At 63.3% G+C, this 56,925-nt stretch carries 50 protein-coding genes and 1 tRNA gene (1 of these 51 only partly in view); 24 read left to right on the forward strand and 27 right to left on the reverse strand.

Features of this window, described 5'->3' with window-relative positions; translation table 11 throughout:
- Window positions 1–11: 11 nt before the first annotated feature.
- Both FJW08_RS26360 and FJW08_RS26365 read right to left on the reverse strand, forming a co-directional pair.
- A complete protein-coding gene (locus FJW08_RS26360; RefSeq protein ID WP_140812903.1) occupies window positions 12–920 on the reverse strand; it encodes a DUF2167 domain-containing protein in 909 nt (302 codons plus the stop codon).
- Between the two features lie 151 nt (window positions 921–1,071).
- A complete protein-coding gene (locus tag FJW08_RS26365; protein WP_140812904.1) occupies window positions 1,072–2,520 on the reverse strand; it encodes an XRE family transcriptional regulator in 1,449 nt (482 codons plus the stop codon).
- 237 nt (window positions 2,521–2,757) lie between these two features.
- On the opposite strand from FJW08_RS26365, the gene aceA reads away from it, so the two are divergent.
- The 3 genes from aceA (at window position 2,758) to FJW08_RS26380 (ending at window position 5,037) form a co-directional block, all read left to right on the forward strand.
- Complete coding sequence (aceA, locus tag FJW08_RS26370) at window positions 2,758–4,047, forward strand: isocitrate lyase (protein ID WP_140812905.1); 1,290 nt, start codon at window positions 2,758–2,760, stop codon at window positions 4,045–4,047.
- A gap of 64 nt (window positions 4,048–4,111) precedes the next feature.
- Window positions 4,112–4,354 (forward strand): hypothetical protein, encoded by a 243-nt coding sequence (locus FJW08_RS26375; protein WP_006202762.1) that lies wholly within the window; start codon window positions 4,112–4,114, stop codon window positions 4,352–4,354.
- Between the two features lie 278 nt (window positions 4,355–4,632).
- Window positions 4,633–5,037: a response regulator gene (locus tag FJW08_RS26380; RefSeq protein WP_140812906.1), complete on the forward strand. Its 405-nt coding sequence runs from the start codon at window positions 4,633–4,635 to the stop codon at window positions 5,035–5,037.
- Between the two features lie 72 nt (window positions 5,038–5,109).
- On the opposite strand, the gene FJW08_RS26385 is transcribed toward FJW08_RS26380, so the two are convergent.
- Window positions 5,110–5,826 (reverse strand): HAD family hydrolase, encoded by a 717-nt coding sequence (locus FJW08_RS26385; protein ID WP_140812907.1) that lies wholly within the window; start codon window positions 5,824–5,826, stop codon window positions 5,110–5,112.
- Between the two features lie 149 nt (window positions 5,827–5,975).
- On the opposite strand from FJW08_RS26385, the gene FJW08_RS26390 reads away from it, so the two are divergent.
- The 3 genes from FJW08_RS26390 (at window position 5,976) to FJW08_RS26400 (ending at window position 9,976) form a co-directional block, all read left to right on the forward strand.
- Window positions 5,976–7,412 (forward strand): glutamine synthetase family protein, encoded by a 1,437-nt coding sequence (locus FJW08_RS26390; protein WP_181183054.1) that lies wholly within the window; start codon window positions 5,976–5,978, stop codon window positions 7,410–7,412.
- A 6-nt stretch (window positions 7,413–7,418) separates the two neighbouring features.
- Window positions 7,419–8,705, forward strand: coding sequence for an FAD-binding oxidoreductase (locus FJW08_RS26395; RefSeq protein ID WP_140812909.1), 1,287 nt, complete (start codon window positions 7,419–7,421; stop codon window positions 8,703–8,705).
- A gap of 386 nt (window positions 8,706–9,091) precedes the next feature.
- On the forward strand, window positions 9,092–9,976 hold the full coding sequence (locus tag FJW08_RS26400) for an SH3 domain-containing protein (RefSeq protein WP_140812910.1): 885 nt from the start codon (window positions 9,092–9,094) through the stop codon (window positions 9,974–9,976).
- 19 nt (window positions 9,977–9,995) lie between these two features.
- Here FJW08_RS26400 and FJW08_RS26405 read toward each other — a convergent pair whose 3' ends face one another.
- A complete protein-coding gene (locus tag FJW08_RS26405; RefSeq protein WP_140812911.1) occupies window positions 9,996–10,742 on the reverse strand; it encodes an SDR family oxidoreductase in 747 nt (248 codons plus the stop codon).
- A 301-nt stretch (window positions 10,743–11,043) separates the two neighbouring features.
- Between FJW08_RS26405 and zwf the strand changes: the two genes are divergently transcribed.
- The 3 genes from zwf to edd all read left to right on the forward strand — a co-directional run bounded on the left by zwf (window position 11,044) and on the right by edd (window position 15,111).
- Window positions 11,044–12,516: a glucose-6-phosphate dehydrogenase gene (zwf, locus tag FJW08_RS26410; protein ID WP_140758936.1), complete on the forward strand. Its 1,473-nt coding sequence runs from the start codon at window positions 11,044–11,046 to the stop codon at window positions 12,514–12,516.
- Window positions 12,498–13,214 (forward strand): 6-phosphogluconolactonase, encoded by a 717-nt coding sequence (gene pgl, locus FJW08_RS26415; protein ID WP_140812912.1) that lies wholly within the window; start codon window positions 12,498–12,500, stop codon window positions 13,212–13,214. The genes zwf and pgl overlap by 19 nt, the downstream gene beginning before the upstream one ends.
- A 73-nt stretch (window positions 13,215–13,287) precedes the next feature.
- Window positions 13,288–15,111: a phosphogluconate dehydratase gene (gene edd, locus FJW08_RS26420; RefSeq protein WP_140812913.1), complete on the forward strand. Its 1,824-nt coding sequence runs from the start codon at window positions 13,288–13,290 to the stop codon at window positions 15,109–15,111.
- Between the two features lie 67 nt (window positions 15,112–15,178).
- On the opposite strand, the gene FJW08_RS26425 is transcribed toward edd, so the two are convergent.
- The 4 genes from FJW08_RS26425 to FJW08_RS26440 form a co-directional block, all read right to left on the reverse strand.
- A complete protein-coding gene (locus FJW08_RS26425; RefSeq protein ID WP_140812914.1) occupies window positions 15,179–16,831 on the reverse strand; it encodes a VWA domain-containing protein in 1,653 nt (550 codons plus the stop codon).
- Window positions 16,832–16,941: 110 nt separating this feature from the next.
- Entirely contained in the window at window positions 16,942–17,940 is a 999-nt protein-coding gene (locus tag FJW08_RS26430) for a GlxA family transcriptional regulator (RefSeq protein ID WP_140758972.1), read from the reverse strand.
- Between the two features lie 28 nt (window positions 17,941–17,968).
- Window positions 17,969–18,868 carry a bifunctional methylenetetrahydrofolate dehydrogenase/methenyltetrahydrofolate cyclohydrolase FolD gene (gene folD / locus FJW08_RS26435; RefSeq protein WP_140812915.1) on the reverse strand — a complete coding sequence of 300 codons (900 nt, stop codon included), beginning with the start codon at window positions 18,866–18,868 and terminating at the stop codon, window positions 17,969–17,971.
- Window positions 18,869–19,049: 181 nt separating this feature from the next.
- Window positions 19,050–21,653, reverse strand: a complete 2,604-nt coding sequence (locus tag FJW08_RS26440; RefSeq protein ID WP_140812916.1) for a GNVR domain-containing protein — start codon at window positions 21,651–21,653, stop codon at window positions 19,050–19,052.
- A gap of 200 nt (window positions 21,654–21,853) precedes the next feature.
- Here FJW08_RS26440 and FJW08_RS26445 point away from each other — a divergent pair, with 200 nt between their 5' ends.
- Complete coding sequence (locus FJW08_RS26445; protein ID WP_140812917.1) at window positions 21,854–23,149, forward strand: lipopolysaccharide biosynthesis protein; 1,296 nt, start codon at window positions 21,854–21,856, stop codon at window positions 23,147–23,149.
- Between the two features lie 6 nt (window positions 23,150–23,155).
- On the opposite strand, the gene FJW08_RS26450 is transcribed toward FJW08_RS26445, so the two are convergent.
- From FJW08_RS26450 to FJW08_RS26460, 3 genes are read right to left on the reverse strand one after another with little or no spacing between them, the layout of a single operon-like run.
- Window positions 23,156–24,082: a DUF6492 family protein gene (locus FJW08_RS26450; RefSeq protein ID WP_181183055.1), complete on the reverse strand. Its 927-nt coding sequence runs from the start codon at window positions 24,080–24,082 to the stop codon at window positions 23,156–23,158.
- Window positions 24,079–24,882: a WecB/TagA/CpsF family glycosyltransferase gene (locus FJW08_RS26455; protein WP_140758929.1), complete on the reverse strand. Its 804-nt coding sequence runs from the start codon at window positions 24,880–24,882 to the stop codon at window positions 24,079–24,081. Before FJW08_RS26455 ends, FJW08_RS26450 begins: the two co-directional genes overlap by 4 nt.
- Window positions 24,879–26,051 carry a glycosyltransferase family 4 protein gene (locus FJW08_RS26460; RefSeq protein WP_140812918.1) on the reverse strand — a complete coding sequence of 391 codons (1,173 nt, stop codon included), beginning with the start codon at window positions 26,049–26,051 and terminating at the stop codon, window positions 24,879–24,881. Before FJW08_RS26460 ends, FJW08_RS26455 begins: the two co-directional genes overlap by 4 nt.
- Before the next feature lie 170 nt (window positions 26,052–26,221).
- On the opposite strand from FJW08_RS26460, the gene FJW08_RS26465 reads away from it, so the two are divergent.
- The 3 genes from FJW08_RS26465 to proC all read left to right on the forward strand — a co-directional run bounded on the left by FJW08_RS26465 (window position 26,222) and on the right by proC (window position 29,395).
- Window positions 26,222–27,220 carry a glycosyltransferase gene (locus tag FJW08_RS26465; protein WP_140812919.1) on the forward strand — a complete coding sequence of 333 codons (999 nt, stop codon included), beginning with the start codon at window positions 26,222–26,224 and terminating at the stop codon, window positions 27,218–27,220.
- On the forward strand, window positions 27,189–28,517 hold the full coding sequence (locus FJW08_RS26470) for an O-antigen ligase (RefSeq protein ID WP_140812920.1): 1,329 nt from the start codon (window positions 27,189–27,191) through the stop codon (window positions 28,515–28,517). Before FJW08_RS26465 ends, FJW08_RS26470 begins: the two co-directional genes overlap by 32 nt.
- Window positions 28,518–28,579: 62 nt before the next feature.
- Window positions 28,580–29,395 carry a pyrroline-5-carboxylate reductase gene (gene proC, locus FJW08_RS26475; protein WP_140812921.1) on the forward strand — a complete coding sequence of 272 codons (816 nt, stop codon included), beginning with the start codon at window positions 28,580–28,582 and terminating at the stop codon, window positions 29,393–29,395.
- 13 nt (window positions 29,396–29,408) lie between these two features.
- Here the strand turns inward: proC and FJW08_RS26480 are convergent, their stop codons facing one another.
- The 5 genes from FJW08_RS26480 to FJW08_RS26500 all read right to left on the reverse strand — a co-directional run bounded on the left by FJW08_RS26480 (window position 29,409) and on the right by FJW08_RS26500 (window position 34,672).
- Window positions 29,409–29,801: a type II toxin-antitoxin system VapC family toxin gene (locus FJW08_RS26480; RefSeq protein WP_140758924.1), complete on the reverse strand. Its 393-nt coding sequence runs from the start codon at window positions 29,799–29,801 to the stop codon at window positions 29,409–29,411.
- Window positions 29,801–30,043 carry a type II toxin-antitoxin system VapB family antitoxin gene (locus FJW08_RS26485; RefSeq protein WP_140812922.1) on the reverse strand — a complete coding sequence of 81 codons (243 nt, stop codon included), beginning with the start codon at window positions 30,041–30,043 and terminating at the stop codon, window positions 29,801–29,803. The genes FJW08_RS26480 and FJW08_RS26485 overlap by 1 nt, the downstream gene beginning before the upstream one ends.
- Window positions 30,044–30,108: 65 nt before the next feature.
- Window positions 30,109–31,422, reverse strand: a complete 1,314-nt coding sequence (locus tag FJW08_RS26490; RefSeq protein WP_140812923.1) for an NAD(P)H-dependent oxidoreductase — start codon at window positions 31,420–31,422, stop codon at window positions 30,109–30,111.
- A 169-nt stretch (window positions 31,423–31,591) separates the two neighbouring features.
- Window positions 31,592–32,980, reverse strand: a complete 1,389-nt coding sequence (locus tag FJW08_RS26495) for a multicopper oxidase family protein (protein WP_140812924.1) — start codon at window positions 32,978–32,980, stop codon at window positions 31,592–31,594.
- 132 nt (window positions 32,981–33,112) lie between these two features.
- Window positions 33,113–34,672, reverse strand: a complete 1,560-nt coding sequence (locus tag FJW08_RS26500) for a DUF882 domain-containing protein (protein ID WP_181183056.1) — start codon at window positions 34,670–34,672, stop codon at window positions 33,113–33,115.
- A 368-nt stretch (window positions 34,673–35,040) separates the two neighbouring features.
- On the opposite strand from FJW08_RS26500, the gene FJW08_RS32535 reads away from it, so the two are divergent.
- Window positions 35,041–35,181 (forward strand): hypothetical protein, encoded by a 141-nt coding sequence (locus FJW08_RS32535; RefSeq protein WP_181178609.1) that lies wholly within the window; start codon window positions 35,041–35,043, stop codon window positions 35,179–35,181.
- 1,032 nt (window positions 35,182–36,213) lie between these two features.
- On the opposite strand, the gene FJW08_RS26505 is transcribed toward FJW08_RS32535, so the two are convergent.
- Window positions 36,214–36,288, reverse strand: a tRNA-Thr gene (locus FJW08_RS26505).
- A gap of 161 nt (window positions 36,289–36,449) precedes the next feature.
- Here FJW08_RS26505 and FJW08_RS26510 point away from each other — a divergent pair.
- The 9 genes from FJW08_RS26510 to yacG all read left to right on the forward strand — a co-directional run bounded on the left by FJW08_RS26510 (window position 36,450) and on the right by yacG (window position 42,289).
- Window positions 36,450–36,626, forward strand: coding sequence for a hypothetical protein (locus FJW08_RS26510; RefSeq protein ID WP_140758919.1), 177 nt, complete (start codon window positions 36,450–36,452; stop codon window positions 36,624–36,626).
- A 129-nt stretch (window positions 36,627–36,755) separates the two neighbouring features.
- Window positions 36,756–38,048 (forward strand): UDP-N-acetylglucosamine 1-carboxyvinyltransferase, encoded by a 1,293-nt coding sequence (murA, locus tag FJW08_RS26515; RefSeq protein WP_015316269.1) that lies wholly within the window; start codon window positions 36,756–36,758, stop codon window positions 38,046–38,048.
- A gap of 304 nt (window positions 38,049–38,352) precedes the next feature.
- Window positions 38,353–38,784, forward strand: a complete 432-nt coding sequence (locus FJW08_RS26520; RefSeq protein ID WP_140758918.1) for a DUF2948 family protein — start codon at window positions 38,353–38,355, stop codon at window positions 38,782–38,784.
- A gap of 7 nt (window positions 38,785–38,791) precedes the next feature.
- On the forward strand, window positions 38,792–40,084 hold the full coding sequence (hisD, locus tag FJW08_RS26525) for a histidinol dehydrogenase (RefSeq protein ID WP_140812925.1): 1,293 nt from the start codon (window positions 38,792–38,794) through the stop codon (window positions 40,082–40,084).
- 6 nt (window positions 40,085–40,090) lie between these two features.
- A complete protein-coding gene (locus FJW08_RS26530; RefSeq protein WP_140812926.1) occupies window positions 40,091–40,576 on the forward strand; it encodes a UPF0262 family protein in 486 nt (161 codons plus the stop codon).
- Window positions 40,564–41,034 carry a low molecular weight phosphatase family protein gene (locus FJW08_RS26535; RefSeq protein WP_140758915.1) on the forward strand — a complete coding sequence of 157 codons (471 nt, stop codon included), beginning with the start codon at window positions 40,564–40,566 and terminating at the stop codon, window positions 41,032–41,034. The genes FJW08_RS26530 and FJW08_RS26535 overlap by 13 nt, the downstream gene beginning before the upstream one ends.
- A gap of 197 nt (window positions 41,035–41,231) precedes the next feature.
- On the forward strand, window positions 41,232–41,450 hold the full coding sequence (gene infA / locus FJW08_RS26540) for a translation initiation factor IF-1 (RefSeq protein ID WP_006329283.1): 219 nt from the start codon (window positions 41,232–41,234) through the stop codon (window positions 41,448–41,450).
- Window positions 41,451–41,468: 18 nt separating this feature from the next.
- Window positions 41,469–42,095, forward strand: coding sequence for a Maf-like protein (locus tag FJW08_RS26545; RefSeq protein WP_140758914.1), 627 nt, complete (start codon window positions 41,469–41,471; stop codon window positions 42,093–42,095).
- Window positions 42,092–42,289, forward strand: a complete 198-nt coding sequence (gene yacG / locus FJW08_RS26550) for a DNA gyrase inhibitor YacG (RefSeq protein ID WP_140812927.1) — start codon at window positions 42,092–42,094, stop codon at window positions 42,287–42,289. The genes FJW08_RS26545 and yacG overlap by 4 nt, the downstream gene beginning before the upstream one ends.
- Before the next feature lie 15 nt (window positions 42,290–42,304).
- Here yacG and FJW08_RS26555 read toward each other — a convergent pair whose 3' ends face one another.
- The 6 genes from FJW08_RS26555 to FJW08_RS26580 all read right to left on the reverse strand — a co-directional run bounded on the left by FJW08_RS26555 (window position 42,305) and on the right by FJW08_RS26580 (window position 51,364).
- Complete coding sequence (locus FJW08_RS26555) at window positions 42,305–43,675, reverse strand: alpha-glucosidase/alpha-galactosidase (RefSeq protein ID WP_140812928.1); 1,371 nt, start codon at window positions 43,673–43,675, stop codon at window positions 42,305–42,307.
- A 19-nt stretch (window positions 43,676–43,694) separates the two neighbouring features.
- Complete coding sequence (locus tag FJW08_RS26560; protein WP_140812929.1) at window positions 43,695–45,362, reverse strand: ABC transporter ATP-binding protein; 1,668 nt, start codon at window positions 45,360–45,362, stop codon at window positions 43,695–43,697.
- Window positions 45,363–45,372: 10 nt separating this feature from the next.
- Window positions 45,373–46,509 (reverse strand): ABC transporter permease, encoded by a 1,137-nt coding sequence (locus FJW08_RS26565; protein ID WP_140812930.1) that lies wholly within the window; start codon window positions 46,507–46,509, stop codon window positions 45,373–45,375.
- Window positions 46,510–47,517 carry an ABC transporter permease gene (locus FJW08_RS26570; protein ID WP_140812931.1) on the reverse strand — a complete coding sequence of 336 codons (1,008 nt, stop codon included), beginning with the start codon at window positions 47,515–47,517 and terminating at the stop codon, window positions 46,510–46,512.
- A 137-nt stretch (window positions 47,518–47,654) separates the two neighbouring features.
- On the reverse strand, window positions 47,655–49,736 hold the full coding sequence (locus FJW08_RS26575) for an ABC transporter substrate-binding protein (protein ID WP_140812932.1): 2,082 nt from the start codon (window positions 49,734–49,736) through the stop codon (window positions 47,655–47,657).
- A 161-nt stretch (window positions 49,737–49,897) separates the two neighbouring features.
- Window positions 49,898–51,364 carry an alpha-glucosidase/alpha-galactosidase gene (locus FJW08_RS26580; protein WP_140812933.1) on the reverse strand — a complete coding sequence of 489 codons (1,467 nt, stop codon included), beginning with the start codon at window positions 51,362–51,364 and terminating at the stop codon, window positions 49,898–49,900.
- Between the two features lie 66 nt (window positions 51,365–51,430).
- Between FJW08_RS26580 and FJW08_RS26585 the strand changes: the two genes are divergently transcribed.
- The gene (locus FJW08_RS26585; RefSeq protein WP_348642696.1) at window positions 51,431–52,486 is read left to right on the forward strand and encodes an AraC family transcriptional regulator; all 1,056 of its coding nucleotides are present in this window, start codon (window positions 51,431–51,433) and stop codon (window positions 52,484–52,486) included.
- A 22-nt stretch (window positions 52,487–52,508) separates the two neighbouring features.
- On the opposite strand, the gene FJW08_RS26590 is transcribed toward FJW08_RS26585, so the two are convergent.
- The 4 genes in view from FJW08_RS26590 to FJW08_RS26605 are tightly spaced (at most 36 nt apart) and all read right to left on the reverse strand, a layout consistent with a single transcriptional unit that may run on beyond the window.
- Window positions 52,509–54,536, reverse strand: a complete 2,028-nt coding sequence (locus FJW08_RS26590) for an aldo/keto reductase (RefSeq protein ID WP_140812934.1) — start codon at window positions 54,534–54,536, stop codon at window positions 52,509–52,511.
- A 36-nt stretch (window positions 54,537–54,572) separates the two neighbouring features.
- Entirely contained in the window at window positions 54,573–55,652 is a 1,080-nt protein-coding gene (gene ugpC, locus FJW08_RS26595) for a sn-glycerol-3-phosphate ABC transporter ATP-binding protein UgpC (protein ID WP_140812935.1), read from the reverse strand.
- An 8-nt stretch (window positions 55,653–55,660) separates the two neighbouring features.
- A complete protein-coding gene (locus tag FJW08_RS26600) occupies window positions 55,661–56,497 on the reverse strand; it encodes a carbohydrate ABC transporter permease (protein WP_027146569.1) in 837 nt (278 codons plus the stop codon).
- Window positions 56,494–56,925, reverse strand: partial view of a sugar ABC transporter permease gene (locus FJW08_RS26605; protein WP_140812936.1) — the 3' portion only. 429 nt of this gene lie beyond the right edge of the window; 432 of the gene's 861 nt are visible here — the last part of the coding sequence; the start codon falls outside the window, past its right edge; the stop codon is at window positions 56,494–56,496. Before FJW08_RS26605 ends, FJW08_RS26600 begins: the two co-directional genes overlap by 4 nt.

Here is a 56,925-nt window from a genome sequence, read left to right on the forward strand (position 1 = left end):
ACCTCCAAAAATCAGCGTTGAATCTGATTTGCCCTTCCTTGGGAATCCCAACCCGTTAAATCGTCACTACGTCCTAGCAGGATCAGGCCAAATTTTTTCAGCGCAATGAGCGCCACAGCGATAAGACCTGCCTTTGCCGCCAATTTTCCGGCTATCAGGCCGCCAATGCCGACTGCCGCAACCGTATCGGCGCCCGGTGTGAAATCCGTGTACTTTTTTCCGTCATTGAAGACAGCAAGACCAAGGACTTCGTCCAGGCTCTGCCTTATCTCCGGCAACTGCTCCACCGTGGCGATATAGCTCATTACGAAAACGCCTTCCCTGCCGAGAAAACGGACGTCGTAGTTGAGCGTGTGAACGCTATCGTTTCCGAATTGCAATTCCTTGGCCCAGTGCAAACGCTTGTTTGCCGCATCATAGACCGGCGGTGAGGCCCAACCAATGAGCGTAATGGGCGGAAAGCCGTCCTTCAGCCTTTGGTCATTGCCCGACAAGGTGTCCGCCTGCATGCTGTGCAGCAGATCGCCATAATCGATTGATGCGGCATCGCCATCATCGACATGGCCTATCTTTTCCCATCGCAGTTCTATCCCCCAATTGCCGTCCGAGAGGGGATCGTATTTGGCTGGAAAGATCATGCCGACGGCATCGGAAGCCGAAGTGGGTGGATTGCCCCAAGCCTCGGTCAGGACCGAGACGGTATCTTTCTTGCTCAGAAAGTAGAACTTATCTCCGAGATTGAGATGCACACCTTCGGCAAGGTCCACCGCGCCGATCTTCGGATCAATCTTATCCAAGAACGCCTTGCCGGCATCATTGTAAGCTTCATAGGACTTGAAGAATCCCGAGGATTTCTCCGCAAATGCGGGCGAGATCGCCAGGGCAAGGCCCAGACCAACCCAAAGAACCGTCCTGCCCATCAACACCCCCGCCGATCCGCAGCTAGAGGTTTGATATCTTACTACCAATGCTCAATCAATATTGTTGCTCGCAATGTTGGGCGCGTGACGGCTTGTTGTTTGCACAACCAAAGAAGAACCTGACCCACCATGCCCTCCCCGGGCGGCGACCTTACTGGAAATCGAACGCGCTCAGGCCGGTCACCATCTCATCGAGGCCGAGGGGTCGCGTCACCGGCGGCTCGGCGCGCGCCAGGCAGCCGACACGCTCGCAAAGCCGGCAGGCCGGTCCGATGGGCGTCGCCGCGATGGTGACCGCCCCTACCTTCGGGCCGACTGCCGTGCCGGGCAGGGCCGCGCCATAGACGATGTCGTCGCGAAAACCGATGTCGCAGCCAAGCAGCAGTGCCGTGCGGCGCGGGCGTTCCGAGAATGCGCCTTGCGGCCCTTCCAGCGTGCGGGCGATGCACAGGAACTCGGCGCCGTCGGGCATTTCCACCGCCTCGACGAAGATCTGGCCGGGTTGGGTGAAGGCGACATGCACGGGAAGCTTGGGACAGCCGCCGCCAAATCGGCTTTGCGGAAAGCCCTGGCTGCCGGCCTTGCGAAAGCGATTTCCGGCATTGTCGACCTCGAGCATGAAGAAGGGCACGCCAGAAGCACCTGGCCGCTGCAGCATGGTCAGGCGGTTTGCCGCCTGCTCGAAGGAGACGCCAAAGCGCGAGCGCAGGACGTCGATGTCATAGCGTGAGCGAACGGCCGCCGCGTGAAAGGGCTGGTAAGGCATCATCAGCGCATGGGCGGCATAGCGGCCGAGTTCGAAGCGGGCAAGGCGGCGCGCCTCGTCCGTGGCCAGCCTCAGCGCCTGGATCTCGCCGGCGACCGCGACCGTCATGCGGATCAGGCAGGCCTCCATCGCGACTTCACGCAACTGGTCGAATGGCGACAGGCGCTCGGACAGGAACAGGCGCTGCGAGTGACGGTCGTAGCGGCGGCGCCAGTTCGGCATGGTGGCGACCGGCAGAACCTTGACCACGATGCCGTATTCGCGCCTCAGCCATGCCTTCAAGGCGCCAAACAGGTCGTCGCCGGGATCGAGCACCGACGTGAACGCCTCGGCCTCTTCCTCGAGCGAGGAAAAATGGTTCGGCCGCCGCTCGAAAATCTCGTGCACCTCGTCGATCGGCAGCCGGGCGCCGGAGAGCGCGGTCGCACGGCCCTCGCGCGCCAGAAGCTCGTTGATGTCGGACAGCCGCTCGGCCTGCTCGCGATAGGCGCGGAACAGTTTTATCACCGCCGCGGAGGCATTGGGCGCCGCCTCGGCAAGCTCGATCAGTTCCTGGTCCCCCGGCAGCTCGCCGACCAGCAGCGGATCGGTGAACACCTCCTTCAGGCCAGCGACCGACCCCCTCGCCTCGCCCTGAAGCTCATGCGGATCGACCTTGTAGACGGAGGCCAACCTCAGGATCAGCTGCACCGTCAGCGGCCGCTGGTTGCGCTCGATCAGGTTGAGGTAGGAGGGCGAGATGCCGAGCCCCTCGGCCATCGCCGTCTGGGTCAGGCCCTTGGCGTTGCGGATGCGGCGAATGCGCGGCCCGGCGAAAATCTTCTGGTCAGCCATCGACTATCCTTGACAGGAAATTACATGAAATCAGTCGCGATCCCGGCTTGCTTGCCTTTACAGGATTGACAAATTTACAATGCCTCCCTGTCAAACACAATACAGATTTTCCCTTATATCCGGTGGGATTTCCTGATTTTCCTGGCTCATTTTGCGGCGCAATGTAAATTCAGTCACATAGAAGTACCCCCGACAACTGGCGCACGGACATCGCGCAGAAATCCTTCGGAGCGACCAATGACTGATTTTTACAACCTTGTCCCCTCGGCGCCTGAAGGCCGCTTCGACGGCATTGAACGCCCCTATTCGCCGGAGGACGTGAAGCGGCTGCGCGGTTCCGTGCAGATCAGACAGAGCCTTGCCGAAATGGGTGCCAACCGGCTGTGGAAGCTCATCCACGAAGAGGACTTCGTCAATGCATTGGGCGCCATGTCCGGCAACCAGGCGATGCAGCAGGTGCGTGCGGGGCTGAAGGCGATCTATCTGTCGGGCTGGCAGGTTGCCGCCGACGCGAACACCGCCTCGGCGATGTATCCGGACCAGTCGCTCTATCCGGCCAATGCGGCGCCCGAACTGGTCAAGCGTATCAACCGCACGCTGCAGCGCGCCGACCAGATCGAGACCTCCGAAGGCAAGGGGCTTTCCGTCGAGACCTGGTTCGCGCCGATCGTTGCCGATGCGGAAGCCGGCTTCGGCGGCCCGCTCAACGCCTTCGAGATCATGAAGGCGTTCATCGAGGCGGGTGCCGCCGGCGTCCACTATGAGGACCAGCTGGCGTCGGAGAAGAAGTGCGGCCATCTCGGCGGCAAGGTGCTGATCCCGACCGCGGCGCACATCCGCAACCTCAACGCGGCGCGGCTCGCGGCCGACGTGATGGGCACGCCCACCCTGGTCGTGGCACGGACCGACGCGGAAGCGGCAAAGCTGCTCACTTCCGATATCGATGAGCGCGACCAGCCCTTCGTCGACTATGATGCCGGCCGTACGGTGGAAGGCTTCTATCAGGTCAGGAACGGCATCGAGCCTTGCATCGCGCGGGCCATTGCCTATGCGCCCCACGCCGACCTGATCTGGTGCGAGACCTCGAAGCCCGACCTGGCCCAGGCCAAGAAATTCGCCGAGGGGGTGCGCAGGCACCATCCGGACAAGCTGCTCGCCTATAATTGCTCGCCGTCATTCAACTGGAAGAAGAATCTCGACGACGCGACGATCGCCAAGTTCCAGCGGGAACTGGGCGCCATGGGCTACAAGTTCCAGTTCATTACGCTGGCCGGCTTCCACCAGCTCAACTACGGCATGTTCGAACTCGCCCGCGGCTATAAGGCGCGGCAGATGGCGGCCTATTCCGAGTTGCAGGAAGCGGAATTCGCGGCGGAAGCCAATGGCTATACGGCGACCAAGCACCAGCGTGAAGTCGGCACCGGCTATTTCGATGCCGTCTCGATGGCGATCACCGGGGGCCGGTCGTCGACCACCGCCATGCATGAATCGACCGAGCACGCGCAGTTCAAGCCGGCAGCGGAGTGAGCTCGCCAAAAAAGACGACCAACAGAGGAAACGCCCGAGAGGGCAAGGACATAGGAGAAGACCAATGGCATCGATAAGCCGTGTCAAGGAAAGGGCAGAAGAGCAATCGACCACGATGAGCGTCGACCAGCAGGCGACGATCCGCATGCTGGCCAACGATCTGCACAGGCTCAACCAGTCGGTGATGAAGGCGGTCGAGGCGGGCGTCTCGGTGGAGCTCGTGCGCTCGGCAAGGCATCATGGCGGCGACGGCAATTGGGGCGATCTGCTGATCCCGGTGATCGTCACTCAGCAGAGCCATGGCTGATCGGAAATCGTCCAAGCGGCCCTTCACCTGCGCAATGTATGCGCAGGTGAATTTTATTTTTACGCAACCGAACGATGGACAGAGCAGTACAGTACTGTTGCTTGAATCCACTGTTGTGGAGGGCGACAGCAGGTTCTTTTATTTCAACTTGACATAGGGTCCGATCTCACGCCAATTGTCGCCCAGATTCAACTCTGCATTGAAATAGGGGCGAACTTCTTGGCCGACTTGGGTGCCCAGTGAATCGCGATGGCGAGACCGCAAAACATGTAAATCTGATGACTCGGGATTCAAGCACGGAGACGATCCGCGATCTCTCGCGGGTGCTTGTTGTCGGGAAATCGCCGATCAACCGGGTCGTCGTATCGAAGATCGTCGAGCGGTCCGGGCTCAGACCAATCTCGGAACCGCCTGATATCGCGGCGAAAACCTTGCGAACGCTGGTGCCGGGAGCAATTGTCCTCGACGGCGGTCCCGACAACAAGGACTGCGACAATCTGATGCCCGGCATCGAAACGTTGCGCCGGGCTTCGGGCAAATCGCTTCCTCCCGTGATCCTGCTTTCAACCAAGAATGGCACGCCGGAGAGCCTTGGCCTGGCCAATGTCGTCGACGTGGTGGTGGCCAAGCCGATAACGCCCGAACGGTTGCAACCGGTGATCGATCGTCTGATCAGCCGCTGAGGCAATTCCGGGAAAGTCGTGCAGCGGTTTTCCGTCCGGAATTATGCAAAAGGCAAATAATCAAAGCCGCGATCAGCCCGACTTCGCGATGCCTTCTATCAGTTCCGGCAATTGACCGAGATCGGATATCTGGCGGAAACGCGGCTCTGCGACCGGCGCCTCGACATGTTCGAGCACCCAGGTCAGTTCGTGCGGCACATGGACGCCCCAGCCGCCTGCCTCGATGGCGGGCACCACGTCCGACTTCAGCGAATTGCCAACCATCATGCTCCTTGCCGGGCCGTCGCCATGGCGGTTGAAGAGGCGGGCATAGGTCGCGGCAGTCTTGTCGCTGACGATCTCGACAGCGTCGAACAGGTCGCCCAGCCCGGAGCCGGCGAGCTTGCGCTCCTGATCGAACAGATCGCCCTTGGTGATCAGCACGAGGCGGAAGGTGCCGGCGAGTTTCTCGACCGTCTCGCGCGCATGCGGCAAGGGCTCGATCGGATGGCCCAGCATCTGGCGACCGGCGTCGAGCACCTCCGATATGACCGAGGCAGGCACGCGCCCGTCGGTGACCTCGATCGCCGTTTCGATCATCGAGAGCGTAAATCCCTTGATGCCGAAGCCATAGATCGCAAGGTTGCGCCGCTCGGCCTCCAACAGCCGCGCCGAGATCTGCTGCTCCTCACCATGATCGGCCAGCATGGCGGCAAAGCGCTTTTCCGTCATGCGGAAGAATTGTTCGTTCTGCCAAAGCGTGTCGTCGGCATCGAAGCCGATCGTGGTCAGTTCGCTGCTGGTTCGCATCGCCGGCTTCTCAAAGTGCGGGAAGACACCAAACCTAAGCCGACCGGCAGGCGATTTTCAACCTGCAACGGCAAATGCCGGCGGTGGCTCCCCTTCCCTTCCATCGCGCGGCACAGCTATACTTCGAAATCCGCAACCCAATCTGGTGAATGATGCCGCCTGCAAAAAAGGAAGTCCGTCCGTCGAGCCGCGGAGGACGGGCGCGCACGCCTGCCTTTGTGAAAAACCTGCGGGGTGTGAAGAACTGGAAGGAAGTCAGCGATTGGCTGGAATGGCGCGGCATCGAGGATATCGAATGCATCACGCCCGATCAGGCCGGCGTGGCGCGCGGCAAGATGATGCCGTCGAAGAAATTCACCTCCAACACCTCACTGGCGCTGCCCTCGGCCGTCTTCATGACGACGATTTCCGGCGGCTATCCGGAGGACGGCAACGGCTTTCATTACCCGGAGGACGACGGCGACCTCAAGTTGATGCCGGACCTGTCGACATTGACCGTGGTGCCCTGGGAAGAAGACCCGACGGCCGCCGTCATCTGCGACCTCGTCCACCAGGACGGCCGCTCGGTCGAGTTCACGCCGCGCAATGTGCTGAAGCGAGTGCTGGCGGCCTATGACAAGCTTGGGCTGAAGCCGGTCGTGGCGCCCGAGATCGAGTTCTATCTCGTGCGCAAGAATCCGGACCCGGACTATCCATTGACCCCGCCCGTCGGCCGCTCGGGGCGCGCGATCGGCGGCGGCGCCGGCTATTCGATCGCTGGCGTCAACGAGTTCGACGAACTGATCGACGACATCTACCATTTCTCCGAAAGCCAGGGGCTGGAGATCGACACGCTCATCCACGAAGAGGGTGCCGGCCAGCTCGAGATCAATCTGCGCCATGGCGACCCGATCGAACTTGCCGACCAGGTATTCATGTTCAAGCGCACCATCCGCGAGGCGGCACTCAAGCACGAGATCTACGCGACCTTCATGGCCAAGCCGATCCAGGGCCAACCGGGCTCGGCCATGCATATCCACCAGTCGATCGTCGACAAAAAGACGGGCAGGAACATCTTTTCGGCCGAGGATGGTTCCGAAACCGAGGCTTTCTTCCATTTCATCGGCGGCATGCAGAAGCACGTGCCGAACGCGTTGGTGATGTTCGCGCCCTACGTCAACTCCTACCGGCGGCTGACGCAGGCGGCATCGGCTCCCGTCAACAACAAATGGGGCTACGACAACCGCACCACGGCGTTCCGGGTGCCGCGTTCCGACCCTGCGGCGCGGCGCGTCGAGAACCGCATTCCGTCCTCCGACGCCAATCCCTACCTGGCGCTGGCGGCCTCCCTCGCCTGCGGGCTGATCGGCATCACCAGGAAGATCAAGGCCGAACCGCCAGTGCTGACGACCGCCAACGCGGACGAGATCGACCTGCCCCGCAGCCTGCTCGAAGCCGTCGACCTGTTCGAAGGCGACGAGGAACTCGGCGCACTGCTGGGCAAGTCCTTCGCCGCCACCTATGCCGCGATCAAGCGTGCGGAATTCGAGACGTTCATGGAAGTGATCAGTCCGTGGGAGCGGGAATATCTGCTGCTCAACGTCTGACCAGTCATGAACTATCAATCCCCGATCTCGCCCGGCCGCTCCTGGTATGAGGACACGGCTGGACCACGGCCTGAATATCCGGCGCTCGACGGCGGCCGGACCTGCGATGTCGTCATCATCGGCGGTGGGTTTACCGGCCTGTCGGCGGCGGTTTATCTGGCCAAGGCTGGAGCGGACGTGGTGCTGATCGAGGCGCATCGCTTCGGCGATGGCGCTTCCGGGCGCAATGGCGGCCAGCTCGGCACCGGGCAGCGCGCCTGGGCCGAGGATCTGGAGGCCGAATATGGCCTTTCCCGCGCCAAGGCACTGTTCGATCTCGCGGAGGAGGCCAAAGCCCACCTGCTTGACTTCGCGGCCGTCAATCAGATCGATATCGACTACATGCCAGGCCAGCTTTCGGTCGCGCACAAGCCGCGCTATGTCGATGATTACAAGGCGCATGCCGAGATCATGGCCAATCGCTTTTCCTACCCGCACATCTCATTCATGGATGCGAAGGAGACGGCGGAGCGGCTGGGCTCGAGCGCCTATTTCGGCGGCACGCGCGACACCGACACCGGCCACATCCATCCGATGAAACTGGTGATCGGCACTGCGCGGGTGGCGGCACAGGCCGGCGCGCACCTGTTCGAAGGGACGCCATCGACCGGCATCATTTCCGTCGGGGGCAAGGTCAGGGTTTCCACACCGAGAGGGACGATCTCGGCGCAGAAATGCCTGATCGCGGTCAATGCCTATGGCGGTACGCTCGAGCCGGTCAGTGCCGCGCACATAATGCCGATCGGATCCTTCATCGGCGCGACCGTGCCGCTGGGGTCTGATTCGAAAGTGCTGCCGGGGGGCGAATCGGTCGACGATTCCCGTTTCGTCGTGCGCTATTTCCGCAAATCCAGGGATGGCCGGCTGCTGTTCGGTGGACGCGAGGTCTATGGCGTCAACGATCCGAAGGATATCCACATCCACATTCGCCGCCAGATCGCGGAACTCTATCCGGCACTGAGCGATGTCGAGATCACCCATGGCTGGGGCGGTTATGTCGGCATCACTGTGCCGAGAAAGCCGTTCGTGCGCGAAGTGATGCCGAATGTGATCTCGGCCGGCGGCTATTCGGGTCACGGCGTCATGCTGTCCAACTTCTTCGGCAAACTCTATGCCGAAACCGTCGCCGGCAACCGCGACCGGCTGAAGCTGATCGAGGGGCTGAAAATTCCGCCATTTCCTGGCGGCCGCCGGTTCCGCGCGCCGCTGCTTTTCCTCGCGCTCAACTGGTTCGCGCTGCGGGACAGGATCTAATGCGTCGTGCAAAAGTGACCTGCTCGGGGAAGAACGACCTGCATCAAAACAAGATCTAAAAGTGCGTTGTATAAGTCCGTTTCGAGGCGACGTGCTTTAGGCAGAGATTGGATGGCCGTTATCCCATGCGATCACGATCTAATGTAATATTGTAATATCCATGTAACATTTGTTGCCCGGGCGACACATTGCGGAATTGCCGGCAAAGGCGCAGAATCCTTGGTAATGGCGTACTGATGCCACAATCGCGGGCGAAAGGTCCGCATCTGGGCGATTGTTCGGGGATTGTTGCGGGCCTGTCCGCGTTTTTGGACCGATGCTGATCGAACGCATGATTTGCGATATCTGATCGAAAGAACACCGGCCCGCTTATGGAGGTGGCAAGAGTGAGAGAGCCCTTCAGTTTCGGTGCTCCGGAACGTCGGCGCTTTGCCATGCAGTTCGGCTATGACATGCGCCCGTCATTCTGGCAGGGAGTCCGTTCGAACTCGCACCTGGTCATTGCCGCGGTCGGCACCGCCGCACTGCTCGGCGTTGCCGCCGTGGCACTCTGGCTGGCATTGCCGACCAGCGAGAGGCAAGCGGCCGCCAGCCCCGCGCAGAGCATTCCAGCCATTCCGGTGAAGACGACGAAAGTTCCCCCCTCCGGGACGACGGTGACTGCGGCGGCCGTGACGCCGCGGGCGGAGCGCAAGTCCAGCCAGGTCTCACCGGCCATGGCAGCGGCGGCGGTTAATATACAAGCGCTTGCGGCCAATGATCCCCGCTGGACCGGGGCACAGCCGAAGGCTGCTGCCGCGGCAACTGATCCCGATCAAGCAGCCGCCCCCGGCCAGGTAACCAAGCAGCCTGAGCCGGCGCCTGGCAAAACAGCGGCAGCATTCGCCCAATCGTCTGCCGATACCGATGCCACCGACGAGCTTGCCAAGGTTGCCGCGTCGAACCCGCCTGCGAATAGCAGCAACCCCGATGGCGCGCAGACCGCAGCCATTCCGGAGACGCAGCCGCAAGCACCGGAACAAAAGCCCGCGAATGCACAAGGCGGGGATAACGCAGCCAAAGCGAAGCCGCACAAGGTGGCGGCGGCGGGCAGCGGCCATATTCTCAGGACTGTGACCATGCGCAGTGCTCCGAAGAAGGGCGCTACCCCCATCGGCACGGTGCCTGCCCGGACTTCAGTGCAACTGATAGGCTGCAAGAAGTGGTGCGAGATCGTCTACAACGGCAAGCACGGCTGGGTGTACAAGAGCTACGTCAAGCCCGGCGCGTAATATCCGAAGATCGCCGCATTCAGATGCAGCGCCCGCCATCGACTTCCAGCGCCACGCCGGTGATGAAGGCGGCCTCATCCGAGGCCAGCCATAGCGCCGCATTGGCGATATCGAGCGGAGTCGACAGCCGCCCGAGCGGGATCGAGGCGCGGAATGTCTCGCGGATCTCGGGCGTATCAGCGCCCATGAATTTCTCCAGCATGCCGGTCTCGCCGGCCACCGGGCAGAGGCAGTTGACGCGGATGTTCTTCGGCGCGAGCTCCACCGCCATCGACTTGGTGGCGGTGATCGCCCAGCCCTTCGAGGCATTGTACCATGTGAGGCCGGGCCGAGGCCGCAGGCCAGCGGTGGACGCCGTGGTCAGGATGACGCCACCGCCCTGCCGGTCCATGATCGGCACGACGGCAAGCGCGGCGTGATAGATCGCCTTCATGTTGACTGATGTAATCAGGTCGAAGGTTTCCTCATCGACCTTGAGCATGTCGCCATTACGATGGGTGAACCCGGCATTGTTGACCATGATGTCGATGCGGCCGAAGGCGCTTTTGGCCGCATAGACCATCTCGTCGAACTCGGAGCGCAACGAGACATCGGTCTGCGTCCAGATTGCCGCCGCGCCGATCTCGCCTGCGACGCGTTCCGCCCCCTTGGCGTTGAGATCGGCAACGACGACCCTGGCGCCCTCTTGCGCGAAGCGCTTGGCCATGCCTTCGCCGAAGCCTGATGCCGCACCGGTTATAATGGCGACCTTGTTTTCCAAACGCATGCGTTTACCGCTCCCTGGGTTCATCGCGCAGCTTGCACGGAAGGGTGACAACCCGGCCGGTGCCGCGACGGGGTACGATTTCTCCCTTAGCTTTCGTCACATTCAGGTTCTATGCTGCAACTGCGAAAGCTTCCGGAGTCTTCGTTCACCGACAAGCCTCCAGGTGGCGCCAGTGTCAAGCGCACATGTGGACCCAATCAATATCCAGCGATTGGCCCTGTGACAGCATGGCACTGGAAAGTTTAAATCGATTAGAATATATCAGCCGCGTACTCGCGACCGGCGTCAAAGCGGACAGACCATGACCAGCCAGATCATCCCCGTCGACCCCTTCGACTTCATCATCTTCGGCGGCACCGGCGACCTGTCGGAGCGCAAGCTGCTGCCGTCGCTCTACTACCGCCAGCGCGACCATCAATTCTCCGAGCCGACGCGCATCATCGGCACGTCGCGCTCGAAAATGAGCGACGAGGAATTCCAGGCCTTCGCCAGGCAGGCGATTTCGGACCATGTCAAGCCGGCCGACATCGATGCCAAGGAGTTGAAGACCTTCCTGGCGCGGCTTTCCTACGTCCCGGCCGATGCGACGAGCGGCGCCGGCTTCGACAAGCTGAAGAAGGCGATCGGCGAAAGCGACCACATCCGCGCCTTCTACCTGGCCGTGGCGCCGGCACTGTTCGGCGATATCTCGCACAAGCTCAAAGAGCACAATCTGATCACGCCGAATTCGCGCATCGTGCTGGAGAAGCCGATCGGTCGCGACCTCGCCTCGGCGCAGGCGCTCAACGACCTGGTCGGCGACGACTTCCACGAAAGCCAGATTTTCCGCATCGACCATTATCTCGGCAAAGAGACGGTGCAGAACCTGATGGCGCTGCGCTTTGCCAATGCGCTCTACGAGCCGCTGTGGAACTCCGCCCATATCGACCACGTGCAGATCACCGTCGCCGAGACCGTTGGCCTGGAAGACCGCGTCACCTATTACGACAAGGCTGGCGCGCTTCGCGACATGGTGCAGAACCACATGCTTCAGCTGCTTTGCCTCGTCGCCATGGAAGCACCGTCGTCGATGGACGCCGACGCGGTGCGCGACGAGAAGCTGAAGGTGCTGCGGGCGCTGAAGCGCATCAACGGCAACGAAGCGCCCAAGCACACCGTGCGTGGCCAGTATCGCGCCGGCGCGTCGGCTGGCGGACCGGTGAAAGGTTATGTCGAGGAGCTCGGCAAGGACAGCAACACCGAGACCTTCGTCGCCATCAAGGCCGAGATCGGTACCTGGCGCTGGGCAGGTGTTCCGTTTTATCTCAGGACCGGGAAGCGGCTGACGACCCGGGTTTCGGAAATCGTCATCGAGTTCAAGCCGATCCCGCATTCGATCTTCGGCGACAGCGGCGCGGGGCCGATCTTCGCCAACCAGCTGGTCATCCGGCTGCAGCCGGACGAAGGCGTCAAGCAGTACATCATGATCAAGGATCCGGGCCCCGGCGGCATGCGGCTGCGTCAGATCTCGCTCGACATGAGTTTCGCGCAGTCTTTCGACGGCCGCGCGCCCGACGCCTATGAACGGCTGATCATGGATGTCATCCGTGGCAACCAGACCCTGTTCATGCGTCGCGACGAGGTGGAAGCCGCCTGGAAGTGGATCGACCCGATCCAGAATGCCTGGGAAGGCGCCAAGCAGGAAGCACAGGGCTATACGGCAGGCACATGGGGGCCGTCAGCATCGATAGCGCTGATCGAACGTGACGGGCGGACATGGCACGAGAGCAATTGAACAGCGTCAGCTACAACTGGAATGCCTTTGCCGACCGTCCGCAGCTGGCCTCGGCGCTGGCTGGCCGCGTCGCCGACCGCCTGACGAAAGCGATCGACCGGCGCGGGGTGGCGTTGCTGGCTGTCTCCGGCGGCACGACGCCGGCAAAGTTCTTTGCCGCTCTCTCAGCGGCGCCGATCGCTTGGGACAAGGTGATCGTGACGCTGGTCGACGAACGCTTCGTGCCGGCCTCCTCGCCGCGATCCAATGCCGGGCTGCTGGCAGCAAACCTGCTGCAGAACGCGGCCAAGGCGGCCCGTTTCGTGCCGCTCTATCATGATGCCATCGGCGTCGAGGATGCCGCGGCATCCGACGATGCGGCACTGCGATCCCTGCCCTGGCCGCTCGATGTCGTGGTGCTCGGCATGGGGCCAGACGGCCACACCGCCTCGTTCTTTCCCGACGCCGACGATCTGCCGAAGCTGCTCGACCCGGCCTCCGGCCGGATCATCCTGCCCGTTCATGCCAAAAGCGCCGGCGAGCCGCGGCTGACCCTGACGCTCGCCCGCATCATCGACGCGGGTTTCCTCGCCTTGCACATAGAGGGCGAGGACAAGCGCGTCGCCTTCGACAACGCTGTCGCGCCCGGACCGCGTAAGCCGATCCGCGCCGTGCTCGACGCATCGCCCGAGCCCGTGGAGGTTTTCTGGGCGCCCTGATTTCAAGTTTACAAATGGTCCCGGCAACGGCGGGAGGATGTTTCCGGGACCTCGGCTGAAAGGACCTGATGCCATGACCGCAAGACGCGATATCGAAGCCATCACCGAGCGGATACGCCAGCGCTCCAAACCGAGCCGAGAGCGTTACCTCAGCCGTATCGCCGAAGCGTCGAACCAGACCGCCAACCGGTCGGTGCTGTCCTGCGGCAATCTTGCCCACGGGTTCGCGGTGTGCAGCCCCTCGGAAAAGCTGGCGCTCGGCGCCGACAAGGTGCCCAATCTCGGCATCATCACCTCCTACAACGACATGCTGTCGGCGCATCAGCCCTTCGAGACCTTCCCGGCCCTGATCAAGCAGGCCGCGCACGAGGCCGGCGGCATCGCCCAGGTCGCCGGCGGCGTGCCGGCGATGTGCGATGGCGTGACACAAGGCCAGCCCGGCATGGAGCTGTCGCTGTTCTCGCGCGACGTGATCGCCATGGCAGCCGCGATCGGCCTGTCGCACAACATGTTCGACGCCGCCGTCTATCTCGGCGTCTGTGACAAGATCGTGCCGGGACTGGTGATCGCCGCACTGACCTTCGGCCATCTGCCGGCGGTGTTCATTCCGGCCGGCCCGATGACGACAGGCCTTCCCAACGATGAGAAGGCCAAGGTCCGCCAGCTCTATGCCGAGGGCAAGGCAGGTCGCGCCGAACTCTTGGAAGCCGAGTCCAAGTCATACCATGGGCCAGGCACCTGCACCTTCTACGGCACGGCCAATTCCAACCAGATGCTGATGGAGATGATGGGCCTGCACACGCCGGGCGCGTCCTTCGTCAATCCAGGCACGCCGTTGCGCGATGCCTTGACCCGCGAAGCGACGAAGCGGGCGCTGGCGATCACCGCGCTGGGCAATGCCTATACGCCGGTCGGGCGGATGATTGACGAACGCTCGTTCGTCAACGGCGTCGTCGGCCTGCATGCAACCGGCGGCTCGACCAACCACACCATCCACCTGATCGCCATGGCGGCTGCCGCCGGCATTGCGCTGACCTGGCAGGATATTTCCGATCTCTCGGAAGCGGTGCCGCTGCTCGCGCGCGTCTATCCGAACGGCCTTGCCGACGTGAACCATTTCCACGCGGCGGGCGGGCTCGGCTTCCTGATCCGCGAACTGCTCGACGAAGGCATCCTGCACGAGGATGTGCAGACGGTGTGGGGCGAGGGCCTGCGGCCCTACGCGGTCGAGGCAAAGCTCGGCGCCGACGGCAGCGTGGTGCGCGAGGCATCGCCTCGTGACAGCGGCGACGAAAAGGTGCTGGCGCCGTTCAACAAGGCGTTCCAGCCGACCGGTGGCCTCAAGGTGCTTTCAGGCAATCTTGGCCATGCCGTTATCAAGACTTCGGCCGTCAAGCCGGAGCGACGCGTCATCGAGGCGCCGGCCAAGGTGTTCGATAGCCAGCAGGGGCTGAACGACGCTTTCAAGGCCGGTACGCTCACCGGTGATTTCATCGCCGTCATCCGCTTCCAGGGGCCGAAGGCCAACGGCATGCCGGAACTGCACAAGCTGACCACCGTGCTCGGCATCCTGCAGGACCGCGGCCAACGTGTCGCGCTGGTCACGGACGGGCGCATGTCGGGCGCCTCCGGCAAGGTGCCGGCGGCGATCCATGTCACGCCGGAAGCGGTCGAGGAAGGGCCGATCGCGCGAATCCATGACGGCGACATCATCCGCCTCGACGCCGATGCCGGCACGCTGGAGGTGCTGGTGCCAGGGACGGAATTCGCGCTGCGCCGCACGGCCGAAGCCGACCTGATCGGCAACGAGTTCGGCTTCGGCCGCGAGCTGTTCGCCGGTTTCCGCCAATTGGTGGGCCGCGCCGACCACGGCGCCGGCGCCTTTGGAACCGCCTGAGGCATTCTGTGCGGCATGAAAAAGGGCGGCTCGTGGCCGCCCTTTTTGCTGGTCGAAATCGCAATCCTTATTGCACCGTCAGTTCAACCCGCTCTCCAGCCTTCACGGTCACGGTGCCTTCCTTCTTGCTGTTGTCCGCCTTCTCCGAGATCACCGCGTAGTCGCCCGCCGCTATCGCGGCCTGATACTTCTCGTCATAGGCGTAGCCGATCGACTTGCGATTGCCATTGATGTCCTTCTTCGTCTCGAAAATCTCGATCTTGGAGGTGCCGGGCGCCGTGATCGCCAGCACGCCGGCATTCATGGTGGCCTTGAGGTCCTGGAACTCGCCGACCTTGACGCTGAAAGGCTGTTCCACGACCGCGAGGTCAACCGTCGCGATCAACACATAGTCATCGGGCGGCAGGTCGAACTTGCTGTCGGGGCCATAGGCATACGTGACCTCGTCGCGGGTGCCATCGATCTTCTTCTTGGCCTTGAGCACCTTGAAGCCGATGCCTGAACCATCGGCCTTGTCGCCGCCGGCCGCATAATAGGCGTTGGCAACGATATGGCCGACGCCGACGATGATGTCCTGGTCGATCACCCTGCCGGCAGCGAGCGGAATCGTTTCGGTGACCACGCCCTGCCCGATCGTGACGGTCACTTTCTCGTCGCCGGCCGGAAAGACGACTTTCGTGTCTCCATAATAGGTCGGGGGGTTGTCGACGCCGGGATAGGCGATCACGACAGCCGCCCCGCTGGCCACATCGGCACCTTGGCTGGGGCGCGGATGCAGGATCAGCGTGCCCGCATTCAAGGTGAACAGCGGCCTGTAGACCTGGCCTGCCTCGATCTTGACCTTCTGCTCCACCTTGGCCTCGCCGTCGCGCGCGACGATGATGTAGTCGCCCGGTTCCAGAGTGGCTTTGTACTCGCCGTATTCGGTGGTGATGTTGTCGCCGCGCGTGCCGTCCGATTTGGCCTTGTAGACTTCCCAGGCATTCCCGTCGGTGACTGGATCGCCGCCCTCGGCCAGCACCACGGTCGGCATGAAATTGAACTCGGACTTTGCCGGGTCCGGAGCGGGGGCCGGTGCCGGCTCGGGCGCCGGTGCCGACGCCGCGACGGTCTCGACCAGCGCTTCCTGCAGCGCCTTCTCGTCGGAAGCCTGAATGTACTTGCCGCCGGTGTTCTCGGCGAGGCAGGCGATCTGCTTGCCTTCGTCGGCGGTCAGCCCGAAGCCGACGACGTCGGCGGTGAAATCGACGCCGGAGGCTTCGAGTTCCTTGCCAAGCGCACAAGGGTCGCCGCCGCAGGTTTCGAGCCCATCGGTGATGAGGACGACGGTCGCCTTGTCCTCGGTGTATCTCAGCGCTTCGGCCGCCTGCTTGACGGCTGCCGTCAGCGGCGTCTTGCCGAGGAATTTCATACTGTCGGCCGCTGCCGAGATGGCGCTTGCCGAGCCTGCCTGAGGCGGCACGATGAGCTGGATATCCTCGCAGCTGCCTTTCTCGCGATGGCCATAGGCCATGAAGCCGATCTCGTCGTCCGCGGGAACCGATTGAAGCACGGTCCTCAGCGATTCACGGGCGATTTCCAGCTTGGGCTTGCCATCGATCTGCGCCCACATCGATCCCGACGCGTCGAGGATGATGATGACCTTGTTGGCGGCAAAGCCGAATGTCGTCATCGACAAAAGGAGGATCGCCGCAGCGACGCTCCGTGCAAGTCCCGCCATCGAAATCTCCTGAGTTAGCCCCCTCGTCCGCCGGCTGAAGCTATTTGAGCGCGTGCCGGGACACAACCCACCGCTGTCAACGAAGCTCGCATAGGCTCCCGCGTACCAATTCAGTAGGTCGTGCGGCGCTCTTCCGAAGGCGGGCGGCCAAACTGCAGCCGATAGCTCTGGGCAAAATAGGAATGCGAGGTGAAGCCCGTCGCGATCGCCACGTCGAGGATCGGCATGTTGGTCTGACGCAGCAATTCGCGCGCCCGCTCCAGCCGCAGCCGCATGTAGTAGCGCCCGGGCGTGACGTTGAGATGGCGCAGGAACAGCCGCTCCACCTGGCGCACCGAAAGGCCTGCGGACTTGGCGAGCTGTACCGCCGACAGCGGCTCGTCGAGATGATCGGCCATCAATTCGACGATGCGCCTGAGCTTCTCCGACTTGCCGGTCAAGTCGCGTTCCGGTCCGACGCGCTGGCGGTCCCCGGCGGAGCGGATGCGCTCGTGCTGGAACTGGTTGGCGACGCCATTGGCGAGGTTGGAGCCGAAATCGCCACGCACGATCTCCAGCATCAGATCGATAGAGGTGGTGCCGCCGGCGCAGGTGTAGCGTTTGCGGTCGATCTCGAAGACATTGCCCGTGCAGTTGATGTCGGGAAAGCGCTCGACGAAGCCGGCGCGGTTTTCCCAATGGATGGTGCAGCGATAGCCTTCGAGCTGGCCGGCCTCGGCCAGCAGGTAGGATCCGACCGACAAGGCACCAAGCGCGTTGCCGCGCCGGCCCCAGCTGCGCAACGCCGCCAGAACCTTGCTCTTGCCGGGAAATTCGGTGGTCAGGCCGACCGAGACGAAGAGTATGTCGACAGGCGGCAGGTCGGCGACGGCGTAGTCGATCTTGAGCGGCAGGCCGTTGGAGGCCATCACCGGATCGCCATCGGCGGAGACCGTTGTCCAGCCGTAGAAATCGCGGCCAAGCAGGCGGTTCGCCGACCGGAACGTGTCGATCGCGGCGGCCAAGGAGAACATGGAAAACTTGTCGACCAGCAGGAAAGCGAACTGCCGGCCGCCTTGAACGGGATCATTCGTGACCGGCCGTTCCGGGGAAACAGAGGGATTCGGCAAAGCTGCGGCTTTCAGGGTCAACCCGGGCTCAGAAGGAAGGCCGCTTCAATCCGGCCGCAAGGTAGGCCGAAGCTAACGTATTGGCCATCAACATGGCAATGGTCATCGGCCCGACACCGCCGGGCACCGGGGTAATCGCGCCCGCCGCCTTGGCCGCTTCGGCATAGGCGACATCGCCGACGAGACGCGACTTGCCCTCGCCCTTCTCGGGGGCGGGAATGCGGTTGATGCCGACATCAATGACGGTGGCGCCGGGCTTGACCCAATCGCCCCTGATCATCTCCGGCCTGCCGACGGCGGCGACAAGGATGTCGGCCGTGCGGGCAAGCGCCGGCAGGTCCTTGGTGCGGCTGTGGGCGATGGTGACGGTGCAGTTGGCGGCAAGCAGCAGGTTGGCCATCGGCTTGCCGACGATGTTGGAGCGGCCGACGACGACGGCGTTGAGGCCGGACAGGTCCTTGCCGCGCACGCGCTCGATCAGGAGCATCGAGCCGGCGGGCGTGCAGGGAACGAAGGCCGTGTCGAGTTCGCCGGTGCCGAGCTTGCCGACATTGATGAAATGGAAGCCGTCGACATCTTTCTGCGGCGCGATGGCCTGGATGATCTTGCCGGCATCGACATGGGCGGGCAGAGGAAGCTGGACCAGGATGCCATTGATGGCCGGGTCGGCGTTGAGCTCGGCGATGAGCTTGAGCAGTGCCGCCTCGGACGTCTCGGCCGGCAGCGTGTGCTGAAGCGAATGAAAGCCGCATTCCTTTGCGGTGCGGGATTTGGAGGCGACATAGACCTGGCTCGCCGGATCCTCGCCGACGATGACCACGGCCAGACCCGGCTTGGCCTTGCCCTTGGCGACCAGCTCGGCGGTCAGCGCCTTGACCATCCGCACCACGTCTTCGGCGACGCTCTTTCCGTCAATCACTTCGGCCATGAACCACCCTCAATTTCGTTCCGCCTGCCGCCTTCGGAAAAACACAATACAGCGGCGCCGGCGATCTGCAGCGCGGCATTGTCACGAAAATACAAGCCCGCAATCCCGTCAAAGCGCCTTCCCATGCCGTTTACGCGAAACCGGCACGGTTTTGTTCGGCCTCCGCAACCTATCTGGTAGCTCAGAAGTAGCGGCGGCGGGTGCGGCTTTCCGTGAGTTCGCGGACCGCTTCGCGAAATTCGCGCAGGCTGGCGCGAATCTCTTCGACCGATGATTGTTCGCCACCCTCCTCGACCGGAAGCGGCCGCGCATGCGGGGCAGCTGGATGGGCCAACGACTGCGTCGGAGCGGGTGGCGGCGGATACGGCATCTGCGCCGCATATGGCCCCGCCTCGGCTTGCATATAGGAATGGCCCGTCTGCGACCGAGGCTGCCCGGGATAGCCCAACGGCTGCGCATAGGGAGAGGACGGCAAGGGCGGAGCCGGATACGTTGGCTGTTGCGGCATCCGAGGCGAGCGCGAGGGCGACCCCATCTGCCGTCCATACCCGGCATCGGGGCCTGGCTGGAAAGGCGGCTGCGAATAATCCAGGCCGGCCGCCGGCCGAGGCCCGAAACCGGACTCCGGATAGCCAGGAAATGTCGGAGCATTGGCCGGCCGTCCGTTGTCGGCAAAGGCGGGTAAGGCGAACTCGCTGGAGATGTCGTCGTCGGCTTCGGCCGAGGATTTCCGGGACATGGCCTTGCGCAGTCTCGCCATGAGTGCGCCGATCCTCCCGGAGCTTTCGGTGGGAGCGGCTTCGTTCTGCGTGACCGGCGGCGGTGCTGGGGGCGGCGGTACGGGCGCTGCCGGAATTGGTGGCGCGGCGGGCGGAGGCTCCGCTCGAAACGACTGCTCCTCAAGAGGCGCCCTGCGTTGATCTAGCTTGCGTTCGTCCACCTTGCGCTCGTTCAGCTTGCGCTCGCGGCGGGAGCGCGAGGTTGCCGTCTCGCGCAGGCTGTCATAGGTCCCGCGCAAGGCGCCGAGGCCAATACCGGCGGCAAGGCCAAGCAGAAGGCCGGCCAATGCCACCAGCGCCCGCGACGGTCCTGTTGCCTCGAGCGGAGGCTGAGCGGGGGTCATCACATTGATGTTGGCGGTGTTGATCTTTTCCTGTTCGCCGGTCTCCTTGGCGCGCAGCAGATATTGTTCGTAGACCGACCGCTTGGCGGTGGCATCCCGCTCCAGTTCCCGCAGGGCAACCAGGTCGCTGTTGACGTCGCCGCTTTGCACCTTGGCCTGAGCCAGTCGGGACGCAAGGTCCTGTTCGAGCTGGACAGCACGCTTGAGGTCGACCTGCAGCGAAGACGCGATGCGGCGCAGTTCAGCCGCTATGCGCTCGCGCGCGCCGGCAATCTGGGCGTCGAGAGCCTGGAGTTCGGGATGGCGCGGCCCCAGCCGAACCGCGGCACGATCGCCTTCCTGCTTCAGCGTCGCATATTGCGAGCGCAGATCGCTCATGGTGTTGGAGTTGATCTCTTCCGGCAAAGTGCCGGTCAGAATCGAATTGACGTCCACCGAACGCGCCGAGGCTGCGCGCGCATTCAGTTCCAGTGTGCGGGCCCGGGCGACGGAGAGCTGCTCGTTGAGCTTCAGCATCTGATCGTCGCTGATCAGATGGCCCTGCGCGTCGACAAGATCATGCGTGGCCCTGAAATCCTCAACTTTGCGCTCGGCCTCCTCGACGCTCTTGCGCAACCCGTCGAGCTTGGATGTCAGTTCGCTCGTCGCGCGTCCGGCCATGTCCGACTGGTATTTGGCCGTCATCTGCTGGAAGACGCTGGTCGTCGTGTTGGCGATGCGCGCCGATTTCGCGGCATCCTCGGTGGTGGCGCTGACGGCGACGGCAAAGGTCTTGCCTGCACGCTCCACTGACAACCGCTCGGCCAGATTGCCGACAGCCAACGCCTGGCGGCGGACCTCGTCGGCACCGACCGACCCGTCCTGGCGCAACAGAATCGAGCGTATGAGTGACATGACGCCGAGGCCGCCGGAGCCCTGACCATTGAACTCCGGATCGTTGACGAGATTGAGGTCCTTGACGACCTGGTCGAGTACGGTCCCCGAGGTGAGCATCTTGATCCGGGTCTCGACGACAGCCAGCGCGGCATCGGGTTGCCCCACCGGCTGGGTGAGATCCCGATCCGAGAGCTTCAGGTCTCCCGGTTCGATGACCAATTCGGCGGTGGCTTCGTATTTCTTGGGCATCGACAGGGCAATGGCAATGCCGAGCCCGGCGCCCAGTATCGTGGTCGCAACGATCAGCAGCTTCGACCTGGCGACGCCGCGAACCACCAGCATCGGATCGATCAGCGGCTTCCATTGCTGGCTGTCCGCACCGCCATCGGAGGACGTATCGGCTCCGTCCGTGGCGCGGGATTCGATTGCATCATGAGCGCGACCCGTCCCCGAAGGTTCTTCCGGCGCCGGCCTTGCGCGAGGCATGTCGGATGGCAAATCGCCAGTGCCGGTTTCCCCCCGCGAACGCCAGGCGCCGTCGGCTTCAAACGGCGGCTCCACGTCAGGGGGAAACCGCGCAGCGTCGCCGGTGGGCGGCGGGCTCGCCTTCGTCTCGCGCCGGGAACGGGCCAGGCGATGTCGCGTGGCGGCATCCTCGCGCCACGAGGGGTCCGCGCGGTCCCCTATCGACACAAGCGAAGCGTCGTCCTCGCCACGCACGGCCTGGCCAAGCGCCAGCAAGGAGCGCTCGCGCTTCCAGTCCTCACGGTTTTCCCTGTCGACCATTATCGTGGAGCTTTACTCTTGGCCGCTTGGGAGCGGCGGTCGGCCATTCGTTAAGCCACGCTAAACAGGCATAGGAAACAAAAGGTTAATTTCCGGAAGACGATGGCAGGAATTCACGCCATGGTTGCAAGAACTTTCAACACATCTGAAAGCTTCAAAACGGCACGTTAAACTTTCCGGCCTACGCATTTCCTTGACGTATGACTGAGGCCAGAGACATACCGCAAAGGCGGACCTTCGCGCGGATCGGCACCTTCATGGCCGAACGACGGGGGCTGGTGCGCGACTATTTTTCGGCGATCAGCGGTGCTGGCGGGCGACTGGTGTTTTCACTCGCCTATTTCATCGCGCTCGCCAATACGCTCTCGATCGCCGAATTCGGCATGTTCGCCACCGCTTCGGCGGCTGGCGTCATGCTGTCGCGGATTCTTGCCCTCGGTTTCATTTCGGCGCTCTATCGCACCGCCACCATCCGGCCCAATCTGATCGGCACCTTCACCGCCGGCTTCTTGGTGCTCGGCGCCGCCTCGCTGCCGCTTTTGGCCGCCGCCTCGTTCGGCGTCTACCTGATCTTCTTTGCCGGCACCGTGCCGCTGTCGGTATTCACGGCGATCGTCTTTGCCGAGGCGCTGCTGTGGCGGCCGGTGGAAGTGGCACTGATCGTCAACAACGGGCTGGGTAAATTCGGCCGAGCCGCGGTTCTTGCGATCCTGGCCACCGCATTGCGGGCACTTGGCGCGGTGTTGTTCATGTTTTCCGCACAGCACAGCATCTGGGTTTGGTCTTGGTTCTACATCGGCGCCAACGCAGCCTCGCTGCTTTTGGCTTTCGGCTGGTTTTATCCGCGCCAGCGGCTGCGGCTGCGCATCGAGCTCTATCTGCGGCGGCTCGCCGATTCCATCTACGTGGCCGGCGCGGAGGTGCTGTTCTACCTGCAGATGGAGTTCGACAAGCTGCTGGTGCTGGCGATCGGCGGACCGCATCTGGCCGGCATCTATGCCATCATCATGCGCCTTGTCGACCTGACGGCGATCCCCATCCGCACCTTCTCGATGATGCTCGTGCAGCGCATGATGCGCGCGCCCGAACTCCTCGCACGGCTGGCGGTCAAGAGCGGCATCGAGGGTGGTGTGTTCGCGGTCTCGACGCTGGCGCTGGCGGCGCTTGGCATCGTGCTGCATTTCTTCCCCAACGCGCTCGGCAGGAATGTCTCCGAGGCCGCCCCCCTGGTGGCGCTGGCGATCTGCGTACCTGGACTGCGCAATCTGGTCGAATACCAGGCCGAGCTTCTCTTCGCGCGCGGCCAGACGCTGGTGCGGGCGCTCAACCTCGGCCTGCTCGCCGCCCTCAAGGCACTGCTGCTGACCTATGTTCTGACCACCATTTCCGATACATCGAATCTGGTGGTGTCACTCAACATCGTCTTCCTGCTGCTCTATCTCGCGTCGATGCTGCTGACCTATTCGGCGCTGCGCAGGCCGGCGAAGGCAATCTAGAACAAGTCAGCGATCAAGCCCGATCAGGCGTCGGATGCGGCCGATGTCGGTGCCGATAAAGGACTGCATGCCGATCGCCACCTGCTCCGGCGCCATGCCGGCGACGAAGCGGCGGAACTCGTCGTCCGACAGCGCCTCGCCCGTCCAATGGACACGGCAGAATTCTTCCGAACCGTGGAAGTGGCCGGCTCCGTCCAGCAGATCATCGACATAGCGGCCGTAGATCATGCATTCGGAGAATTTGCGCGCCGAACCGATCACCTCGACCCAGTCGCGGCCATGGACCTTTTCGATCCGCCCGCACATGGCAAGCACCGTGTCACGGCGCCAGGCGATCAACGTCGAGATATAATCATGGACCGATGTCCGGGACGGGTCGATGCCGAGTGCGGCGCCGGCATTGCGCGACCACACGCGATGCTCGTCATGGCCGTCATCGGCGAGCACGTCATCGCGGCGGAACAAGCGCGCCCTGCCATCACGCCAGAAGGCACCGCAATCGAACGCCTTCAGGAAAGCGACGTCGGAATCGCAGAAGACCAGCACGTCTTCGCCAGCGTGCGCCGATATGGCGATACGGCGCAGTTGCTGCACATGCCAGCCGCGCAGCGGCTGTGTCTTCATGCTGAGCCAGACGCGGCGGCGAAACAGGCTGAGCGGATCGTCGAAGGCGCGCAGCCAGCCCGGCAGGAGATCCCGCTCATCGACGATCGAGCGGCGGCTGGTCGCCAACTGACGGAAAAGCGCGAGGTCGCGATGTTCGACCAGAATGTAGTGGTGCGCGGCACCCGAGACATGGCGGTCAAGCGTTTCGCACAGCAGGCGGCAGCGTTCGAAATCAGGGGCGTAGCTTGCCGTCACCACCGCTGCCGTCGGCATCTTCGGCAACAGGCCCGGGCCAGCCAACGGGTCTGGGACGAAGCGCTTGTTCAACGAAACTCTCCGGGAGCGTCTCCGATGGCCTCGGCGCCGCGCGACCATTTCTGGTTGACGACCCGCCACAGGAACAGGGGATTGCCGACCACGTAGCGGCGCCAGAGCCGGCCGGGCTCGATCGCCAGCCGGAAAAGCCATTCCAGCCTCAGGCGGCGCATCCATAGCGGCGCGCGCGGCACCGAGCCGCTCAGGAAATCGAGCAGCGCGCCGACCGCGACCGGCAATGTGCAGTGACGTTCGTCGATGTGGCGTTCAATCCACAGTTCCTGGCGCGGCACGCCCATGGCGACGAGCAGCATGTCAGGCCGTAGTTTTGCGATCCGGCCAATGATCTCCGGCTCCTGCGCGGCGGAGAAATAGCCATCGTGAATGACCACGAAGTTGTGCTGCACCGCAAGCGCCGCCAGCTTCACCGACGCCGCCTCGGCGTTGACACGGGTCGCACCGAGCAGCCCCACGGTCAGCGGCCTCTTGGAAGCCTGCAGAAAGGCCGGCACGAAATCGGTGCCGTTGAGATTGTCGGGAAACGGCGCGCCGTAGAGAAGCTTCGCGGCGAGATCGACGCCGATGCCGTCCGGCAGGATGAGGAAATCGTCGAGCGCCTCGGCGAAGACCGGGTCGGTATAGGCGATGTTGGCATTGTGAGCGTTGAGGAAGCTGACCTTGGTGAAGCGCCGCTCGGCGATCAATCGGTTCAGCAGGGCAATTGCATCGTCCCAGCGGATCCCGAGCACCGGGATGCCGAGGATCATTTTCAGACTGTCGAGTCCGAACGCGGCGCGGGCGTGCATGTTCATGCAAACACCTCCTGCCTGACGGCGCCTATCTTTTCGAGACCGACACGAATCGCGACGTCGAGTGCCTTGACCTGCTGGCGATGGAAGGTGCCGCCATCGATATCGTGGATATCGGCCGCGGCAGCCTGCAGGGCCTGGGCGAAGCCGGCCGGATCGTCGGTGACCACGCAATTGGCAGGGCGGTGGTCGATGCCGCGCAGCGAGCGGCTGGTGGCGACCGAGGGCAGCCCAAGCTCGAAGGTCTCGATGGTCTTCAACTGCACGCCGCTGCCTGCGGTGCTGATCAGCGGGATGACGGCCGCGCCACAGACGAAAGCCTGGGCATCCGGAACGCGGCCGACAAATTGGACGCCCGGATGCGTCGAGGTGACGCCGGAAGGCATGTGGCCCGCGATGCGGATTCGGAAACCAGGCGGCAGATGCGGCACCACCTTGCCCAGGAACCAGTCGAGGCCGATGCGGTTCGGCTGCCAGGTCCAGGTGCCGATCAGGGCCGCGTCGCAGTCGATCGGGCGCCGGCCTTTCCGGGCTGGCGCCGTGGCGCCGGTTACCAGCGGCAGCACCGCCGAGCGATCATCCGAGGCGACACCGAGTGCCACGCGATCCTCCTCGGCCAGCGCGAAGACAAAGCGCGCGCCGCGGCAGAGGCGCTCTTCGACCAGCTTGAGCAGCCTCGCCTCGCGCCGGAACAGCAGGCGCTGGAAAATGCCGCCGACGGCAGCGGCGTTCTCCCGCGCCGAGAGATGCTCGACATTGTGCGCGACGAAGATCGAAGGCCGGTCTTCGAACAGCCTTTCGAAAGCGCCGGCGAACTGCACCGAATTCAGCACATAGCCATCGAACGGACCGGCTCGTTCGATAGCGGCCTGAACATCGTGGTCGGACACCGCACGCAACTTGACCGACGCGAAGGTGAGGCCCGAAACCATCGCCTTGCAGACCCAGGCGAGCTTCTGCAGCGGCGAAGCACTTTCGGTGCGCACGTCGATCGCACCAAGCACCACCGTATTTTCGGGATCTACCGCGGCTTTCCCGGGCCAGGTGAAGCCGATGACCGTCACGCGCGCGCCGGCGCGCCGCAAGGCGGCGATGATCGCTGCATTGGCGATCTCGTAGCCCGAGGCGAGAGCACCGTCGGGCACGATCGATGTGGCGAACAGCAGATGCATCTCACTATCCTGTGGTGTAGCCGGTAGCAAAGCGCGGTGAACCCTTGATTAAACGAGCACGATCAACGCCCGAAAGCCCATGCCCGGCGGGCTTCTCCGCGCAAGGTGATTAACGAAACCTTATCACCGTGATGCTACCAGAACGCGACTCACGACGCGGCTGGATACGGATGATCCCTTTGCCATTGGACGGTTCGGTATCGATCGCGGGACGGTCTCCCGAGCTCAAGGTGGAGGCGGTCGAAGCGATCGTCACCTTGCCGACCTTCAAGCGACCCGAACAGGTGCTGGAGACGCTTGCATCGCTGCGCGCACAGCAAACCGGCAGGTGCTTTGCCGTCATCGTCATGGAAAACGAGGCGGAGGCGCGTGAAGGCGCCAAAGCGGTGCTGCCGCTGTTCGAGCGCGGCGAGATACCAGGCATGGTCGTCATCGCGCATGAACGCGGCAATTGCAGTGCCTATAATGCCGGCTGGCAGACGGCGATCCTGCATTTCCCGAACTTCAGGCACCTGCTGGTCATCGACGACGACGAGATCGCCGATGCGCGATGGCTGGAGCGGATGTGCCGCGCAGCCGAAACGCTCGGCGCCGATATCGTCGGCGGCCCGCAGGTGCCCGTCTTTGCCGATCCCGCCCATGCGACATGGGCCGAGCATCCTGTTTTCGCGCCCCCCTACCGGGAGACGGGACGGGTGCCCGCGCTCTATTCGTCCGGCAATCTTCTGGTCGGGCGCCACGTGTTGACCGCGATGGGGCCGCCCTTCCTCGATCTCAGATTCAATTTCATGGGCGGCGGTGACGCCGACTTTCTCAGCCGGTCGGCGCAACGCGGCTTCGTGCTGGGCTGGTGCGTAGAAGCCAAGGTGCGTGAGACCGTTCCGGCCCGGCGCCTCGAGACCGATTGGATTCGTGCCCGCAGCCTGCGCAACGGTGTCATCTCGACGCTGGTGGAAAAGAAGAAGCGCGCCGGCACGCCCTTCGCCGGTGCCAAGGTGTTCGCCAAGAGCCTGGCCTTGCTTGCCGCCTCGCCGCTTCGCGGCGTGATGCGGCTGGCGCGCACGGGATCGACGGCGATCGCCATCTATCCCGTCCATGTGGCGCTCGGCCGCGTGCTGGCCGAATTCGGATATGCCAATGAGCAATACCGCCAGCCTGAGAAAAACTGAGCGCGCCCCGCTCAGCGCCGCGTTCACGCGCGGGGGCGTGGCGACCGCGATCGCCGCCCTGCTGTTCACCGTCATCATGGTGTCCTTCCGCCCGTTCCAGCCGGCCGGCGCCGAACTCACCGGCGAAGGCGGCGACATCGTCAATCAGCTCGGCTTCGGTTCGCTCGGCGCGGTCTCGATCTTCTCGCTGATGGCCTTCGCCGATCCGCGCGTCGTGCGCTCACTGCTCAGCCCTTCCTGGATACTGATGCTGGGCTTCTTCTTCCTGTCGGTGGTGCTGGCAACCGACCCGCCGTCGGCGATGCGCGCGGCGTCCTTCACCATGATCGGCATCCTGACGATGGCAACGATCCTGGCGCTGCCGCGCGACGCCGAGTCTTTCTCGAGGGTCATCATCTTCACCGCCGTCGTTGTGATGGGGCTGTCCTATCTCGGCCTCATCGTCTTTCCGCACGAGGCGATGCACACGGCCGACTCGCAGGAGCCCGAACATGCCGGCCTGTGGCGCGGCGTGTTCACCCACAAGAACATCGCCGGACCAATCATGGCCTGCTTCAGTTTCGCCGGCCTTTATCTCTATCGGCGCGGGCAACGCTGGTGGGGCGCGGGTATCTTCTGCGCGGCGATGATCTTCATGCTGCACACCGGCTCCAAGACCACCGCCGGGCTGGTGCCGTTCTCGATCCTGATCGTGATGTTTCCGAGCCTGATGGGCATGCGGCTCGGTACGCCGATCCTGTTTACGCTGGCGATCATCGCCACGGCGGTCGGCACGCTGGGCATCGTCTTCCTGACGCCGGTGAAGCACCTGGCGGCGATCTACTTCCCCGATCTGACCTATACCGGCCGCACGACGCTGTGGGAGTTCGCCGGCTCGATGCTGGCGAAGAAGCCGTGGACCGGCTACGGCTATGAGAGCTTCTGGGGCACGCCGCTGCTGCTCAACCAGGACCAGCCCTTCGACCGCCCGTGGGACATCAGGACCATCGTGCACGGTCATGACGGCTATCTCGACATCGCCGTGCTGATGGGCATTCCTGCTCTTTGCGTGGCGGTCTACACTTTCCTCATCGCACCGTTGCGCGACTACATGCGCATTCCGCTGCGCAAGGAGAACATCTATCTCGGTGATTTCTTCATGATGGTGGTGCTGTTCACCGCACTCAACGCATTCCTCGAGAGCTTCTTCTTCCATCGTGGCGATCCGGTCTGGCTGTTCTTCGTGCTTGGCGTGCTGGGCCTCAGGCAAGTGTCGCTGCGGCCGATCGCGGTGCGCATGCCCGTCCAGCGCTCCTGAGAGGGCTTTCCCACCGACCCGCGAGCGTCTATGTCATGGCCTTTCTCCTCGGAGGGCTCTCGATGACGATCAGGCTTGTTCTCGCCGGCTGCGGTAATATGGGTTACGCCATGCTCTCGGGCTGGCTGAAGTCCGGCAAGCTTGCACCGTCGACCGTTTTCGTGGTCGAGCCCAATGCCGACCTGCGCAATCGAGCCGCCGCACTCGGCTGCGGCACGGCGGCGGAAGCCGAAGCCATTCCGGCCGATGCCGTGCCTGAACTCGTCGTCATCGCCGTGAAGCCGCAGGTGATCCGTGACGTCACCACCGCCTACAAGCGCTTCGGCGACGGCCGCACCACTTTCGTCAGCATCGCCGCCGGCACGCCCTCCGCCACCTTCGAGGAAATCCTCGGCAACCGCGCGCCTATCGTGCGCTGCATGCCCAACACGCCCGCGGCGATCGGCAAGGGCATGATGGTGGTGTTTTCCAATCCCCCGGTTTCCGACGACGCCAAGCGCTTCGTCGCCGACCTCTTGTCGGCCAGCGGCGAAGTGGCCACCATCGATGACGAGAGCCTGATGGATGCGGTGACCGCCGTGTCCGGATCGGGTCCGGCCTACATCTTCCATTTCATCGAGGCGCTGACCGTGGCTGCCGAAAAGGCCGGCTTGCCGACGGCAACCGCCAGGCTGCTCGCCATGCAGACCGTCTACGGCGCCGCATCGCTCGCCGCCGAAAGCCGCGAGGACCCCGGTGTGCTGCGCCAGCAGGTGACCAGCCCCAACGGCACGACGGCAGCCGCGCTTGGTGTGCTGATGGGCGAAGACCGGCTGACCAACCTGCTCACGCAAGCAGTGGAAGCGGCGCGGCTAAGGTCGATCGAACTGGGGAAGTAGAGCGGACATCTCGCTAGGCGAGATCCGTGTGCGAAAAGTCGTTGCCTTTGTAGAGCAACGCGGAGCCGTGGCTCTTTGCGCAAGCGTAGGACAGGCAATCGGCAAGATTGAGCTGCGCGGGATGCCCACGTCCCTTTCCATAATCCGAAAACGCCTGGATCGCCAGTTTGGCATCGCCGGCGTCGATCGGCACAATTTCGATTTCGGCCTCGCTCAGCAGCGCCTCTATCGCCATTTCCGCGACCACCGGTTCGACAGCAAGCATCGTAGAAAGCCGCATCGACGCTTCGAGCACAACCAGCGCGGACGTTATCTTGTGAGGTGCAGCCGCCATCCGGTCGCTCCACTCGCCGGCATCCCCTTCTCCCGAAAGAATTGCGACGATTACGGAGGTGTCAACGAACATCAGGGATGTCCCCACATGTCGTCGATTTCATCCTTGCTCATAGGTCGGCCGCCGGGGCCGGCCTTGGCTTTAAGTTCATCCGCGATGGCAGCCAGCCGTTTCGCCAGGGGGATGTGTCCGTTTTCCCGTTTCAATTCAGACTCAAGCGCTTCGATAACCGCTTCGGTCATCGAAATCTTGCGTTTGGCGGCCAGTCGCTGTGCCAGTTCGCGTGCACGCGGGTCTCTGATTTGGAGGTTCATTGGTCGATCCTCGGCGACATTGCCACTACAATATAGTGCATTTGTCATGACTGCACCACGACGCACTATTTTCCGTATAGCATCTCATCCTGTAGCCAGCGCAGCGCGAACAGCTTGGTCGTCTGGTCGGGGGCCGCATTGTCGGCGGTCAGCAACTCGCCTTTCCTGACCTGTTTCAGCACCTTGCCGCCCTCGAGCAGGCCGACCGGGACGGCGTGCTGGGCGCGGGCTTCGCCGACGGTCATGGTCCAGGAGCGATAGCAGGTTTCGCCGATCGCATCGAAGGTTTCGCCGGCAGCGAGGTCGCGCTTGGCGACGGCGCAGACCTCGGCAACCGGCCGCGGCAGCGGCACCATGTCGGGCTTGCCGAACAGCACGATGCGGGCCGCTGTCAGCGGCACTTCCAGCGACGTCAGATGGTAGGGCCGGAACAGGCTGTAATAAGGGCCGTGGCCGATATGCAGGTCGTCCATGCGCTCGATGATGCGCGAATGCGTCGCCTCGACGATGACGAAGACACCAGGCGCCACACCCTTGCCGATGGTGTAATCGACGACGCCCTTCTTCAGCAGGAGGCCACCGTCCTCGCGCGGGATCAGCACCTTGACGAGGTCGTCGCGGTCGGTCTTGGGACCATGCATGCCCGGCACGTCGGGCACCAGCCCGGTGGCGTTGGCGATGGCGCACATCTCGACCATGGTCTTGGAGCCGTCGACGAACTCGACCAGCATGCGCGGGTTCATGTTGCGGCGGATCGCTTCGTCGCGATAGTCGTCGGGCATGGCATCATGGTTGAGCGGATTGTTCTTGCCCTTGCCGGCCGAGACGATGGTCAGGCCGAGCGCGGAGGCGAACTCGATCAGCTCCATGCAGCTCGACGGCTCGTCGCCGGCGCCGACCGAATAGACGACGCCAAGCCGGTCGGCCTGCTGTTTGAGATAGCACCCGATGGTGACGTCGGCCTCGACATTCATCATCACCAGATGCTTGCCGTGCTCCATCGCCATCAGATCGAAGTCGGCGGCGACGCCAGGTTTTCCCGTGGCATCGATGACGACGTCGATCAGTGGATTGGTCACCAGCATCTCATTGGAGGTGATGGCGATCCTCCCGTCCTCGATGGCACCGGTGACTTTCGACGCGGTGTCGGCCTCGACCGCCATCGCCTCGTCGCCATAGGCGATGCGGATGGCGTCACGCGCGGTGTGCGGACGACGGGTCGAGATGGCGCAGACCGCAATGCCCGGCATCAGCATGCCTTGCGTGACGAGGTCGGTCCCCATTTCGCCGGAGCCGATGACACCGACGCGCACCGGGCGGCCCTCGGCGGCGCGTCTGGCGAGATCGCGGGCAAGTCCCGTCAAGGCGACATTGGTCATGCAGGGATGTCCACAGCTTCTTGATTTGGGGCCGGATTAGCAGGGACTGGTCCCCTGTGCCAACGAAACCGCGCGCGACCGGCGATTTCCAACGGAATCGCCGGGAAAAGGCGCATTTGCCGCGAATTATTGGCCCAAAGGGTTGCCAATTGACATTGTCGTGACGGCTTCAGACCACCCTGACGTAGCTCGTCATGCCTGATTTCTGGTGCTCGATGATGTGGCAGTGCAGCAGCCAGTCGCCGGGATTGTCGGCGACGAAGCCCAGGCTCACCTTCTCATTGGGCTGGATGAGATAAGTGTCCGAAATCAACGGCCGCACCGGACGCGTCGAGGACGACAGCACCTTGAAGCTCATGCCGTGCAAATGCATCGGATGCGATTGCGGCGTCAGGTTCTCCATGTCGATGATGTAACTTTTGCCAAGCTTCAGTTCGGCCAAAGGCGCGGTCGGATCGGGCGTATCGCCCGGCCATGGCACTTTGTTGATCGCCCAGAAACTGTAGCCGAGCGAGCCGCAGATGCTGTCGCTCGGGACGTTCTCCGCCGTGGCGCTGAGCGCCAGCGAAATATGCTGGGCGGCGGTGAGATCGACCTCGGCCACCGGATTGGCCTCCAGCGGTGCAAGATCGCGACTATCCCGCTCGAGCGAGTTGCCCGTCGCGCGCAGCGTTGCGAGCACCTGGGGCTTGGTGCCCCTGACGTCCCGCAGGCTGACGATCGCGCCCTCTTCATCGGGCATGCGGATGACGAGTTCCATGCGTTGCCCCGGCCCCAGCAATAGGGCATCGGGTGCAAAACGCTGCGGCACCGGGTTGCCGTCCAGCGCGATGACATCAGCTTCGGCGCCGTCGACGCGAAAGGCGTAGATTCGGGTGACATCGGTGATTGCAACGCGCAGCCGCAGCAACCCGCCGGCGGGCGCGTCATATTGCGGTTGGTCGAGCCAGTTCGCGGTGCGCACCGTGCCGTAAGTGCCGGTCCTGGCAGCATCGCGCGGCCGGAACTGGTCGATGAACTGAGCGTCGTCGCCAAGGCGCCAGTCGCGCAGATTGAGGACAAATTCGGCGTCGAATTTCGGATCGTTCGGGTTTTCGACCACGATCACGCCGGTCAGGCCGTGCCCCATCTGCTCCAGCGTGTTGCAATGCGGGTGGTACCAGAAGGTGCCCGCGTCGGGCGGCGTGAAGGCATAGTCGAAATGGTCGCCGGTGTAGACATAGGGCTGCACCAGGAAGGGCACGCCATCCATCTTGTTCGGCAGGCGAATACCATGCCAGTGGATGGTCGTCGGATCATCGATGGCGTTGACGAGGCGCGCGGCGAAGGGCTCACCCTTTTTCATCCTGACGACCGGAGGCATTCCGGCGTTGCCGTAGGTCAGCACATCCCTGGTCTGGCCGAGATCCATGAGCTTCGCCCGGATTTTCACCGTCTGCAGAACCACCGGCTCAGGCGTGGCCGCGGCCCAGCCGCCAAGCCTGCTCATCGCGGCAAGCCCAACCCCGCTCGCGCCGGCGCTGGCGGCGGTTTTCAAAAGCCTGCGGCGTGTGATCATGTTGCGCTCCAACGGAAAAGCTGACTGCCATTCGCATCTTTTACCGTCAATAGCCGGACTGGCATCCGTTTGCCAACGACACCGGTCAGGGCGTCGGCTTCTCGCGTGCCAGTGAACGGATGCCTTCGAGCTTTATTTGAAGCTGGCGATGGGCAGGAATTTCACCGCGGAGCCGGTGAAGCGGCGGTGATCGGACGCCTGTCGCCGTGGCTGGAATCCATCGAGATAGACCTGCTCCGGCGCCGTGCGGATGAAATTGGCGGCAATGATGGTTGCCGCTTTCGACCCGGCTCCGCCGGTGATGCGGCGACCCGTCTCGAGCGGCACGATGACGGCGCTGGCTTCGGGATCGAGACGCCGCTGGACACGGTCGGCCTTGGGGCTGGTCCTGACACGATCTTCGGGCTTCGATGCGGGGAGTGCAACCCGCTGGCCGGCCAGCGGATCGAGGCCGTCGTCGGCGTGATGCATGGCCAGCAAGGCACCGATTGCATCGGCGGGTTTGGCCGCCTCCGGCTGACGCAGGGGCCCCGTCTGGTCTTCCGGTCGCCATGTCGGGACAGGGATGTTGAGCGCCACCATGTCCGGACCAGCAATCGCGGGAGCGGCACCAGCCTGGCTCAAGGGAATCTCGGCGTTGGTTGCCGCCGGCGGTTCGGCCTGCGTCGTGGACGCGGCGCGCGGCGCGAAGGCCGGCAACGGCACTGCGCTGGGCGCCATCGCCATGACGATCGCTTCAGGCGTCTTGCCGCCCTGTCCAGCCTGCAATTCCTCGGCCTGATCAACGGAAGCGATCTGGATATCCGTGCGCTGGGCTGCCTCCGGCGCCACGACGGCGATGCCCTGCCCGGCCTGTTTGGGTTCAACCGGCCGTGGCGCAGGCACGGCTTGCGCGGCATCATCCGCTTCGTCCGTGCCTTGCCCACCCAACAGCGACGCCAGCAGGCCGCGCGCCGGCCTGCGCTGGCCGCCGTCGGTGCTTGCCAGCTCGATGTTGGGCGTGCCGGCGGCCTTGCGCGATTTGTAGGCGGCAAACGCCTGTTCGTAGCCTGGCAGCGGCTTGCCGTCGCTCGGCACATGCAGCGTATTGCCGTTCGGGAAGACCCTGGCCAGTTCCTGGCGGCTGATGCCCGGCCAATGCCGCACATTGCCGACGTCCATGTGGATGAAGGGTGAACCGGAGGTCGGGTAATAGCCGACGCCGCCGCCCTGCATCTTGAGGCCGATGTCGCGCAGCTTCTTCAGCGGCACATCCGGCAGGAAGAAGTCCATGGCGCGGCCGACCATGTGCTGGCTTTCCCGGGCCACCCCTTTCGAGCGGCCGCGCAGCATGGCGTTGGTCGCCGGCGAGCGATAGGCGCTGACCACATGGATATAGGCCGTCGAGCCGCTGGCGCGGTAAGCCTGCCAGACCAGGTCGAGCAGGCGCGGATCCATCCTGGTCGGCTCGTTGCGGCGCCAGTCGCGCAGCATGAAATTGATCTTCTTCAACCCCGTCTGATCGTAGCGCCCGTTGCGCTTGAAGACGATCTCGGCCTTCTCGCCGGTATGGAGATTCTGAATTCGCAGAGCGCGCGTTTCGGCGAACGCATCGGTGATGCACATGCAGAAGAAAGCGACCATGAAGGCCGGCAACCGGGTCCACCAGCGGATACCGCCGGGCGCGCTCTGTTGGCTTTCAATCACACTCATGCCTTGCACATCGTTCCTGTTTCGGGCGATTCGACGTCCTCGCCGGATGCGGAGCCTTCCTTTCAGCACTCTCCTTCGCATCGGCTTGACAAGGCGCACAGTCAGCCATCCCACAACACGTCATGTCGAAGAACAGCATCTTGGTTAACGAATCGTGTTATGCGGGGACGCGTTTCGGCTGGAGATTGCCGAACGCCCGCCTTTGGGGGAGCCACGTTGTCTTCCGGCTGAACGCGCCACGGCAGGTGCCATCGGACTGTTGCTGACACCGAGACGACCCCGCTAACCTTGAAGTAGGCCAGACTCGTAGCAAATTTGTCCGCCTTTGCCTCTGGCACAGCTTGCGTTAGCATAGGTGCAGATTAGCGATGCCTGACGAATCTAATTTCGCTGAGAACTGGGCCGAGCACCTGCTGTGGTCTTCGCTGTTGCTTATCGTGCTGACACGCGGCGCCGGCGCCTTCTCGTTAGACTGCATTGCCGACCGGATTCTCGGCCGGGGCAAGTAACAACCCCAACGATGCGCGGATATTTCTAGCACTTCGAGGGACAGTAGCGGGGAACGCAATCGCTACTGGAAGCCGGCTTTCGAGCAGCGCCATTTTGAACGCTGGTCCTCTCCTGTCCCATTTCAGCACTAAGGTGCTGGTATCGTTCTTGCACATGACACATTGCCGGTTGATCCCGGCCCTGGTCGCATAATCCGATCAGGTTGTAGGCTCGCCGGGCCAGATGGCGGGGTCTCCGCCCGGCGAGTTCTACCCATATCAGCCGTGCCATTGACAGCGGCTGCTGCCCGACAGGCTGTCGAGGTGTGTTCGACTGACCGTCGGCCTGACCGGCTTGGGCCCTTGTTGAGGCAAGCCGGCGTGTCGAAGCGGCTGGATGCCGGGGTCGTCAAAGTGCTGTTTTGCCAGCCGCGCCGCGACGCTGGGGCCTTGACCGCAAGATAGCGTTTCACCAGCCATCCGCAGACATCAGATCAGCGGGCATGAACGGGCGGCCCAGCGGCGTGGGTGCTAGGGGGACTGGCAGCGTCAGGCCGCTGGGCCTAACCGGCGGGGCTTTGAGGAGCGGGCGGCACGCCGGCTGATTTAGAAATATATGGTCCAGCTAATATAATGGGAACACATCAATACGAACGAAGGAACCGGTAAAAGGTGGAACATAGGCCGGTGGCGAAGTGTGTCACGAGCGTGTTCGAGAACGGGCGTTCTGCAAAGCCGATGTGCCTTGCATTGGGTCAATATGTCTGGCTCCGCTGACATCTCCGCACAGCAGGTCAACTCGGCACGTTACATTGCGCGTTGATCTCCCGGGCTCCATGCCCCGACGAACCGGTCGCCATCAGCGCTGCAGCTATCACGGGGCTCGTCGCAATCTGATCGACGATCCTGCTATTAATAGCGGCCGTCCCGAAAAAGCAGATATCGATTGCGTCCGGCCGCGAGATTCATGCCCTCTTGTTACGACTTTTGTAACGGAATAATGGGCGCAACGCCTTGCGTGTCAAATGGCTGAGGGATTTCAACAAGATAGACTGGTGCTGCGAGAGAGGATTGAACTCTCGACCTCTCCCTTACCAAGGGAGTGCTCTACCACTGAGCTACCGCAGCCGTCGATGGCGGGGCTTCTGCCATATCGAACCGGCAAGCGCAAGGCCAAGAACAACGCTTCTGTGAAAGCCTTTGCCGGATAGCTTTCCATGTCATGGCGGTGCCACAATGTTGGCTATCCCTGAATGGCGGGTTGGCTGGTCGCCAGCCGGGGCGGGACGATGAGCGACAAGACAAATCCACCGAAGAGCAGCGAAACAATCCGCAAGAACCGGCTCGCCGAGCAATTGCGCGCCAATCTGCAGAAGCGCAAGGCGCAGTCGCGCTCGCGCCGCACAGGTGAGGCCGACCAGCGACCCGACGGGCTCACTGCTTCAAAGGAAATGCAGAAAGATTAACTCAAATCGGCCACTCTTGGACCGGGGTGGGCGAAATCCTATTTCTTGAACCAGATTGGCCAATGGTCTAGACGGGCCGATACTTAAACGATTGAACCGGCCTTTTCTGGCCGAGAGGGACGTTCTCCAATGGATCGCATCAGAATTGTCGGCGGCAACAAGCTTGCCGGAAGCATTCCGATCTCGGGTGCGAAAAATGCCGCCCTGCCGCTGATGATCGCCTCGCTTCTGACCGACGACACGCTGACGCTCGAAAACGTGCCGCATCTGGCCGATGTCGAGCAGTTGATCCGCATACTCGGCAATCACGGCGTCGACTATTCGGTCAACGGCCGCCGCGAGAAGCAGAACGAGGGCTATTCGCGCACCATCAACTTTTCCGCCCGCAACATCGTCGACACCACCGCTCCTTACGAGCTGGTGTCCAAGATGCGCGCCTCGTTCTGGGTGATCGGGCCTCTGCTGGCCCGGATGGGCGAGGCCAAGGTCTCGCTGCCCGGCGGCTGCGCCATCGGCACGCGCCCGGTCGACCTGTTCCTCGAAGGCCTGCAGGCGCTGGGCGCCGATATCGATGTCGACACCGGCTACGTCATTGCCAAGACGCGGAATGGCCGCCTTGTCGGCAACCGTTACGTCTTCCCCAAGGTCTCGGTCGGCGCCACCCATGTGCTGATGATGGCGGCATCGCTCGCCAAGGGCGAGACGGTGCTCGAAAACGCCGCCTGCGAGCCCGAGATCGTCAATCTGGCCGAATGCCTCAACGCGATGGGCGCCAGGATTTCCGGCGCCGGCACGCCGACCATCACCATCGACGGCGTCGAAGCGCTGTCGGGGGCGCGCGTTCGCGTCATCCCCGACCGCATCGAGACCGGCACCTATGCCATGGCTGTCGCCATGACCGGCGGCGACGTCGTGCTGGAAGGCGCACGGCCGGAGCTGCTGCAGACGGCGCTCGACGTGATTTCGCAGACGGGCGCGGAGATTACGCAGACCAATTCCGGCATTCGCGTGAAGCGCAATGGCGCCGGCATTTCGCCGGTCGATGTGACGACGGCGCCCTTCCCGGCCTTCCCGACCGACCTGCAAGCACAGTTCATGGGCCTGATGACCATGGCCAAGGGCAAGTCGCGCATAACCGAGACGATCTTCGAAAACCGCTTCATGCACGTCCAGGAGCTGGCCCGGCTCGGCGCCCACATCACGCTTTCGGGCCAGACGGCGATCGTCGACGGCGTGGCGAAGCTGAAGGGCGCGCCGGTCATGGCGACCGATCTTCGGGCTTCCGTCTCGCTGGTCATCGCCGGCCTGGCGGCCGAAGGCGAGACCACGGTCAACCGCGTCTACCATCTCGACCGCGGTTTCGAGCGGCTGGAGGAAAAGCTTTCCAATTGCGGCGCGGTGATCGAGCGTATTTCGGCATAGCGATCCGCGGTCGCTTGGCGAAATCATCTGCGAAGCATCCTTCTCCCCTCGCTATACGGGTAGAAGTGCTTGGCAGCGGCCGATGAGGGGTGCGCAAAAACTGAGGCAAATCCCTCTAAAGCATGTCGCGGCGAATAGGATTCGCCCGACCTGCTGTAAGTTTCTGATTTTATGCATGTCGTTATCCCGGAACCGAGGACACTTCCAGGCGACATGCATCAGCAGGACCCCTGTCGCGGTTGCACCGATCGGAAAGACCGCCTAACAGAAAGGCTGATTGCCAACCTTCAGGTGTGAAATCCGCATGGCCTTGAAACTCATTGCGCTCGACGACCAGGATCTGAGCATCGTCTCGGCTCATCTCCAGGACGCCGTGATGAAGGTCGCGGACCTCGAATTCCTGCCCAAGGCCAAACGGTTCGTGCTGACCATGAACCGTTTCGTGTGGGAGGCCAAATCCGGCCTGTTTCGCCAGCACAATGAACGACGGCAGGCCGTGCTGCATTTCGACCGGGTGCTGGGCGCCAAGACCAACGGCATCGCCCGCGACAAGCCGGCCGAAATCCTCTCCCTGCTGGCGATCAGCTTCATCGAGATCAGCAAGCCCGCCGGCATCGTCGAACTGATCTTTTCGGGCGGCGGCACGATCATGCTCGATGTCGAATGCATCGAGGCCCGCCTTGCCGATATCGGCGGCGCGTGGGAAGCCACGTCACGCCCCATACACAGGGCTTGAGCATACGATGGCCATCACGCTCCGCCAGTCCGACGCCGATTTCGAGCAGCGTTTCGCCGCGTTCCTCCTGACCAAGCGCGAGGTATCGGCCGATGTCGACGCCGTGGTGCGCGACATCATCGCGCGCGTGCGTGCCGAGGGCGACGCGGCACTGATCGACTACACGCAGAAATTCGGCGGAGGCGACCTCGCCGAGCTCGGCATTGCCGTCTCGGCGGAAGACATCGCCGGCGCCTATGCCGAGGCCGATCCGGCCACGGTCGAGGCGCTGAAATTCGCACGTGACCGCATCCGGTCCCATCACCAGCGGCAAAAGCCGCAGGACGAACGCTACACCGATGCCGCCGGCGTCGAGCTCGGCTCGCGCTGGACCGCGATCGACGCGGTCGGGCTCTATGTGCCGGGCGGCACGGCAAGCTATCCAAGTTCGGTGCTGATGAACGCCGTGCCAGCCAAGGTAGCCGGCGTCGAGCGCATCGTCATGGTCGTGCCGGCACCGCACGGCGTCGTCAACCCGCTGGTGCTGGTGGCGGCGGATATATCAGGCGTCTCCGAAATCTACCGCGTCGGCGGCGCTCAGGCGATCGCGGCACTTGCCTATGGTACGCAGACGATCAAGCCAGTGGCCAAGATCGTCGGCCCCGGCAATGCCTATGTCGCCGCGGCCAAGCGGCGGGTATTCGGCACTGTCGGCATCGACATGATCGCCGGGCCGTCGGAAGTGCTTGTGGTGGCCGACGGCGGCAATGATCCGGAGTGGATCGCGGCGGACCTGCTTGCCCAGGCCGAGCATGACGTGTCGTCGCAGTCGATCCTGATCACCGACGACCCGGCTTTCGGCAAAGCGGTCGAAAATTCGGTCGAGCGCCAGTTGCAAAGCCTGTCGCGGGGAGAGACCGCAGCGCAGAGCTGGCGCGATTTCGGTGCCGTCATCCTGGTTGCGACCATCGAGGCGTCGCTGCCGCTGGTCGACCGTATTGCGGCCGAACATGTCGAGTTGGCCATCGACGATGCCGAGGGCTTCCTGGCGAAGATGCGCAACGCGGGCGCGGTTTTTCTCGGACGCCACACGCCCGAGGTCATCGGCGACTATGTCGGCGGCTCCAACCACGTGCTGCCGACAGCGCGCTCGGCGCGCTTCTCGTCGGGCCTGTCCGTGCTCGACTTCGTCAAGCGCACCTCGGTCCTGAAGCTCGGGCCGGAGCAGTTGCGCATGCTGGCTCCGGCGGCGATCGCACTCGCGCAGGCGGAAGGGCTCGACGCGCATGGCCGCTCCGTCGCCATACGGCTGAACATCTAGGCCGGCATGACGGGCCACCATCAAACCCGCGCAAAACTGATCGATGTCGAACTCGATGAATCGATCGGCCGTTCGACGCCCGATGTCGAGCATGAGCGGGCGGTGGCGATCTTCGACCTGATCGAGGAGAACAGTTTTAAGCCTGTCAATGACAGCGGCACAGGTCCTTACCGGCTGAAGCTGTCGCTGGCCGAGTCCCGCCTGGTCTTTGCCGTGGCGCGCGAGGACGGTGCCGCCGTCGTCACCCACATCCTGTCGCTGACGCCGCTCAGGCGCATCGTCAAGGATTACTACATGATCTGCGAGAGCTATTACGACGCCATCCGCTCCTCGACGCCGAGCCACATCGAGGCGATCGACATGGGCCGCCGTGGCCTGCACAATGAGGGCTCGCAGACACTGATGGATCGGCTCTCCGGCAAGATCGACATCGACTTCGACACGGCGCGACGCCTGTTCACGCTGGTCTGCGTGCTGCACTGGCGGGGCTGATCCTGGTCCCCGGCGCCCTGCCCCACTCGGTCCTGTTCCTGTGCGGCATGAATGCCGTGCGCTCGCCGATGGCCGAGCAGCTGGCGCGCCGGGTGCTGCCCGCCACAATTTTCGTCGCCTCGGCCGGCGTGCGCGCCGGCGAGCGCGACCCGTTCGTCGACGCCGTGCTTGCCGAGGACGGCCTGATGCTGGGCGAACGCCATCCACGGAAGCTGGACGATCTCGAGGACGACTATTTCGACCTGATCGTGACACTGGCGCCGGAGGCGCACCATGCCGCGCTCGAACTCACCCGCTCGCTTGCCGTCGAGGTGGAATACTGGCCGACGCCGGACCCGACCGGTGCCGGCGGCACGCGCGAACAGATCATGGCCAGCTATCGCGACGTGCGCGAGCGGCTGAAGTTGCGCATAAGCCGACGTTTTTTGCTTCCCGAAGCAAAAAACGCGACGGATTAAGCGTGTTCACAAGCGCACGATTATCATATAGGTTCCGCCGAAATTCCGGCTAGAGTCGGATGATTTCAGGTCTGTCCGACCTGAAATCATCCGACTCTAGGTCAAAGAAGTAGAGCATGATGTCGTCGGAAATCCGCTTCACACTTTTCGGCATCATGCTCTAGGCGCCGGAACTGTCATCCAAGCAAAGGTATCGAATGCCGAAGGAAGAAGTCCTCGAGTTTCCGGGTATCGTCACGGAATTGTTGCCCAACGCGATGTTCAGGGTGAAGCTCGAAAACGAACACGAGATCATCGCCCATACGGCCGGCCGCATGCGCAAGAACCGCATCCGCGTGCTGACCGGCGACAAGGTTCTGGTCGAGATGACGCCATACGACCTGACCAAGGGTCGCATCACCTACCGTTTCAAGTAAGATCAAGACCCGAGCGCGATGAGCATTTCGCAAAAGCTGGTGCTTGCCTCGGGTTCGCCGCGCCGCATCGAACTCTTGCAGCAGGCCGGCATCGAGCCGGACCGCATCCTGCCAGCCGATATCGACGAAACGCCGCTGCGTGCCGAGCATCCGCGTTCGCTGGCCAAACGCCTGTCGAAGGAAAAGGCCGAGAAGGCGTTCGCGTCGCTGAAGACCGAGACGGACTATGCGCCGAGCTTCGTGCTGGCCGCCGACACGGTGGTCGCGGTGGGGCGACGCATCCTGCCCAAGGCCGAAACGTTGGATGATGCCGCCAACTGCCTCGGGCTGCTGTCCGGCCGTTCGCACCGGGTCTATTCCGGCATCTGCCTGATCACGCCGGGGGGCAAAATGCGCCAGCGGCTGGTCGAGACGCGGGTGCGTTTCAAGCGGCTGCCGCGCGAGGAGATCGACGCTTATGTCGCCTCGGGCGAATGGCGCGGCAAGGCCGGCGGCTATGCCGTCCAGGGTCTCGCCGGCTCCTTCGTCGTCAAGCTCGTCGGCTCCTACACCAACATCGTCGGCCTGCCGCTCTATGAGACGGCGGCGCTGCTCTCGGGCGAAGGTTTCAAGGCCCATCAAAACTGGCTGTCCGCGCGGCCATGAGCCTCGACGACAAAGTGACGCCGTTGCGGCCCAAGCGCCCTTGCCCCGAATGCGGCAAGCCGTCGGCGCGCGAGACCTATCCGTTCTGCTCGACGCGCTGCAAGGACATCGACCTCAACCGCTGGCTGAAGGGCGCCTATGTCATCTCGGCGCGCGACGACGAGGAAGAACCGGACTCCGACGAGCCGAAATAAGACGAGCGCCGCCGGTCAGGCGGCCTGGTTCTTGCGATTTCCACGCGTCCAGGCTGGCAGCCAGTCGCCGTGAGCGGCCAGGAGATCATCGACCAGTGACCAGATCTGGTCGAGGTCGAGTTCGGCCGCAGTGTGCGGGTCCATCATCGCCGCGTGGTAGATGTGTTCGCGGTTTTCGCTCATCAGCGCCCGCACCGTCAGTTCCTGCACATTGATGTTGGTGCGGATCAGCGCCGTAAGCTGCGGCGGCAGGTCGCCGATATAGGTCGGCTGGATGCCGGAAGCATCGACGAGGCACGGCACTTCGGCGGCACAATCGCGGGGCAGCGAGGTGATGCATCCATTGTTGCGGACATTGCCGTAGATCACCGACGGCTCGCCGGTCCAGACCGAATTCATGATCGATGAGGCATATTCCTTGGACTCCTCGACCTCGATGCGCTGGGCCGAGTTATAGGCCTGCGCCTGGTCTTTCCAGCGCTCGATCTGCTCGATGCAGCGCTTCGGGTATTCATCGAGCGGAATGCCGTATTTCTCGATCAGATCGGGGCGGCCGTCCTTGATGAAATAGGGCGTGTATTCGGCAAAATGTTCCGAGCTTTCGGTGACGAAATAACCCAGCCGGGTCAGCATCTCGTAGCGCACCTTGTTGGGGCAGCGGGGGTTCCAGCCGGGCTTCGGCGCGCGGCCTTCGCGATAGGCGCGCACAAGATCGGGATAGAGGTCGCGGTAGGATCCGTCCGGCTGGCGATGTTCGAACTTCAGGTAGAAGGCCATGTGATTGATGCCGGCCGAGCGGTAACGAATCTCGTCGTAGGGAAGGTCGAGATCGTGCGCCAGTTCCATCGCCGTGCCTTGCACCGAGTGGCACAGCCCGACCTGCCTGATCTCGGGGTATTTCTCTGAGATCGCCCAGGTGTTGATCGCCATCGGGTTGACGTATTGCAGCATGATCGCCTGCGGACACACGGCAAGCATGTCCTCGCAGATCTTCCAAAGATGCGGCACGGTCCTCAGGCCGCGCATGATGCCGCCGACGCCGAGCGTATCGGCGATCGTCTGGCGCAGGCCGTATCTCTTCGGCACCTCGAAATCCGTAACGGTACAGGGCTCATAGCCGCCGATCTGGAAGGCGACGACGACGAAATCTGCGCCCGCCAGCGCCTTGCGCTGGTCCGTGTAGGTTTCGGCCTTCGCCTTGACGCCGAGTGTGGCGATCAGCTTGTTGACGACAACGGCGCTTTCTTCCAGCCGCTGCGGATTGATGTCCATCAGCGCGATCGTGGCGCCCGAAAGCGCCGGGCGCTGCAGCACGTCGCCGACAATGTTCTTCATGAACACCGTCGAACCGGCACCGATGAAAGTGATCCTGGGATGTCTTGCCAATGTAACCTCCGGCATGTGTTCAGGCCACGTCGAAAGCGGCCCTGACGAGCCGTTCGGTGTAGGCGGTCTTGGGATTGGTGAGGACCTCGTCGACGGGTCCCTGCTCAACGATCTTGCCGTGCTGCATGACGATGACGCGGTGGCACAGCGCGCGCACCACCTTGAGGTCGTGCGAAATGAAGAGGTAGCTCAGGCCGCGCTCATCCTGCAGCTTGCGCAGCAGATCGATGATCTGCGCCTGGACGGAGAGGTCCAGCGCCGATGTCGGCTCGTCGAGCAGGATGAATTCGGGTTCGAGCGCGATGGCCCGCGCAATCGCGATGCGCTGGCGCTGACCACCGGAGAATTCATGCGGAAACCGCGACAGGATATCGCCCGGCATGCCGGCGCTGACCAGCGCCTCGCGCACCCGCTCGACCCGTTCGCGCCGTGTCGCGCCGATGCTGTTGACGATCAACCCTTCCTCGATGATCTGGCCGATCGTCATGCGCGGGTTGAGCGAGGAGTACGGGTCCTGGAAGACGATCTGCATGCGCGAACGAAGCGGCCGCATCTGCGCTCGCGACAAGCCATGGATAGGCTGGCCATCGAAGCGGATCTCGCCGCGTTTGGCGTCGGTCAACCTCAGCAGCGCCTGGCCGAAGGTGGTCTTGCCGGAACCGGATTCGCCGACCAGGCCCAGCGTCTCGTGGCGGCAAAGCTTGAGGTCGAGATCGTCGACGGCGACCAGTTCACGCCAGTCGGGCTTCAGGAACGTGCCGTGGCGCAGCATGAAGCAGACGCGCACGCCGTTCGCCTCGAGGATGGTGCCTGAGCCCTCCGGCAGCGGTTGCGGTCGGCCGCGTGGCTCGGACGCAAGCAGCCGTTGGGTGTAGGGATGACGCGGAGCGGCGAAGAGCCGTTCGGTGACGTTGTGCTCGCACATTTCGCCATGCTGCATCACATAGACATAGTCGGAAAACTTGCGCACCACGGTGAGATCGTGGGTGATCAGGATCACCGCCATCCGCAGCTCTTTCTGCAGATTGCGGATCAGGTTGAGGATCTGTGCCTGGACAGTGACATCAAGCGCGGTCGTCGGCTCATCGGCGATCAGCACGTCGGGATCGTTGGCGAGCGCCATGGCGATCATCACGCGCTGCCGCTGCCCGCCCGAGAGCTGGTGCGGATATTGTTTGAGCCGCGCCTCGGGTTCGGGAATCTGCACATGCCGCAGCAGTTCGAGCGCCCGTGCCCAGGCTTGCCTGCGGCTCACCTTGCGATGCACCCGGATTGCTTCGACGATCTGGCTGCCGACCGTATAGATCGGATTGAGCGAGCTCATCGGCTCCTGGAAGATCATCGAGATGCGGTTGCCGCGCAGCTTGCGCCGGGCGCTTTCGGGGAATTTCAGGATGTCCTGACCGTCGTAACAGATGCTCGATTTCGGCGACACGGTGGCGCGGCGCGACAGCAACCCCATGACGGTGCGCGCCGTCACCGACTTGCCGGAACCAGATTCGCCGACGATCGCGATCGTCTCGCCGCGATAGAGCTGGAACGAGATGTCCTTGACCGCCTCGACGACGCCGTGCTCGACCTTGAAGGCGACCTCGATGTTGCGGGCATCGATGACGGGCTCTCCCTGGCGCCCATCATGGTCAAGGCGGAAGGCTGGTGCGAAGGGCTCGGCGAGTACGACGGTCATCCCGGTCCCCTCAATACGGATCGACGGCATCGCGCAGGCCGTCGCCCAGCGCGTTGAAGGCAAAGACGGTGACGAGCACGAAACCGACCGGCGACAGGATCCAGGGATAGGTTCCGATGACCGAATAGGTCGCGGTGTCCTGCAGCATCAGGCCCCAGGAGATCAGCGGCGGCTTGACGGCAAAACCGAGGAACCCGAGGAAGGATTCGAGCAGCACCACCGTCGGGATCGCAAGCGTCACGGCGACGATCACGTGGCTCATCACATTGGGGAAGATGTGCTGCAGAATGATGCGTCGGTCAGTGGCCCCGACAGCCATGGCGGCGCGCACATACTCTATGCGCGCCAGCGCCAGCGTCTTGCCGCGCACCTCGCGCGACATCTGCGCCCAGCCGAGCGCCGACATGACGATGATGACGAAGGCGAGGAACACATCGGTCGGCGCGGTGACCGGGATCAGCGTCGTCAGCGCCAAGTAGAGCGGCAGTTGCGGGAAGGCGAGCACCAGTTCGACGAAGCGCTGCATCCAGACATCGAACCGGCCGCCGAAATAGCCGGAGACCATGCCAACGGTGGTGCCGATGACGGTGATGATGAAGACAACCGTCAGCGCGATCATCAGCGAGACGCGCGAGCCGTGGATGGCGCGCGACAGCACGTCGCGGCCGAACTTGTCGGTGCCGAGGAAATGCACCGGCTGGCCGTCCGTCGAGGCGAAGAAATGCCGGTTCGCCGGTATCAGCCCGAAGAGCTTGTAGGGTGCGCCTTCGACAAAGAAGCCGAGCAGCCTCGGATGGTCGTAGTCGGGGCCGACGATGGGCTGGAAAGTGACCGGATCGAGGTCGGCCGAATCGGCCAGCGCGTAGACCCTCGGCCGCGCGACGAAATTGCCGTCCTTGTCATGGAAGGACGGCAGCTGCGGCGGGGCGAAGCCGACATCGGTCGCCTTCGGATCCATCGGCGCCAGGAATTCGGCGAACACGGCCATGACCAGGAGCAGCACCACCAGCCAAAGCCCGGCCATACCGGTCCAGGAGCGCTTCAGCCGGCGCCAGACCAGCGCCATGTAGCTCTCATTGCCGCGTGTGGGCGCCACCGTGGCTCGCTCGGCCGGCAGTGGCGGTGGTGAAGGGTCTCGTGCCAGCATCTAGCCCTCCCCGAACTGGCGCACGCGCGGATCGAGCAGGACGAGCAGCATGTCGGCGATGATGTTGCCGACGATCAGCGTCGCCGACAGCACCATCATGAAGGTGGCGGTGACATAGACGTCGCCGACCGCCATCGAGCCGACGATCGCCGGACCGACGGTCGGCAGCGCGAAGATGATGGCCGTCTCGATCTCGCCGGTCAGCATATAGGGCAGCACCACGCCCTGATACATGACCAGCGGATGCAGTGCGTTGGGCACCGCGTGGCGCATGACGACGGCTCCGCCGGTCAGTCCCTTGGCTCTCGCCGTCTCGACATATTGCGCGTTGAGCGTGTCGAGCAGATTGCCGCGCATGACGCGCATATTGTAGGCGAGGCCGCCGAAGGTGGCGATGGCCACCACCGGCCAGACATGCTTGACCAGGTCGACGAATTTGGCCCACGACCATGGCGCACCGCCATATTGCGGCGAGAAGAACGAGCCGATCTCCGACACGTTGAACTGGAAGACCAGGAGATAGACGATGATCAGCGCCATCAGGAAGCGCGGCACCGTCATGCCGAGGAACGAAATCGCCGACAGGGTCGAGTCGATCCAGGTGTATTGCCGGGTCGCCGCCCAGATGCCGAAGGTGATGCCCAGCACCGAGGCGAGCAGATGGCAGACCAAAGCCAGAAGCAGCGTGCGCGGCAGGCGCTCGCCGACGACGTCGGCCACCGGCTTGTTGTAATAGAGGCTGTAGCCGAAATCGCCGCGGGTGACGATGCCGCCGACCCAGTTGAGGTACTGGACGGGCAGCGGCTTATCGAGGCCGTGTTCGACGCGATAGGCCTGGGCTTGCGCGTCGGCCTCGGCGAAAGAGGCTCCGCCCTGGTTGATGAGCTGCGAGCGGATGTAATCGGCATAGTCGCCCGGCGGCGCCTGGATGATGGCAAAGGTGACCAGGCTCAGAATAGCGAGAACCGGTATTGCCGACGCTATGCGCGTGAGCAGGAATCGCAGCATGGACGGTCCGCTTCCTCATCTCGCCGGGTCGCTCCCTTGGAGGGGCGTTCGGAGGGTTGGTTTGTCCCGGCCGCGCCAGCGGCGCGGCCGGGTCTCTCTCAGTCAGGGGAGGTAAACTTACATCGGGGCCCTTAAACTTACATCGGCCCCTTGTCTCCGGGCTTGCCGGGAAGCTCTTCGGGGAACAGTTCGTATTTGGCCTGCTTGTCGGCCGCGACGAAGACCCGTTCGCGTATGATCGAATCCTCGGCCCAGTTGAACATGAAGATCGGGGTGCCCTGCGGAATGTTCGAGAAGCGCTTGTTGATGATCAGCGCGCCGGGATATTCCGTCAGGCCGATATTGTAGACGTGTTCGGTCGAGATCTTCTGGAAGTCCCGCATCAGACTGGCGCGCTGGTCGTTATCCGCCGATGAGACGAACTTGTTGACGATGTCGACGAGGTCCTTCTCGAAAGGCATCAGATCGACCTCGCCGCTTTCCGGCGCGCGGTGATCCCAGCTGGTCTTGGGGCCGACTGGAGCGAGCTGCACGGTGTTCTGCACCACGGAGGTCAGCTCCTGCTCATTGCGCCGGATCAGCCAGTCGAAGCGGCCTGAGTATTGCGTGGCATCGCGCTGGGTGCCGTTAAGCCCGTTGAGCACGATCCGCAGGCCAAGCTTCTCCATCTGCGCGACCACGCCTTCGGCGAGGCTCTTGTCGGTCGTGTAGTCGTTGTTGACCAGCATCACGATCTCGACATTCTTGCCGCCGGCGGTACCGGCCGGGAAGTTGACGAAACCATCGCCGTCGGTGTCCTTCAGGCCGGCCTTGGCGAGTTCGGCCTTGGCGCCCTTGAGGTCGAAAGGATAGTAGACGGTGGATTTGCGGTCATAGAAGCTGGTGCCCGAGGAGAGGCCGCCCGGATAGATCGCGGTGAACGGCCCCTTGACGAGGGAATCGCCCAGCGCCTTGCGGTCAAGCGCCATGGTGACGGCCTTGCGGAAATCCTCGTTGCGGTTCAGTTCGCGGATCGCCTGGCCGCGCTCGTCCGGGTTGCCCCAGCCATTGGCGGAAAAGTTCAGGCGCAGATTGTAGCCGATCAGCCGCGGGCCGAAGGCCAGACGTGCCGGCGCATTCGGCTCCGCCGCGCGCTTCAGAGAGGCAACGAAATTTTCCGGCTGCTCAAGATTGGAGAAGTCGCCTGCACCGGCGACAGCCTGAACGTCGCGGTCGGCCCAGGTCGACAGCTTGTAATGCAGCTCGTTGAGATAGGGCAGTTGGTTGCCCTTCTCGTCCACCTTCCAATAGTACGGATTGCGGCGCATGACGATGATGTCGTCGGCCCGATATTCGACCGGCACCCAGGCGCCCATGACCGGCATGTTCATATATTCCGGCGGGAAGGCGTTCTTGAACTGGTCGTAGGTGTTCTTCGAATATTTCGGGTGCTGCGGCTTCAAGATGTGCGAGGGACCGGGGCAGAAGGTGCCATAGGCCATTGCGTAGAGGTGCTGTTTCGGGAAGGCATCCTTGAAGGTCCACTCGACGGTGTAGTCGTCGATCTTCTTGAGCGTCGTGCCGACGCCGAAGGTTTCCTGGGTGGCGCCATTGAGCGGCGAGACGTTGGGATCCATGACCTCGTCGTCCCAGTAGAACATGACATCGTCGGCGTTGAATGGCACGCCGTCGGACCATTTGGCACCTTCGACGAGATGCATGGTCAGCTTGTGGCCATCGGTTGACCAATCCCAGCTTTTGGCGAGGTTGGGCAGCGGCTCGGTGTCCTTCGCCTCGACCTGGAACAGCGGCGCGGTGCGCGTCAGGCATTCGGAAAGGCCGATGTCGATGCCGCCCCAGCCTTGGGTCTGGCCGGCGCCGTAGTTCCAGCCTTCCGGCCGGCCGCCGATGACATGGCGCATCGTATCGCCGTACACGCCGATGCCGTCCGGCATGTTGCCGGTCTTGAAGACCAGCGGCTCCTTCGGCAGCCGATCTTTCACCGGCGGCAGCTTGCCTGCCTTGACGTATTTTTCCGTGACCCAGTCGGGCTCGTGATACTCGGGCAGCGCCTTGAACTCCAGGATGGAGTCACGCGCCACGTACTTGATCTTGCCCTCGGCCGGAAACGTCGCCGGCACCGGCGCGACGGTCGGTTCGGAAGCGAAAGCGTTGAGCGCCGGAACGGAGACGCTCAGCGCCAGTCCAGCGGCAATGCCAATGCTGCGTAGGTTCCTCATTGTCTCCTCCCTCGTGTTCAGACGTCTGCTGCTGCTCGTCTTGCCTTGTTTATGCCTCGACGCAGTTCCAGGAAAACCGCTTCACACTTTTGCTGGAACTGCTCCCGGACGACTGACTGCGATGGACCTGCCTCCCGTGGGTCCGCCGCCGCGCTCGGTTCTCAGACGGCCTGTTTCAGCGCGGCTTTTTCGGCGCGCAATTCCTCGATCGAGCGCACGTTCCGCCGCGCGGCACCCGCCCAGTCGCGGGTCTTGACCGCTGATTTCGACAACCGCTCCTTGGCCGCCGGAACCGCATGGGCATATTGCGGCAACCACTGCGCCTGGGCGACAACCATTTCGTCGACCATTTGCCAGACCTCCTCCGGCGTCGAGACGGCGCCGACCAGCGGGTCGTGCAGCACGGCAAGCTTCAGAAGATCGATGTCGCCAGAGATCGCGGCATGGACCGACATGCGCTGGACATTGATCGAGGCCATGCAGGTGGCGGCACAGGCTTCCGGCAGCGTGATGCCGGCGGCCATGTTGATGCCGAAGCGGTCGACGAAACCGGGTGACTCGATGATGGCGTCGCGCGGCAGATTGGTGATTACGCCATCGTTCTTGACGTTGAAGTGGCCACGATAGACGCGGTTGGTTTCCAGCGCCTCCAATATGTGGCTGGCATGCTCGTTGGAGCGCTTTGACGCATCGATCGGCTTCGACGCCGCTTCGAGGAATTGCGGGTATTCGGTCTCGAACCAGTTGCGGGTCTCGGTGGAATAACGGAGGTAACCGCCCGTCTCGCCATGGATCCAGTCCGACATGTCGATCCAGCGCGTAATCTCGTCGGGACGCTTGCGGTACCAGGGCAGGTATTCGGAAAGATGCCCGTTGCTTTCGGTGGAATAGACGCCGAAACGCTTGAGCACGTCAATGCGCAGCTTTTCCTGCTGGGAATAGACCGGGTGCGCCTCGAAGGCGGCGACCAGTTCGTCCTTGCCGATTTCACGGCCGTTCAGCCGCAGCTCGATGAACCAGGTCTGATGGTTGATGCCGGAACAGACATAATCGAGTTCCCGCGGCGATTTCGCACCCAGCACCTCGGCGATCTGTTCGGCGCCGTGCTGGACGCCGTGGCAGAGGCCGACCGTGTCGACCTTGCCGTATTCGATCGCCGCCCAGGTGTTCATCGCCATCGGGTTGGCGTAATTGAGGAATTTCGCGTTCGTCTCCGCCACCTCGCGAATGTCCCGGCAGAAATCGAGGATCACCGGAATGTTGCGCTGGCCGTAGAGGATGCCGCCGGCGCAGATGGTGTCGCCGACGCACTGGTCGATGCCGTATTTCAAGGGAATGCGGATATCGTCCGCATAGGCTTCGAGGCCGCCGACCCGCACGCAGCTGATGATATAGCGCGCGCCCTCGATCGCCTTGCGGCGGTCGGTCGTCGCCGTCACCCTGGTCGGCAATCCGTTCGCCTCGACGATCCTGTCGAGGATCGCCTTGATCATCCCAAGATTGTGCTCGCTGACGTCGGTCAGCGCGAATTCGATGTCCTTGAATTCGGGCACGCAGAGAATGTCGGTGAACAGCTTCTTGGTGAAACCGACGCTGCCGGCGCCGATAATAGCGATTTTGAAACTCATCACCTTCACCTCGATCCAATCGAATGCTAGGCAAGGAGCAGCAAGGGAGGAAAACGGCCACACGCCTTGGCGTGCAAGCCATTCAAGCCGGAATCCGGCTTTCTCTCCTCCCGCCCGCTCCTCGATCGCGGGTTATTCGCGTTCTTCGAGGCGGGATTATGCGCATATTCGCGGGCGCGGCCAGAGAAGGATTATGCTTTCAGGGGTAATTTTGTGCTGCGGGATTTGATCGCCAACGGACAGTCGATGCGCACGGTCTCGCTGCCGCGCGGCCGCCAGCGCCTGCATGCCATGCCGACGAGCACGGGCTATGAAGTGCGCGAGGACGTGACCTATGATTGGGACGGGCGAAAGCGCGGCCAGACACCGTTCACCGTACTCCAGCATACGATCAGCGGCACCGGCCGGCTGCGCTACGAGAACCGTGATTACCGTCTGCAGACGAACGACACGCTGCTGGTGCTGGTGCCGCACAACCACCGCTACTGGCTGGCGAAGGGCGACCGCTGGGAATATTTCTGGATCTCGATGAACGGCGAGGAGGCGTTGCGCATTCACAAATCGATCCTCGACGTGTCGGGACCGGTCTTTCGGCTGCAGCCGGCGACGATCGATCATCTCGCCGATTGCAGCCTTCGCCTCATCCAGGGGGCCGCTTCGCCAGGCGCTGCTTCGGCCATCGCCTACGAGGCTGCAATGGCGCTCTATGACGATGTGTTCGGCTCGCACGCCTTTGCCGAAAAACAGAGCGCCATGCAGCCGGTCATCGATCACATCAACGCCAATCTCGACAAAGCCCTGCCGGTGGCGGACCTCGCCCAGATCAGCGGGCTCAGCCGGGCTCATTTCTCGCGCTGCTTCGCCGAGAGCGAAGGCCTGCCGCCCGCCGAGTTCGTGCTGCAGCAGCGGCTGCAACGGGCGGCGAAACTGCTGACCAAGGCGGACTTCCTGCCGGTGAAGGAAGTGGCCATCCTGTGCGGTTTCGAGGACGCGAATTATTTTTCGAAGGTCTTCCGCCGGCTTTACGGCACGACGCCCAGCCAGTTCCGCACCACCGGCATGTATGCCAGCCTGCAAATGCCGGCCAGGCGCGGCGTCAGGCTGTCGGACGACGAAGCCTGACGCCGCTTGGGACCTTGTTTAGTCAGGCCGCGTGCAGGCTGCCGCCGTCCAGCCACTCGAGTTCGGCAGGCGAAAGCGCGATGTCCAGCGCACGCAAGCTGTCGTCCAGTTCGCCCAGCGTGCGCGGCCCTATCAACGGAACCGACGGGAAAGGCTGATTGAGCACATAGGCCAACGCAATGTGGATCGGGCTCTTGCGCAGCCGTGCGGCGAGTTCGATCGCGCGGTCGCGGCGGCCGAAATTGCGCTCGGAGTACCAGACCCGAACCAGTTCCTCGCTGTCGCGCCTGTCGCGCCCGGCGCGGTCGGTGAAGAAGCCCCGCCCCTGGCTCGACCAGGCGAAGTTCGGCATCTGCCTGGACGTCAGCCAGGCTTTCCAATCATCGGTGGAGGAGGTGACGCAGCCGGCCCAGATCGGCTCCAGCATTTCGGCCAGCGAGAAGTTGTTGGAGAGCACGCCGGGCTTCTGCTTGCCGGTGCGCTCGGCATAGGCAATCGCCTCGTCCATGCGCTGCATCGTCCAGTTCGAGCCGCCGAACGGACCCCGAATGCGCCCGGCCTTGACCTCGCGGTCCATGGCGTCGACGAATTCGCCGACCGGCACGTCCGGATTGTCGCGATGCATGAAATAGACATCGACATGGTCGGTCTGCAGGCGGTCTAGCGACTGGGCAAGCTGCTTGGCGATCACGTCGGGATAGCAGAGCGGCGAATGCGCGCCCTTGGCGATGACGACCGACTGCTCGCGCACGCCACGGTTCCTCAGCCATTGGCCGAGCAGCGTCTCGGTGTAGCCGCCGCCATAGACATAGCCGGTGTCGAAGAGATTGCCGCCAGCCTCGAAGAAGGCGTCGAGCAGGATCGACCCGGAGGAAAAGGTGCGGAAATCCTCGAAGCCGAGCGCCACCACGGAGGCCGGCTTCGCCAGGCCCGGAATGGTGCGCTTGCCGATCGCGGTGCCGCCCGGGCGCAAGGGTCGCCCGGAGATGGTGTTGGTGCGCAGCGAGGCCTTCTCGATCTCATATTCCAGCCCCACCGCCGCGCGCCATCTGTCGAGCACGCGCAAGGTGCCGAGGCTGTCGGCCCAGCCCATGCCCGGCCAGGCGAATTCCTGGCGCCCGGCACGGATCGCCTCGCCGGCGGCATCGACCTCGAAGGAATAGACATGGCGCTTCTCGTTGACGCTGATGGTCTCGCGCGCGCCGTCGGCACCGATCACGTCGATCCGGCCGAGGCCGACATCGCGGTCGCCGCCGGCGAACCAGAAGTCCGGCACCTCGATACGCCCCTTGGTGCCGAGGATGCGCAGGACATTGTCCTGGTTGAGCGAGATGCTGCAGGAAACCTCGGCGACGACACCGCCGGGAAAATGCAGGACAGCGGAGGCCCACTCGTCGACGCCGGACTGGCCAAGATGGGCCGCGCCGGCCACCTTGTCGGGCTCAGCGAAGGGCGCTCCGATGGCGGCGCCGGCAATCAGCCGCACCATCGAAACGGGATAACCGCCGACGTCGAGGATGCCGCCGCCGGCGAGGTCGTTGGCATAGAGCCGGTGCCGCGGCATGAAACCAGGCATGGCGAAGCCGAAGCTCGACTTGATCATTCTGATTTCGCCAATGACGCCCGACTTGATCAGGTCGACCAGTTGCAGCGTCTGCGGATGCAGCCGGTACATGAAAGCCTCGCCGAGGAAGATGCCGGCCTTGCGCGCCGCATGCATCATGGCGTCGGCCTCGAAGGCGGTCAGCGCCAGCGGCTTTTCGCACAGCACATGCTTTCCGGCTTCCGCCGCCCTGATCGCCCATTGCGCATGACCGGGATGCGGGACCGCGATATAGACCGCGTCGATCTCAGGGTCGGCGAGCAGAGCGTCATAGCCATCGAGGACGCGGGCGCCGGGAAAGCTCTCGGCCAGGCCCGGCTTGCCGGGATTGCGCGCGCCGATGGCGACCAGTTTGCCGGTATGCGAACCGGCGACGCCGCCGGCAAAGGCCTTGGCGATGCCTCCCGGCCCAAGAATGCCCCAGCGAATGGGCGTGGTTGAAGTCATGTCATTCTCCTTGCGGGCTGGGAAAGGGGCGGCCGGTCAGCGCAGCCGCAGCCCTTTTTCGTCGAACAGGTAGGATTTGCGGATGGAAACGGTGACATCTGATGTCTCGGGGACTTTTGCCGCGTCGCGCTGGATCACCACGTCCTCGCCATGGGCCGTCCTGGCATAGAGAAAGCTCGTGCCGCCGAGGTGCTCGACCACGTCGATGGCGACGGTGAGGTCGGCGTCGCCCTCCCCCGCACTGCCGAAATGTTCCGGCCGCACGCCGACGATGACCTTGCTGCCCGGTTCGGGCGCGGCGCCTGTCAGCGGTTGGACGACACGGGTCTTCTCCTCGCCCGCCAGTTCGACCACAACGCCTTTTGCATCACGCCCGACAATGTGGGCCTTGATGAAGTTCATCTTCGGCGAACCGACAAAGCCGGCCACGAAGATATTGTCGGGATTGTCATAGAGATCGAGCGGCCGGCCGATCTGTTCGACATGGCCGCCGCGCAGCACGACGATCCGGTCGGCGAGCGTCATCGCCTCGGTCTGGTCGTGGGTGACATAGACCATTGTGGCGCCGAGTTCCTTGTGCAGCCTTGAGATCTCGACCCGCATCTGGACGCGCAGTTCGGCATCGAGATTGGAGAGCGGCTCGTCGAAAAGGAACACTTGCGGCTCGCGCACGATGGCGCGGCCGATGGCGACACGCTGGCGCTGGCCACCGGAAAGTTTCTTGGGGCGCCGCTCCATCAATTCGCTGATGCGCAGGATCTCGGCCGCGCGCTTCACCCGCCGCTCGGTGTCGGCCTTGGGGTTGCCGGTCATGCGCAGCCCGAAGGAGAGGTTCTGTTCGACGCTCATATGCGGATAGAGCGCGTAGGACTGGAACACCATGGCGATGCCACGGTCGGCCGGCTCGACATCGTTGACCACCTTGCCGCCGATGGCGATCTCGCCGCCGCTGATGTCCTCCAGCCCGGCGATCATCCGGAGCAGCGTGGACTTGCCGCAGCCCGACGGGCCGACGAAGACGACGAACTCGCCATCGGCGATGTCGATGTTGGCGCCATGGACGACCTCGAAGGCGCCGAAGCGCTTGGCGACATTTGTGAGTGTGACGGTGGCCATTCTGCTCCCTACTTGACCGCGCCGGCGGCGATGCCGGCGATGAAATGACGCTGCAGGAGCACGAAGACGATGAGCATCGGCACGGTCAGCATCACCGCGCCCGCCATGATGCCGCCCCACGATACTTTGGTCAGGCCGATCAGCGTGCCGAGCGCCACGGGTGCTGTCATCGAACCCGGCTGGCTGTTGATGAGCAGCGGCCACAGATAATTGTTCCAGGAGGCGAGGAACAGGATGATGCAGAGCGCGGCCAGCATCGGTCGCGCCAACGGCAAGGCGATGAAGACGAAGATGCGCCACTCCTTGACGCCCTCGACGCGGGCGGCATCGAACAGATCGTCCGGCATCATGGAAAAGCTCTGGCGCATGAACAGCACGCCAAGCGAATTGAACAGCGGCGGCACGATCAGCGCCACCCATGTGTTGGCGAGCTTGAAGTCGCGCGCCACCATGATGAATTGCGGGATCAGCACCACCGCATAGGGCAGCGTGATGGTGCCCAGGATGATGGCGACGACCACGCTTTTGCCGAAGAACTGGTAGCGGGCCAGCGCCCAGCCGGCCATCGATGTCAAAAGCACCGACAGGACGGTGTAGGTCACCGCCACGCAAACGGAGATGATGATGGCGCCGACGAAGTCGGTGTCGCGCTGCAGATTGTTGAAATTGTCGATGAAATTGCCGTGCGGCAACAGTTCGATGCCGGGGCTGAAGATGCCGTTGTCGGGCATGGTCGAGAACACCACCATCATCCACAGCGGAAACAGCCAGATCAGCGCCAGCGGCGTGAGGAAGAGGTGCAGCGCGATGCTTCGTTTCAGTCTTGCCGATGAGAGTGAGCTCATTTCGGTTCCCTCGTCAGCCACAGCTGCACCAGCGTGATGGCGATCGCGAGACCCGCCATGGTGTAGGCGACGGCCGAGGCATAGCCGAAGTTGAGCGAGCGGAAACCCTGGCGGTAAAGCAGCAGGCCGAGCGTCTCGGTGCCACCGCCCGGCCCGCCACGCTCGGTGATCAGGAACGGCTCGGTGAACAATTGCATGGTGCCGATGATCGACAGCACGGCGCAGAAGACGATGACCGGCTTCAACAGCGGCAGGGTGATGTGGAAGAATTGCTTGAGCTTGCTCACCCGGTCGAGCGTCGCCGCCTCGTAGACATCGTCGGGAATGGATTGCATGCCGGCCAGCAGGATAATGGCGTTGTAGCCGGCCCAGCGCCAGGTCACCGCGATCATGATCAGCGCCATGGCCGGCGTGACATTGGAGAACCA

It is taken from the genome of Mesorhizobium sp. B3-2-1, from assembly GCF_006439515.1.
GTDB lineage: Bacteria > Pseudomonadota > Alphaproteobacteria > Rhizobiales > Rhizobiaceae > Mesorhizobium.

What these genes read in the sequence shown, in the direction of transcription:
- FJW08_RS26405 (WP_140812911.1), bottom strand. Translation starts at nt 10,742, where the DNA reads ATGCGTTTGGAAAACAAGGTCGCCATTATAACCGGTGCGGCATCAGGC.
- FJW08_RS26395 (WP_140812909.1), top strand. Translation starts at nt 7,419, where the DNA reads ATGAACTATCAATCCCCGATCTCGCCCGGCCGCTCCTGGTATGAGGAC.
- FJW08_RS26465 (WP_140812919.1), top strand. Translation starts at nt 26,222, where the DNA reads ATGATCCCTTTGCCATTGGACGGTTCGGTATCGATCGCGGGACGGTCT.
- FJW08_RS26590 (WP_140812934.1), bottom strand. Translation starts at nt 54,536, where the DNA reads ATGACTTCAACCACGCCCATTCGCTGGGGCATTCTTGGGCCGGGAGGC.
- ugpC (WP_140812935.1), bottom strand. Translation starts at nt 55,652, where the DNA reads ATGGCCACCGTCACACTCACAAATGTCGCCAAGCGCTTCGGCGCCTTC.
- FJW08_RS26440 (WP_140812916.1), bottom strand. Translation starts at nt 21,653, where the DNA reads ATGGTCGACAGGGAAAACCGTGAGGACTGGAAGCGCGAGCGCTCCTTG.
- zwf (WP_140758936.1), top strand. Translation starts at nt 11,044, where the DNA reads ATGACCAGCCAGATCATCCCCGTCGACCCCTTCGACTTCATCATCTTC.
- proC (WP_140812921.1), top strand. Translation starts at nt 28,580, where the DNA reads ATGACGATCAGGCTTGTTCTCGCCGGCTGCGGTAATATGGGTTACGCC.
- FJW08_RS26455 (WP_140758929.1), bottom strand. Translation starts at nt 24,882, where the DNA reads ATGAACATGCACGCCCGCGCCGCGTTCGGACTCGACAGTCTGAAAATG.
- FJW08_RS26560 (WP_140812929.1), bottom strand. Translation starts at nt 45,362, where the DNA reads ATGACCGTCGTACTCGCCGAGCCCTTCGCACCAGCCTTCCGCCTTGAC.
- FJW08_RS26565 (WP_140812930.1), bottom strand. Translation starts at nt 46,509, where the DNA reads ATGCTGGCACGAGACCCTTCACCACCGCCACTGCCGGCCGAGCGAGCC.
- FJW08_RS26520 (WP_140758918.1), top strand. Translation starts at nt 38,353, where the DNA reads ATGGCCTTGAAACTCATTGCGCTCGACGACCAGGATCTGAGCATCGTC.
- murA (WP_015316269.1), top strand. Translation starts at nt 36,756, where the DNA reads ATGGATCGCATCAGAATTGTCGGCGGCAACAAGCTTGCCGGAAGCATT.
- FJW08_RS26495 (WP_140812924.1), bottom strand. Translation starts at nt 32,980, where the DNA reads ATGATCACACGCCGCAGGCTTTTGAAAACCGCCGCCAGCGCCGGCGCG.
- FJW08_RS26470 (WP_140812920.1), top strand. Translation starts at nt 27,189, where the DNA reads ATGAGCAATACCGCCAGCCTGAGAAAAACTGAGCGCGCCCCGCTCAGC.
- FJW08_RS26600 (WP_027146569.1), bottom strand. Translation starts at nt 56,497, where the DNA reads ATGAGCTCACTCTCATCGGCAAGACTGAAACGAAGCATCGCGCTGCAC.
- FJW08_RS26485 (WP_140812922.1), bottom strand. Translation starts at nt 30,043, where the DNA reads ATGAACCTCCAAATCAGAGACCCGCGTGCACGCGAACTGGCACAGCGA.
- infA (WP_006329283.1), top strand. Translation starts at nt 41,232, where the DNA reads ATGCCGAAGGAAGAAGTCCTCGAGTTTCCGGGTATCGTCACGGAATTG.
- FJW08_RS26570 (WP_140812931.1), bottom strand. Translation starts at nt 47,517, where the DNA reads ATGCTGCGATTCCTGCTCACGCGCATAGCGTCGGCAATACCGGTTCTC.
- FJW08_RS26385 (WP_140812907.1), bottom strand. Translation starts at nt 5,826, where the DNA reads ATGCGAACCAGCAGCGAACTGACCACGATCGGCTTCGATGCCGACGAC.
- FJW08_RS32535 (WP_181178609.1), top strand. Translation starts at nt 35,041, where the DNA reads ATGCCTGACGAATCTAATTTCGCTGAGAACTGGGCCGAGCACCTGCTG.
- FJW08_RS26360 (WP_140812903.1), bottom strand. Translation starts at nt 920, where the DNA reads ATGGGCAGGACGGTTCTTTGGGTTGGTCTGGGCCTTGCCCTGGCGATC.
- FJW08_RS26460 (WP_140812918.1), bottom strand. Translation starts at nt 26,051, where the DNA reads ATGCATCTGCTGTTCGCCACATCGATCGTGCCCGACGGTGCTCTCGCC.
- FJW08_RS26390 (WP_181183054.1), top strand. Translation starts at nt 5,976, where the DNA reads ATGATGCCGCCTGCAAAAAAGGAAGTCCGTCCGTCGAGCCGCGGAGGA.
- FJW08_RS26530 (WP_140812926.1), top strand. Translation starts at nt 40,091, where the DNA reads ATGACGGGCCACCATCAAACCCGCGCAAAACTGATCGATGTCGAACTC.
- FJW08_RS26490 (WP_140812923.1), bottom strand. Translation starts at nt 31,422, where the DNA reads ATGACCAATGTCGCCTTGACGGGACTTGCCCGCGATCTCGCCAGACGC.
- edd (WP_140812913.1), top strand. Translation starts at nt 13,288, where the DNA reads ATGACCGCAAGACGCGATATCGAAGCCATCACCGAGCGGATACGCCAG.
- FJW08_RS26375 (WP_006202762.1), top strand. Translation starts at nt 4,112, where the DNA reads ATGGCATCGATAAGCCGTGTCAAGGAAAGGGCAGAAGAGCAATCGACC.
- FJW08_RS26380 (WP_140812906.1), top strand. Translation starts at nt 4,633, where the DNA reads ATGACTCGGGATTCAAGCACGGAGACGATCCGCGATCTCTCGCGGGTG.
- FJW08_RS26445 (WP_140812917.1), top strand. Translation starts at nt 21,854, where the DNA reads ATGACTGAGGCCAGAGACATACCGCAAAGGCGGACCTTCGCGCGGATC.
- FJW08_RS26575 (WP_140812932.1), bottom strand. Translation starts at nt 49,736, where the DNA reads ATGAGGAACCTACGCAGCATTGGCATTGCCGCTGGACTGGCGCTGAGC.
- aceA (WP_140812905.1), top strand. Translation starts at nt 2,758, where the DNA reads ATGACTGATTTTTACAACCTTGTCCCCTCGGCGCCTGAAGGCCGCTTC.
- pgl (WP_140812912.1), top strand. Translation starts at nt 12,498, where the DNA reads ATGGCACGAGAGCAATTGAACAGCGTCAGCTACAACTGGAATGCCTTT.
- hisD (WP_140812925.1), top strand. Translation starts at nt 38,792, where the DNA reads ATGGCCATCACGCTCCGCCAGTCCGACGCCGATTTCGAGCAGCGTTTC.
- yacG (WP_140812927.1), top strand. Translation starts at nt 42,092, where the DNA reads ATGAGCCTCGACGACAAAGTGACGCCGTTGCGGCCCAAGCGCCCTTGC.
- FJW08_RS26480 (WP_140758924.1), bottom strand. Translation starts at nt 29,801, where the DNA reads ATGTTCGTTGACACCTCCGTAATCGTCGCAATTCTTTCGGGAGAAGGG.
- FJW08_RS26545 (WP_140758914.1), top strand. Translation starts at nt 41,469, where the DNA reads ATGAGCATTTCGCAAAAGCTGGTGCTTGCCTCGGGTTCGCCGCGCCGC.
- folD (WP_140812915.1), bottom strand. Translation starts at nt 18,868, where the DNA reads ATGGCCGAAGTGATTGACGGAAAGAGCGTCGCCGAAGACGTGGTGCGG.
- FJW08_RS26425 (WP_140812914.1), bottom strand. Translation starts at nt 16,831, where the DNA reads ATGGCGGGACTTGCACGGAGCGTCGCTGCGGCGATCCTCCTTTTGTCG.
- FJW08_RS26510 (WP_140758919.1), top strand. Translation starts at nt 36,450, where the DNA reads ATGAGCGACAAGACAAATCCACCGAAGAGCAGCGAAACAATCCGCAAG.
- FJW08_RS26365 (WP_140812904.1), bottom strand. Translation starts at nt 2,520, where the DNA reads ATGGCTGACCAGAAGATTTTCGCCGGGCCGCGCATTCGCCGCATCCGC.
- FJW08_RS26500 (WP_181183056.1), bottom strand. Translation starts at nt 34,672, where the DNA reads ATGAGTGTGATTGAAAGCCAACAGAGCGCGCCCGGCGGTATCCGCTGG.
- FJW08_RS26580 (WP_140812933.1), bottom strand. Translation starts at nt 51,364, where the DNA reads ATGAGTTTCAAAATCGCTATTATCGGCGCCGGCAGCGTCGGTTTCACC.